The organism is Microbulbifer sp. JSM ZJ756 (genome assembly GCF_044383805.1).
Taxonomy (GTDB): Bacteria; Pseudomonadota; Gammaproteobacteria; order Pseudomonadales; family Cellvibrionaceae; genus Microbulbifer; species Microbulbifer zhoushanensis.
Map to the genome: position 1 here is coordinate 1 of NZ_JBISER010000014.1, position 57,413 is coordinate 57,413.

51 protein-coding genes, 1 tRNA gene and 1 riboswitch are annotated in these 57,413 nt (G+C 61.8%); of the genes, 17 read left to right on the forward strand and 35 right to left on the reverse strand.

The features are described from left to right. Positions 1-128 precede the first annotated feature (128 nt). The 6 genes from ACH6CX_RS17565 to ACH6CX_RS17590 form a co-directional block, all read right to left on the reverse strand. Positions 129-482 (reverse strand): hypothetical protein, encoded by a 354-nt coding sequence (locus ACH6CX_RS17565; protein WP_237064080.1) that lies wholly within the window; start codon positions 480-482, stop codon positions 129-131. Positions 483-770: 288 nt separating this feature from the next. Next, positions 771-3,605, reverse strand: a complete 2,835-nt coding sequence (locus tag ACH6CX_RS17570) for an ExeM/NucH family extracellular endonuclease (protein WP_396676083.1) — start codon at positions 3,603-3,605, stop codon at positions 771-773. A 301-nt stretch (positions 3,606-3,906) separates the two neighbouring features. Then, entirely contained in the window at positions 3,907-4,494 is a 588-nt protein-coding gene (msrA, locus tag ACH6CX_RS17575; RefSeq protein WP_237064082.1) for a peptide-methionine (S)-S-oxide reductase MsrA, read from the reverse strand. Between the two features lie 78 nt (positions 4,495-4,572). After that, positions 4,573-5,742 (reverse strand): iron-containing alcohol dehydrogenase, encoded by a 1,170-nt coding sequence (locus ACH6CX_RS17580; RefSeq protein ID WP_334078708.1) that lies wholly within the window; start codon positions 5,740-5,742, stop codon positions 4,573-4,575. Positions 5,743-5,757: 15 nt separating this feature from the next. Next, positions 5,758-7,146, reverse strand: coding sequence for an aldehyde dehydrogenase family protein (locus ACH6CX_RS17585; protein WP_334078707.1), 1,389 nt, complete (start codon positions 7,144-7,146; stop codon positions 5,758-5,760). 43 nt (positions 7,147-7,189) lie between these two features. After that, entirely contained in the window at positions 7,190-8,587 is a 1,398-nt protein-coding gene (locus ACH6CX_RS17590) for a glutamine synthetase family protein (protein ID WP_237064085.1), read from the reverse strand. Between the two features lie 185 nt (positions 8,588-8,772). On the opposite strand from ACH6CX_RS17590, the gene ppa reads away from it, so the two are divergent. Then, complete coding sequence (gene ppa, locus ACH6CX_RS17595; RefSeq protein ID WP_233006094.1) at positions 8,773-9,309, forward strand: inorganic diphosphatase; 537 nt, start codon at positions 8,773-8,775, stop codon at positions 9,307-9,309. Between the two features lie 80 nt (positions 9,310-9,389). Here the strand turns inward: ppa and ACH6CX_RS17600 are convergent, their stop codons facing one another. From ACH6CX_RS17600 to ACH6CX_RS17610, 3 genes are all read right to left on the reverse strand, one after another. Continuing rightward, positions 9,390-9,899 (reverse strand): hypothetical protein, encoded by a 510-nt coding sequence (locus tag ACH6CX_RS17600; protein WP_334078706.1) that lies wholly within the window; start codon positions 9,897-9,899, stop codon positions 9,390-9,392. Positions 9,900-9,977: 78 nt separating this feature from the next. Beyond that, entirely contained in the window at positions 9,978-10,805 is an 828-nt protein-coding gene (cysE, locus tag ACH6CX_RS17605) for a serine O-acetyltransferase (RefSeq protein WP_370636794.1), read from the reverse strand. 65 nt (positions 10,806-10,870) lie between these two features. Continuing rightward, positions 10,871-11,581 (reverse strand): M15 family metallopeptidase, encoded by a 711-nt coding sequence (locus ACH6CX_RS17610; protein WP_334078712.1) that lies wholly within the window; start codon positions 11,579-11,581, stop codon positions 10,871-10,873. Between the two features lie 294 nt (positions 11,582-11,875). Between ACH6CX_RS17610 and ACH6CX_RS17615 the strand changes: the two genes are divergently transcribed. From ACH6CX_RS17615 to ACH6CX_RS17630, 4 genes are all read left to right on the forward strand, one after another. After that, positions 11,876-12,160: a TfoX/Sxy family protein gene (locus ACH6CX_RS17615; RefSeq protein ID WP_233006096.1), complete on the forward strand. Its 285-nt coding sequence runs from the start codon at positions 11,876-11,878 to the stop codon at positions 12,158-12,160. Between the two features lie 115 nt (positions 12,161-12,275). Further along, a complete protein-coding gene (gene htpX / locus ACH6CX_RS17620; protein WP_233006097.1) occupies positions 12,276-13,154 on the forward strand; it encodes a protease HtpX in 879 nt (292 codons plus the stop codon). Positions 13,155-13,238: 84 nt separating this feature from the next. Then, on the forward strand, positions 13,239-14,294 hold the full coding sequence (locus tag ACH6CX_RS17625) for a S1C family serine protease (RefSeq protein ID WP_233006098.1): 1,056 nt from the start codon (positions 13,239-13,241) through the stop codon (positions 14,292-14,294). Positions 14,295-14,338: 44 nt separating this feature from the next. Next, complete coding sequence (locus tag ACH6CX_RS17630) at positions 14,339-14,683, forward strand: Rieske (2Fe-2S) protein (RefSeq protein WP_334078705.1); 345 nt, start codon at positions 14,339-14,341, stop codon at positions 14,681-14,683. A gap of 73 nt (positions 14,684-14,756) precedes the next feature. Here ACH6CX_RS17630 and sfsA read toward each other — a convergent pair whose 3' ends face one another. Then, positions 14,757-15,458 carry a DNA/RNA nuclease SfsA gene (gene sfsA, locus ACH6CX_RS17635; protein ID WP_237064087.1) on the reverse strand — a complete coding sequence of 234 codons (702 nt, stop codon included), beginning with the start codon at positions 15,456-15,458 and terminating at the stop codon, positions 14,757-14,759. 324 nt (positions 15,459-15,782) lie between these two features. Between sfsA and dksA the strand changes: the two genes are divergently transcribed. The 10 genes from dksA to ACH6CX_RS17685 all read left to right on the forward strand — a co-directional run bounded on the left by dksA (position 15,783) and on the right by ACH6CX_RS17685 (position 26,934). After that, a complete protein-coding gene (gene dksA / locus ACH6CX_RS17640; RefSeq protein WP_233006102.1) occupies positions 15,783-16,220 on the forward strand; it encodes an RNA polymerase-binding protein DksA in 438 nt (145 codons plus the stop codon). Positions 16,221-16,310: 90 nt separating this feature from the next. Continuing rightward, positions 16,311-17,207, forward strand: a complete 897-nt coding sequence (gluQRS, locus tag ACH6CX_RS17645) for a tRNA glutamyl-Q(34) synthetase GluQRS (RefSeq protein WP_334078704.1) — start codon at positions 16,311-16,313, stop codon at positions 17,205-17,207. 47 nt (positions 17,208-17,254) lie between these two features. Then, positions 17,255-17,431 (forward strand): hypothetical protein, encoded by a 177-nt coding sequence (locus ACH6CX_RS17650; RefSeq protein WP_233006105.1) that lies wholly within the window; start codon positions 17,255-17,257, stop codon positions 17,429-17,431. Beyond that, on the forward strand, positions 17,421-20,381 hold the full coding sequence (locus ACH6CX_RS17655; protein ID WP_334078703.1) for an ATP-binding protein: 2,961 nt from the start codon (positions 17,421-17,423) through the stop codon (positions 20,379-20,381). Before ACH6CX_RS17650 ends, ACH6CX_RS17655 begins: the two co-directional genes overlap by 11 nt. 130 nt (positions 20,382-20,511) lie before the next feature. Continuing rightward, positions 20,512-21,903: a sigma-54 dependent transcriptional regulator gene (locus ACH6CX_RS17660; protein WP_237064089.1), complete on the forward strand. Its 1,392-nt coding sequence runs from the start codon at positions 20,512-20,514 to the stop codon at positions 21,901-21,903. Positions 21,904-22,708: 805 nt separating this feature from the next. After that, positions 22,709-24,064, forward strand: coding sequence for a polynucleotide adenylyltransferase PcnB (gene pcnB / locus ACH6CX_RS17665; protein WP_233006108.1), 1,356 nt, complete (start codon positions 22,709-22,711; stop codon positions 24,062-24,064). Positions 24,065-24,069: 5 nt separating this feature from the next. Beyond that, positions 24,070-24,546: a 2-amino-4-hydroxy-6-hydroxymethyldihydropteridine diphosphokinase gene (folK, locus tag ACH6CX_RS17670; protein WP_233006110.1), complete on the forward strand. Its 477-nt coding sequence runs from the start codon at positions 24,070-24,072 to the stop codon at positions 24,544-24,546. A 98-nt stretch (positions 24,547-24,644) separates the two neighbouring features. Then, positions 24,645-25,301 (forward strand): deoxynucleoside kinase, encoded by a 657-nt coding sequence (locus ACH6CX_RS17675; RefSeq protein WP_233006685.1) that lies wholly within the window; start codon positions 24,645-24,647, stop codon positions 25,299-25,301. Positions 25,302-25,305: 4 nt separating this feature from the next. Then, positions 25,306-26,121 carry a 3-methyl-2-oxobutanoate hydroxymethyltransferase gene (gene panB, locus ACH6CX_RS17680; protein WP_233006111.1) on the forward strand — a complete coding sequence of 272 codons (816 nt, stop codon included), beginning with the start codon at positions 25,306-25,308 and terminating at the stop codon, positions 26,119-26,121. Positions 26,122-26,136: 15 nt separating this feature from the next. Further along, positions 26,137-26,934, forward strand: a complete 798-nt coding sequence (locus ACH6CX_RS17685) for a thioesterase family protein (RefSeq protein ID WP_334078702.1) — start codon at positions 26,137-26,139, stop codon at positions 26,932-26,934. A 112-nt stretch (positions 26,935-27,046) separates the two neighbouring features. Here ACH6CX_RS17685 and zntB read toward each other — a convergent pair whose 3' ends face one another. The 25 genes from zntB to ACH6CX_RS17810 form a co-directional block, all read right to left on the reverse strand. Next, entirely contained in the window at positions 27,047-28,048 is a 1,002-nt protein-coding gene (gene zntB / locus ACH6CX_RS17690) for a zinc transporter ZntB (RefSeq protein ID WP_233006113.1), read from the reverse strand. Beyond that, positions 28,049-28,918 carry a D-hexose-6-phosphate mutarotase gene (locus ACH6CX_RS17695; RefSeq protein WP_237064091.1) on the reverse strand — a complete coding sequence of 290 codons (870 nt, stop codon included), beginning with the start codon at positions 28,916-28,918 and terminating at the stop codon, positions 28,049-28,051. A gap of 70 nt (positions 28,919-28,988) precedes the next feature. After that, positions 28,989-29,399: a GFA family protein gene (locus tag ACH6CX_RS17700; RefSeq protein ID WP_233006116.1), complete on the reverse strand. Its 411-nt coding sequence runs from the start codon at positions 29,397-29,399 to the stop codon at positions 28,989-28,991. Continuing rightward, positions 29,389-30,027, reverse strand: a complete 639-nt coding sequence (locus ACH6CX_RS17705; protein ID WP_396676090.1) for a hypothetical protein — start codon at positions 30,025-30,027, stop codon at positions 29,389-29,391. The genes ACH6CX_RS17700 and ACH6CX_RS17705 overlap by 11 nt, the downstream gene beginning before the upstream one ends. Before the next feature lie 138 nt (positions 30,028-30,165). Continuing rightward, positions 30,166-33,144 (reverse strand): TonB-dependent receptor, encoded by a 2,979-nt coding sequence (locus ACH6CX_RS17710; RefSeq protein ID WP_233006118.1) that lies wholly within the window; start codon positions 33,142-33,144, stop codon positions 30,166-30,168. Between the two features lie 1,007 nt (positions 33,145-34,151). Beyond that, on the reverse strand, positions 34,152-36,269 hold the full coding sequence (gene pnp, locus ACH6CX_RS17715) for a polyribonucleotide nucleotidyltransferase (protein ID WP_233006120.1): 2,118 nt from the start codon (positions 36,267-36,269) through the stop codon (positions 34,152-34,154). A 262-nt stretch (positions 36,270-36,531) separates the two neighbouring features. Next, the gene (rpsO, locus tag ACH6CX_RS17720) at positions 36,532-36,801 is read right to left on the reverse strand and encodes a 30S ribosomal protein S15 (protein WP_233006121.1); all 270 of its coding nucleotides are present in this window, start codon (positions 36,799-36,801) and stop codon (positions 36,532-36,534) included. An 80-nt stretch (positions 36,802-36,881) separates the two neighbouring features. Continuing rightward, positions 36,882-37,823, reverse strand: a complete 942-nt coding sequence (gene truB / locus ACH6CX_RS17725) for a tRNA pseudouridine(55) synthase TruB (protein WP_233006123.1) — start codon at positions 37,821-37,823, stop codon at positions 36,882-36,884. Between the two features lie 2 nt (positions 37,824-37,825). Then, a complete protein-coding gene (rbfA, locus tag ACH6CX_RS17730) occupies positions 37,826-38,260 on the reverse strand; it encodes a 30S ribosome-binding factor RbfA (protein WP_233006125.1) in 435 nt (144 codons plus the stop codon). A gap of 76 nt (positions 38,261-38,336) precedes the next feature. Continuing rightward, positions 38,337-41,123 (reverse strand): translation initiation factor IF-2, encoded by a 2,787-nt coding sequence (gene infB, locus ACH6CX_RS17735; protein WP_334078700.1) that lies wholly within the window; start codon positions 41,121-41,123, stop codon positions 38,337-38,339. A 120-nt stretch (positions 41,124-41,243) separates the two neighbouring features. Further along, a complete protein-coding gene (gene nusA / locus ACH6CX_RS17740) occupies positions 41,244-42,746 on the reverse strand; it encodes a transcription termination factor NusA (RefSeq protein ID WP_233006127.1) in 1,503 nt (500 codons plus the stop codon). 57 nt (positions 42,747-42,803) lie between these two features. Next, on the reverse strand, positions 42,804-43,268 hold the full coding sequence (gene rimP, locus ACH6CX_RS17745) for a ribosome maturation factor RimP (RefSeq protein WP_233006128.1): 465 nt from the start codon (positions 43,266-43,268) through the stop codon (positions 42,804-42,806). Positions 43,269-43,530: 262 nt separating this feature from the next. Continuing rightward, positions 43,531-43,607: transfer RNA gene (locus tag ACH6CX_RS17750), tRNA-Met, on the reverse strand. Between the two features lie 255 nt (positions 43,608-43,862). Beyond that, on the reverse strand, positions 43,863-44,627 hold the full coding sequence (locus ACH6CX_RS17755) for a HesA/MoeB/ThiF family protein (protein ID WP_396676095.1): 765 nt from the start codon (positions 44,625-44,627) through the stop codon (positions 43,863-43,865). Positions 44,628-44,679: 52 nt separating this feature from the next. Then, positions 44,680-45,816, reverse strand: coding sequence for an ATP-binding cassette domain-containing protein (locus ACH6CX_RS17760; protein WP_233006130.1), 1,137 nt, complete (start codon positions 45,814-45,816; stop codon positions 44,680-44,682). Then, on the reverse strand, positions 45,816-46,526 hold the full coding sequence (gene modB, locus ACH6CX_RS17765) for a molybdate ABC transporter permease subunit (RefSeq protein ID WP_233006131.1): 711 nt from the start codon (positions 46,524-46,526) through the stop codon (positions 45,816-45,818). The genes ACH6CX_RS17760 and modB overlap by 1 nt, the downstream gene beginning before the upstream one ends. Next, positions 46,523-47,281, reverse strand: coding sequence for a molybdate ABC transporter substrate-binding protein (gene modA, locus ACH6CX_RS17770; RefSeq protein WP_233006132.1), 759 nt, complete (start codon positions 47,279-47,281; stop codon positions 46,523-46,525). Before modA ends, modB begins: the two co-directional genes overlap by 4 nt. Then, positions 47,272-47,739, reverse strand: coding sequence for a molybdopterin synthase catalytic subunit MoaE (gene moaE, locus ACH6CX_RS17775; RefSeq protein WP_237064096.1), 468 nt, complete (start codon positions 47,737-47,739; stop codon positions 47,272-47,274). Before moaE ends, modA begins: the two co-directional genes overlap by 10 nt. A gap of 1 nt (position 47,740) precedes the next feature. Next, positions 47,741-47,986 (reverse strand): molybdopterin converting factor subunit 1, encoded by a 246-nt coding sequence (moaD, locus tag ACH6CX_RS17780; protein ID WP_233006134.1) that lies wholly within the window; start codon positions 47,984-47,986, stop codon positions 47,741-47,743. A gap of 4 nt (positions 47,987-47,990) precedes the next feature. Further along, entirely contained in the window at positions 47,991-48,485 is a 495-nt protein-coding gene (gene moaC, locus ACH6CX_RS17785; RefSeq protein ID WP_233006135.1) for a cyclic pyranopterin monophosphate synthase MoaC, read from the reverse strand. A gap of 4 nt (positions 48,486-48,489) precedes the next feature. Then, the gene (gene moaB, locus ACH6CX_RS17790; protein ID WP_233006136.1) at positions 48,490-49,032 is read right to left on the reverse strand and encodes a molybdenum cofactor biosynthesis protein B; all 543 of its coding nucleotides are present in this window, start codon (positions 49,030-49,032) and stop codon (positions 48,490-48,492) included. Further along, the gene (locus ACH6CX_RS17795; protein ID WP_237064097.1) at positions 49,010-49,675 is read right to left on the reverse strand and encodes a molybdenum cofactor guanylyltransferase; all 666 of its coding nucleotides are present in this window, start codon (positions 49,673-49,675) and stop codon (positions 49,010-49,012) included. Before ACH6CX_RS17795 ends, moaB begins: the two co-directional genes overlap by 23 nt. A 2-nt stretch (positions 49,676-49,677) precedes the next feature. Further along, positions 49,678-50,655, reverse strand: coding sequence for a GTP 3',8-cyclase MoaA (gene moaA, locus ACH6CX_RS17800; RefSeq protein WP_233006138.1), 978 nt, complete (start codon positions 50,653-50,655; stop codon positions 49,678-49,680). After that, positions 50,644-50,782, reverse strand: a riboswitch (molybdenum cofactor riboswitch). (Overlaps the previous gene by 12 nt.) A gap of 165 nt (positions 50,783-50,947) precedes the next feature. Further along, a complete protein-coding gene (locus tag ACH6CX_RS17805) occupies positions 50,948-52,129 on the reverse strand; it encodes an alginate export family protein (RefSeq protein ID WP_233006139.1) in 1,182 nt (393 codons plus the stop codon). 171 nt (positions 52,130-52,300) lie between these two features. After that, complete coding sequence (locus ACH6CX_RS17810) at positions 52,301-53,602, reverse strand: nitrate/nitrite transporter (protein WP_233006140.1); 1,302 nt, start codon at positions 53,600-53,602, stop codon at positions 52,301-52,303. A gap of 321 nt (positions 53,603-53,923) precedes the next feature. Here ACH6CX_RS17810 and ACH6CX_RS17815 point away from each other — a divergent pair, with 321 nt between their 5' ends. Together ACH6CX_RS17815 and ACH6CX_RS17820 are read left to right on the forward strand one after the other, a co-directional pair. Next, positions 53,924-55,399, forward strand: a complete 1,476-nt coding sequence (locus tag ACH6CX_RS17815) for a NarK family nitrate/nitrite MFS transporter (RefSeq protein WP_233006141.1) — start codon at positions 53,924-53,926, stop codon at positions 55,397-55,399. Positions 55,400-55,542: 143 nt separating this feature from the next. After that, positions 55,543-57,306 carry a bifunctional protein-serine/threonine kinase/phosphatase gene (locus ACH6CX_RS17820; protein WP_237064100.1) on the forward strand — a complete coding sequence of 588 codons (1,764 nt, stop codon included), beginning with the start codon at positions 55,543-55,545 and terminating at the stop codon, positions 57,304-57,306. Positions 57,307-57,413 lie beyond the last annotated feature (107 nt).

Consider the following 57,413-nt stretch of genomic DNA (forward strand, 5'->3'; position numbering starts at 1 on the left):
GGAAAGTCGCGCTGACGGCGAGCATGCGGAAGATGATTGTAGTGCTAAATGCGATGGTGAGGGATGGGACTTACTGGGGAGAGTGCGATGTCAAGCAGGCTGCTTGACATCACAGTCGCTTGTTAGGTTCATACGAGCTTACGCCACCTGTACGAACCATACAATTTGCCGATAAGAACACAAGGCACGAGCAATAGGAAAACCACCTTTTCTATTTCACTGGCATACTTCGCCGCCAAAATTATAGGTGTTGCAATGATACCTACAAATAGAGGAACCCAAAGTAGCATACCAACTACAAAAATTGCTCTTTCGATACCTCTAATATTTTGCGTCGGCCTGGCAAGAAACAGAACAAGCCTATTTTTTGTGTTTGGTCTACGCCCAAGCAATACATCATTATGCGAACTCAGTGCAAACCCAAAAATTACACCGAAAAGCACATATAGAAATACAGATATTGCGATGATGAGGACGTTCATGGGCAAAACCTAACAGTTTATTCATGGGCATGGTCATATCTGCCCATATGCCTATATCTGGACATACATGGCTACATCTAACCATTGATGTCGATATCTAGCCACATATCGGCGTAACAGTCACTCTTACCGCCGGACCCAGCAATTACACGCAATTACGCCTACCTTTCGGTTTCGACGGCCATAAAACATACAAAGCCGGCACTCACGCAGTGAAATGCAATAAAAAAAGGGCCCTGACAGGGCCCTTCAGTGCTCAAAATCCTGTTGGATCCGGTGGAATACCAGTTACCACCCCATGCGTGCGATGGTGACCGGACGGCTGGCCGACAGCTCGCGGCCTGTGTCGTCTGTGGCTGTCAGCGTGATCCTGTAGCTGCCGCGCTGGTCGTAGCGGTGCCAGCCTCCGGTGCCCTGCGCCAGGGTACCGTCGCCGAAGTTCCAGCTGTAGCTCTGGTACGCGGCGCCCCGCCCACGGGCGCTGACCCATACCCAGTTCAGGAAGCGCTGTACGCGGAAGCGCGGTTGTTGCGCGTTTTGAGCATCCGGAGCCACGACCTGGCGCTGGGCCATTGTGGTGGCCCCGAGATCATCTTCCACCAATAGCGTCGCGGTGTATTCGCCCGGCGCGGCGTAGCGGTGCTTCGGGTTTTGCTCGGCGCTGGTTGCACCATCGCCGAAAGTCCACTGCCAGCGCGCGATTTCACCGTCCGCATCCGAACTGAGGTCGGTGAACTGGACATGCCGATTTGCGGTATCAACAGTGAAATCGGCCTGTGGCGCGCTGTTGGCCGGGGTCAGGTCCAGCTCCACGATTACCGGGTCGTGGTCCGAGGCTCTGTAGGCGTCGGCGCTGTAGAGGCTATTTACCTGCTCCGCACTCTTGTACTCCGTGTTGTAGTCCAGCGCCCGGGGCTCATCGGCGTTGATATGCCAGGCAGTGGCACCGGTGACCGAAGGCGCCAGGGCAGCGTTGGCCAGGGCATGGTCCAGGTAACCCGCCTGGCCGGCGAAGATATAGGAATACGCCCCGCTGCCGCCGAACTGGTCCAACAGGTCGGTATAGCCGGCCTCCTTCAAGGTGGTGATGGGGTTTTCCCGTGCATAGCTGTTCAGGTCGCCGAGGACCAGCACCCCCTCAGTGCCGGTACCAGCGGGATCGGTGGCGATCCAGCTGGCCAGCGCTTCGGCGGCCTGGGTGCGCACCCGGTTCCAGCAGCCCTGACCGTCGTTCTGGTCATCATCGAGGCTACCGTCACCGGGGCAGCTGCCCTTGGACTTGAAGTGGTTAACGGCTATCGCCACGGTTCCGCCACTGGATATTTCCGTAAACCCTTGCAACAGCGGCTGGCGGTTAAGGTCATCAAACGGGTAGCTGTCCAGGGTGACGGCGGGGCCCAGCGGCTGCACGCGGTCGCTGCGGTAGACGATACCCACCGTAATCTGGTCGTCGCCCAGCTGCGCGGTGCCCGGATCGACAACACCATACACCTCGGCACCGGCGGTGGTATTGAGACCATCCACCAGGTCCCGTATGGCACTATCGGCGCCGTAGCCGTCGTTCTCGATTTCCATCAGGCCGATGATGTCTGCGTTCATGGCCCGGATTGCAGCGATGATTTTGTCCCGCTGGCGCTGGAACTCTTCCGGGGTGTCAGCACCGCGATCGGTCGGGAATCCTCCACCATTACCGTCGCCGTTGAAGTAGTTCAGCACATTGAAGCTGGCCAGCCGCAGGCTGCCCTCACCCGGTAGCTCCGGCGCCGGGTTTCGTGGGTTGGTATCGCTGAACTGCGGCGCCTCTACCGGGTGTACACGGTAGGCTCCGAAACCGTAGCCGATCACCCCGCGCAGGCCGGCAACCCTAGCCCCCGCGCGCAGGCTGTTAGTGGCATCCAGCTGCGGTGCCGGGTAGGGAATTACCCCTGGGTTCTGCACCGTTGAACCGTCATCCAGCAGTATGCGGTTCAGGTCATTGGCGGCCTGCTGGGCCAGGGCCGCCGGCCCTGGCTCGACGATATTGGTGGGAATAAACAGGCGGCCGAAAGACAGCTCTGCCTCCCCATAACGGGCCAGGTTGTAATGGCCGGTGACGGTCAGTTCCTGCGCAAATTCCACCAGCATGCCCTCGAAACGCTCGGGCGCATCGGCGCTGGCAAAAGGCAGTACCGGCTGTGCAGCGGTAACACTGTGACCGCTGCTACAGACCTTGACGCCGTCGATCCCGGTCAGCTCGGTAAAATCGTAATACTCGGTGACATTGCCGACGACACGCACCAGGTCACCGACCTGTACCTCGACACCAAAGCCGCTGTCATAGACGAATAGGCCCTCTGAGGTAGTATCGAGCCCATCCTGGTCTGCGTCCTCTTCCTGCAGGAAGAATCCCCCCAGGCCACTGGCCGTGTCCCGGAAACTCCCTACCACCACGGCCTCCACCTCGACGCGTTCACCGTCGAGCGGGCTGGCGGCACCACTGCCCTGTACGGCGCTGACCAGGGTGGCGGACTCGCCGCACTGGCCCATCGTGACGCCGCCACCGCCAGTGTCGCCATCGGCCCCGCCGTGAGAGCCGAGGTTGTCAAAGTTGTCCTGCCCGGCACTGGTCCATTCAAGAAGCGGATCAAAGGTGTTGCCGCCATCGGTACGGCCGCTGGTGACCCCCTCATTGCGCCGTAGTGTCTGGTTCTGGGTGCCCACCGCGCTGTCGCCCCACTGGCTGCCGGGGTCCACGCCGACCTGGCCGATCACATCCACCGGTTGTCCCAGCCGGCTCAGCACGACTGCGTCATCGCCATTGAACAGGCCGCCGCCATAGGTCTGGTCCGCCTGCGCCAGCATGGCGGGATCGGCGCTGCCATGAGCCAGCACGAATACCTGGCCGTCGGCCAGGGCCCCTGTCAGGCCAATACTGGCACCCGGCGATACCGAGCCGTTGAAATAGACCTCTACCGCATAGTCCGCCAGGTCCACGGGTGCACCGGTACCGTTATAGATTTCCAGTGCCTTGTTGTTACTGCTGCCCTCGATGTATTCGGATATCAGCAGGTCCGCGGAAGCCACACCGGGAAGCATGCCGGAGAGAAGTAACGTGGGCAGCCATGCGCCCTTGAATCGTTTCATTAGGTTTGTCCCTGTCGTTATCGTGCAGTGGAGGCTGCGTTCACAAGTGCCCGGGATGACACTCTCAACCCGGCCCCAGACACGCGGTTTATTCCCCCTGCGCTAATGGATTTCCGGACCAACCGCTTCCGGGAGCGCGACAGGATGACAGCCGTTTTCTAACAACAGATGAGAAAAGGATGAAGAATTGCGGTACAGGAGGTTACCGTGTGGAGCATCCCACACTTGCAATGTGACTGGTGACCATTCATAAAAAAGCCGCGTTATGGCGGGCTTCACTCGTACAAATCCAGGTGGGCGATCAGGTCCCTCCCCACACCTCTTCCAGCCGCTGGTCGCGGCCACAGCGGTAGCGATAAAACTTGTAGCGCACGGGGTTGCGCTGGTAATAATTCTGGTGGTACTGCTCGGCAGGGTAGAAGGTAGCGGCTGGGACAATTTCAGTAACGATTTTCTTGCCCAGTTTTTCCTCTAGCACTTTCTTGCTTTCCTCGGCCTGGCGCTTCTCGCGCTCATTGGCATAGAAGATGGCACTGCGGTACTGGCTGCCGCGATCACAGAACTGGCCGCCGGCATCGAAGGGGTCCACATTGCGCCAGAACACCTGCAATAGCTGCGGGTAGCTTACCTTGCTCGCATCGTATTTCACCTGCACCACCTCGGCGTGACCGGTACCCCCGCTTGAAACCTGGTCGTAGGTGGGGTTTTCCACCTCGCCGCCGCTGTAGCCGGATGTTGTCTCCAGTACACCCTCAAGCTTGTCGTAGGGCGGTTCCATGCACCAGAAGCAGCCGCCAGCAAAAACCGCGGTACGGATGCTCTTGGTATCGTCCTGGGCCAGCGGGCCCGCCGCACCGATAATCAATAATAAGGCCAGTAGCCAGCGCATCCTCACATTCCTTCTCCGGGTTATGTATATGTGCACCATACGTGTATAGCCGCGCTCCGGATTCCGGGGCGGTATCTCTCAGACCACGCCCCGCAGCGCCCGTTCAAGGATGGCGCTGTATCCGGCCGCATCGAATTCCAGCGGGTTGCCCGCCGCCGCCGCGTCAGCCACAGCCATATTGCCCACCTGCTCCACCTGGTTAGTGCCGATACCGATTTCCTCCAGGCTGTGGGGAATACCGATCTCGGCGCGCAGGGCCAGGATCCAGTTGAGTACACCGGCAAACCCCGCCTGTGGCAGGTCCAGGTAGCGCGCCAGCCGCTCCATGGGTGCCTCCAGTGCGTCGCGATTGGCCTGCAACACGTAGGGCATCAGTACCGCATTCAGCAGGCCGTGGTGCGCATCATAGAGCGCACCCAGCGGGTGGGACAGCGCATGCATGGCCCCCAGCCCACGCTGGAAGGCGGTGGCACCCATGCTGGAAGCCACCAGCATCTGCTGGCGCGCCTCGATATTACGTCCATCCGCCACCGCACGCGGCAGGTATTCATGCACCAGCCGCATGCCCTCCAGTGCGATTCCCTCGGCCATGGGGTGGTAGCCGCGCGCACAGAAAGCCTCCAGATTGTGCGAGAGCGCGTCCATGCCGGTGGCAGCAGTGATACTGTGGGGCAGCCCTGTGCTCAGCTCCGGGTCCAGGATCACCAGTGCCGGCAGCATTTTCGGGTGGAAGATAATCCGCTTGACCCGGGCCACCTCGTCGGTGATTACCGACGAGCGCCCCACTTCCGAACCGGTGCCGGCGGTGGTGGGAACGGCGATGACCGGTACCATGCCGGCCTCGTCCACACGCCGGAAATTGTCCCCGACGTCCTCGAAATCCCACAGTGGCCGCCTCTGTCCGGCCATCAGGGCGATGGCCTTGGCGGCATCCATGGCCGAGCCGCCGCCGAAGGCTATTACCCCGTCGTGCCAGCCGGCACGCAGGGCCGCCACCCCACTGTCCACATTGGCGCCGTTGGGATTACTTTTCACATCGGCAAACACCGCAATCTTCAGTCCGTCATTGCGGCAGATCCGCAACGCGGTTTCCACCATTGGCAGGTCCGCCAGGCCGGGATCGGTCACCAGCATTGGCGTGTGGATTCCCAGCTCCCGGCAGGCCGCGGGCAGTTCATTCACCCTGCCGGGCCCCACGCGCATGGCGGTGGGGTAATTCCAGTTTACGGAGGGGGCTCGGGTGTTCATGGCGGGCCTCGGGGCTCAGGGTTGCTGTTTCAGGTGAAAAGACTTGGGACGGGTCAGGTGTTCGTAGCCGATGCCGGACAGGGTGCAGCCGCGACCGGAGTTCTTGACGCCGGTCCAGGCCAGGGCCGGATCGAGGTAATCACAGCGGTTCATAAATACCGTACCGCATTCCAGCCGCCCACCCAGTGCCAGTGCGGCCTGTTCATCGGCGGTGAAGATGGCCGCGGTCAGGCCGAATTCGCTGTCGTTCATGAGTGCCAGCGCCTCGGCATCATCGCGTACCGGCATCAACCCCACGACCGGTCCGAAAGACTCCTCGCGCATCACCCGCATACTGTGGTCCACGCCGGTAAGCAGCTGGGGCGCCAGGTAGGTAGTGCCGCGCCGGTCCATGGCAAAACCGGACGGATCGATATGGGCGGTGGCACCCGCGGCAATGGCCTCGTCCACCTGGGCGCGGACAAAGTCGGCCGCCTCGGCACGCACCAGCGGGCCCAGGTTGGTGTCCGGGTCATCGGGCCGGCCCAGCCGGTAGGCGCCCACAATCCCGGCCGCGCGCTCCACAAACTCGTCGTGCAGCGACTCGTGTACGTAAATACGCTCGATACCGCAACAGGACTGGCCGGAATTGAAATAGGCCCCGTCGATCGCGGCGGCCACCGCATGGTCCAGGTCCGCGTCCGCCCGGACATAAGCGGGATCCTTGCCGCCCAGCTCCAGGCCCAGCTTGATAAAACGACCCGCGGCAGCGCGCTCCACCATGCGACCACCGGCCACCGAGCCGGTAAAGGCCACATGAGCCACTTCCGGTGCGCGCACCAGGTTCTCGGTGTCGGCATGGGACAGGTGCAGGTACTGGAATACCCCCTGCGGCAGCCCGGCTTCGGCAAACACCTCCACCATCTGTTCAGCGCACAGCGGCGTCTGTGCGGAATGCTTCAGGATCACCGCATTGCCCGCCAGTAGCGCCGGCACCACGGCATTGACCGCCGTCAGGTAAGGGTAATTCCACGGCGCCACTACCAGGGAAGTACCCAATGGTTCGCGCCGGATCAGTCGCGTGAAGCCGGTCTTTTCCGGCAGGCGGATATCCGCCAGGGAGTCTGCGGCAATATCTGCCATGTAATTGGCCCGCTCGGCAAAGCCGAGGATTTCGCCCTCGGCGAAGCGGATCGGCCGGCCCATCATCCAGCACAACTCTTCCCCCAGCCGCGCCCTGCGATCCAGCATCAACATCACTGCCTGGCGCACGATGGCGACCCGCTCGGCCAGCGGGGTGCGGGCCCAGGCCGGTTGCGCACCAGCCGCCAGCTCCAGTGCCGCGCTGATTTCAGGAGGTTCCGCCAGCGGGCGCTCGACGTAGACCGAGTGATCGATGGGCGAAATACACTGCAGTTTTTGCATGAATTCCAGTATCCGGTAATGGTCGGCGCGGGCCTGCCCGCGCTCAGATAATCTCGAAGTAGCGCTCCAGCTCCCAGTCGCTCACATGGCGACGGTACTCCCGCTCCTCCCACTCGCGGCTGGCGACAAAATGGTCCACGAAGCTGTTGCCGAACAATTCCCGCGCGGCGTCTGACTCCCTGAGGCGTTGAGCCGAGTCCCACAGGGTGAGCGGCAGGGCCAGTTCCTCCGGCTGCTCCAGCGCGTAGGCATTGCCGGCGACCGGTTCGCCGGGCTCCCAACCCTGCAGGATGCCGTAGAGGCCCGACCCCAGCGCTGCCGCCAGGGCCAGGTAGGGATTGGCGTCGGCCGCGCCCAGCCGGTACTCGAGCCGCTGTGATTTGTCGCTGCCGGGAATCACCCGCAGGGCCGCGGTGCGGTTCTCCACCCCCCAGGTGGCTCCGGTGGGCGCCCAGAAACCGGGCACCAGCCGCCGGTAGCTGTTGACCGTGGGAGCCATCATGGCGAGGAGTTCGGGCATCAGGCGCTGCTGGCCGGCGAGGAAATGCCGCTGTACGGCGCTCATGTTCTGTGGCTGCTGCGGGTCGAAGAAGGCCGACTTGCCCGAGTCGCAATCGCGCAGGGACAGGTGTATATGGCCGCTCTGGCCCGGGTAGTCGCCGGACCATTTGGCCATAAACGTCGCCATCAGCCCGTTGCGCTGGGCCAGCACCTTGAGGAAGGTCTTGAACAGGGCAGCCTTGTCACCGGCAGCCTCGGCGCCGTCCACGGTGATCGCCGCCTCCAGCACGCCCGGCCCGGTTTCCGTATGCAGCCCCTCGATGGGGAAGTCCATCCGCTCGCCCAGCTCCAGGATCTGGCGATGCAGTTCCGAGTGGACCGAGTTGCGGATGACCGAGTAACCAAACCAGTCCGGGGTAAAGGGTTTGAGGTTGCGGAAACCTTTTTCCCGCGCGGAATCCGGCGTCTCGTCAAACAGGAAGAATTCGTACTCCAGTGCGCCCATGGGCTCGAAACCCGCCTCACGGCAGCGTTGCACCACCCGGCGCAGGGTGCCGCGGGGACAGACCTCCTCTGCCTGGCGGTCAAACTCCGCCAGGAACAGCAACATGCCATCCTCGAAGGGAATCTCACGACAGCTTTCCGGGAGAACCCGCACCGGGGCATCGGGATAGCCCGTGTGCCAGCCGGTGTAGCTGGCATTGTCGTAGAGCTGGTCCTTGACGTCCCAACCCAGTACCACGTCGCAGAAAGCGAAGCCGTGCTCCAGGGCGGAGAAGAATTTGTCGCGGCTCATGTACTTGCCGCGCATCACGCCGTCGTTGTCAAACAGCCCCACCTTGACGTGGGTCAGCTGGCGTTCTTCGACAATCTGCCGGGCCTGGGCGGCAGTCCGTACCTCTCGCGGCAATAATCCGGGGGTCTGGCTCGGATCGAGCATCGGGGGCCTCGCTATTGTTGTTATCCACCAGCGGGTATCTCGCTAACAGCATAGTCAATGCGGGGCCATTCGGTGACCACAGGGCCAGATGTGCACTTCCCGCACGCCGGTGCTTTCAGCGACGCCGCGCAGGGTTTATAATCCGCCCTCCCGAATTTTCGTCCACTTTTTAATCAGGAACAGCAATGAGCTTCGACAAGGTTTCCGCAGGTAAGGACCTGCCCAACGATATCAACGTCATCATCGAAATCCCGGCCAACCACGACCCGATCAAGTACGAAGTGGACAAGGATGCAGACGCGGTGTTCGTGGACCGTTTCGTGGCCACCCCGATGTTCTACCCGGCCAACTACGGCTACGTGCCGCAGACCCTGTCCGAGGACGGCGATCCCCTCGACGTGCTGGTTGTGGCCCCCTACCCGGTAATGGTTGGCTCCGTGATCCGCTCCCGCGTAATCGGCGTGCTGAAGATGACCGATGAGTCCGGTGTCGACGCCAAGCTGCTGGCGGTACCGCACACCAAACTGACCAAGCTGTACGACCACGTACAGGAAATCGGCGACCTGCCGGAACTGCTGCTGAAGCAGATCGAGCACTACTTCGAGAACTACAAGGCGCTGGAAGCCGGCAAGTGGGTGAAGGTAGACGGCTGGGACAACGCCGACGCCGCCCGCGCCGAAGTTATGTCCTCCCGCGAGCGCTACCTGAAAGAGGAAGGCTGAATACGCCATTCCGCCCAGGTATAAAAAAACCGGCCATATGGCCGGTTTTTTCGTTTCTGGAGCTGTCCGTGGCAATAGCCCTATTGCAGCTGCCAGTCCGGCACGCTGATCGGAGCGGCGGCCGGCCGCTGGTGTTCATTCTCCTCCACCAGGTTGCCCTGCTGCGGTTTAAGGCTCAGGTGGCCGGTATCCACGTCCACAGCCGCACTGCGCTGGCGCTCGCTGTCCCGCACCAGGTTGCCTTCCATCGGGGCAACACTGAGGCCTGCCGCACCGGCAGCCGGTTTCTGCTCCGGGGCACCGGCTGTCCCGGCTCGCGATTGCGAGGGAGTTGCAGCGGATGAACTTCCCGGCTGTCCCTCGGCCTTCAATACGGCCTTTGCCCCCACTTTCTCCAGCGCCGCGAGCATCTGCTGCGCCTGCGCCTCGGGCAGGTTTTTCTTGATCGCCAGCGGGCGACCGCCGAACAGTTTCTCCACGGTGTCCGGCCCGGCCTTGAACAGGCGCGCCAGGTTGGCCTTGACGTCGCCGGCAGTAAAGCCCGGCACCAGGTCGCCGCGGAATATCAGGCTGTAGCGAGGTTCGGACATGGCTTCCTCAATCCCCTGTCATGCTTTCTTCATTGTTGTTATGGCTATTATGCCGGCCTGGCGGTGGGATTCCGTCGCTCAGTCGTCAGAATCGAGGGTCTGGTCCATGGTATAGGCCGGAGCCGCCGCCGTCCTGCCGCCCACCTGGCGCGCCGGTACACCCGCCACCGTGTAATGGGCCGGCACATCGGCCAGAACCAGGCTGCCGGCGGCAATCTTTACCCCCTCCCCCACATGCACCGGGCCCAACACCTTGGCACCGGCACCGATCATTACGCCACGGCCGATCTTCGGGTGACGATCACCCCCACCGCTGCCACTGCCGCCCAGGGTCACCGAGTGCAGGATGGAAACGTCGTCGCCCACCACCGACGTCTCACCCACTACCAGCCCGGTGGCGTGATCAATCATGATGCCGCGACCGAAACGGGCCGCAGGGTGTATATCCACTGCGAACTGTTCCGATACCCGGCTCTGGAAATACAGCGCCAGCGTGCGGCGCCCCTGCTCCCAGAGCCAGTGCGACACCCGGTGCGACTGCAGGGCATGGAACCCCTTGAAATAAAGGAAAGGCGTGAGGTAGTGCTCACAGGCGGGGTCGCGGTCATACCAGGCACAGATATCCGCCTGCATGGCCCGAGAAATTTCCGCGTCGTTCTGCAATGCGGCGGCAATCACTTCCTGCAGCGCCGTGGCCGTCAGCGCGCTGTGGTCGAGTACCGAGGCGAGCTGGTAAGACAGCGCATCGTCCAGGGATTTGTGCCGCAGGATGGTATTGTGGAAATAACTGGCGAGCACCGGCTCACCCGCGGCCAGTTCCTGCGCCTCGACGCGCATCATGCCCCAGACGTCGCGCCCATTGCCGCCGCCATGATTGCTTCCCTCGATTGCGCTTCCCTCTCCCATTGGCTACCGCCTGGCTCCCGTCTGGCTCATGTCATTCTCTTAGCTGGCATTCTCACAACCGGTACTCACCCGGTATCCGGGTAGCATTCCGGCGGCACACGGATAAACCGCCGGTAGATATCGTCGAGATTTGCGCAGACAGTGTCGCACAGTTCCAGCTCATTGTGCTCCCACAACCGCCGCAGGCCATCCACTGTCAGCAGGTCATCCAGCTCGCGGGAACGGGGCGCATAACTCAGGTGCCAGCGTTCCGGCGCGATACCGCCCCGATCCTCTGCATAGGGCCGGAACAGGCCATGGCTTTCCCCGGCGGCAATGCGCTGGTCCAGCCAGCAATGGAATGGACCGAATACGCCGCAATCCTCCACTTCCCGGGGGGTGAGCTGCGGGCGATAGTCCTCCGGCACCGCAGCGGCGTCAATAACATCAAAGTCCGTACCCCAGTGGTGTCGCGAGGCGCCGGGCAGCGCCGACCAGCGCAGGATGGCGTAAACCCGGTCCCGGGGTGAAAGTGCCGCCGCATCCAGGGGCTCCCCCCCGCTGTCCAGCAGCGGGCGCTGGCCACCGGCCTTGCCGTTCCAGATCGTGCGTTGGCGCTCGAAGTCGCGGAATCCTGATACCACACGGGGTTCAAACCCGGCCGCGCGTGCATCCTGGCGCAGGCGCTCAAAGGCCACCAGGGCCTCCGGGTGCAAAAGCTGCCCGGAAATCGGTTCAAGAATGACATGTTCATCCGAGAGCCCAAACAACATCCGCTCAATCGCGGCATCTAACATCACATGTACCCCGGTTTAAGGCCTGAATCCCAGTAAATTCCAGCTAAATTTACTACATTTCCGATATTGGACGGTATCAAAAGTCAGCTGAGGTCCAGGCGACAAGTCGCCGGTTCAAAACTGGCATGTAACTCCAAAAAAGTTGCTTACTTCTTTTGCTAATCAGCTTTTGACTGCTTATCCACTTATGTTATTTTGCATAGCCCGGTTCAAGGAATGAGCCGATCCGTGCATTGCCGGCGCCAGAATCTGGCACCGCCGATTAAAGTGGCGTATCTACCAGGGAAGATCACCATGCACCCGAGTCAATCAGAGCTCCTCAAACTCAAAAACCTCGGACTCGCGTCAGTCAATATTCTCCATTCCATCGGGATTCGCACTTGTGATGACCTGCGCCGGATCGGTCCGGTGGAGGCCTTTACCTGCATCCGGGCCCGCGGTATCAACGCTTCCCGTGTACTCCTCTACGCATTGCAGGGGGCACTGCTGGATGTTCACTGGAACGAGCTGGACCCCGACCTGAAACGACGCCTGGCCGATGAGGCGGATCGCGCCATGTCCGCGCAGGGCCAGGACTGACCCGGGCGCGGGAACCAATCCGGCATGCCACTCCCGCGGCGGGGCGAATCTTGTAATCTCCCCGCAGCGCCCCAATCTACACTTCTCCCAAGGATTACTACTGGAGAGTGAGCCGATGTTGCGCATTGGTTTGTTTTTACTGACTAACCTGGCCGTGCTGGTGCTGGCCGGGATCATCTTTAACCTGTTCGGTTTCCAGGGGATTCTCGCCGCCAACGGCGTGGACCTGAACCTCACCGGGCTGCTGACTTTGTGCGCCGTATTCGGTTTCGGTGGCGCCCTGGTGTCGCTGCTGCTTTCCAAGACCATCGCCCGGATGAGCACTCGCACCCAGGTGATCACCCAGCCGCAGACAGCCGACGAGCAATGGCTGGTGGATACCGTGCGGGACCTGTCCGAAAAAGCCGGCATCGGGATGCCCGATGTGGGCATCTTCCCCATGCAACAGGCCAACGCCTTTGCCACCGGCTGGAACCGCAACAGCGCGCTGGTAGCGGTGAGTGCCGGCCTGCTGCAGCGCTTTAACCGCGACGAGGCGCGGGCGGTCATCGGCCACGAGATCGGTCACGTCGCCAACGGCGACATGGTGACCCTGGCACTGGTCCAGGGCGTGGTAAACACCTTCGTCATGTTCTTTGCGCGCCTGGTGGGCTTTTTCGTGGACCGGGTGATCCTGAAGAACGAGCAGGGCCTGGGGATCGGTTACTTCGTGACTTCCATCATCATGGATATCCTGTTCGGCTTCCTGGCCATGATGGTGGTGGCCTGGTTCAGCCGTCGACGGGAGTACCGCGCCGATGCAGCGGGCGCCGACCTCACCACCCGCGAGTCGATGGCCGCGGCCCTGATGCGCATCAAGTCTGAATCCGAGGCCGGCCGCGAGCAACCGCTGCCCAGCAACATGAAAGCCTTTGGCATCTACGGCAATATGGGGGCGCTGATGGCCAGCCATCCGCCGCTTGAGGATCGTATCCTGGCCCTGCAGAATCGATAACCGGGGACGGCCCCGTCCCCAGGTATGGCCGGTCCGCGCCAGCGCGGCCGGCTGCTGTCCCAGTTAGAACAACATACCCGGACCATGAAAAAACTGGTTTCACTGATTTTCGCCATCACCCTCCTGGCGTTCCCCTGCCTCGCCAGTGCGGGATCCCTGCTGCCCGACTTCTCCACCGACGACGAGAAGAACACCATGCAGGTGTTCAATTTTGCCAGCCCATCCGTGGTGTATGTCACCAACGAGACGTTGGTGCGGGATCGCTGGAGCCTGCGCATGCACACGGTGCCCAAGGGCGCCGGCAGCGGCTTTATCTGGGACCGCCAGGGACATATCGTCACAAATTTCCATGTGATCGAGGGCGCGCGCAAGGTAACCATCACCCTGCAGGACCGCAGCGAGTGGCCGGCGGAGCTGGTGGGATCCGCACCGGAGAAGGACCTGGCGGTGCTCAGGATCAATGCGCCACCGGAGCTGCTGGCACCCCTGGTGCCGGGAACCTCCAACACCCTCTCGGTCGGCCGCAAGGTGCTCGCCATCGGCAATCCCTTTGGGCTGGACACCACCCTGACCACCGGTGTGGTGAGCGCCCTGGGTCGCGAGATACAGGCTGCCAATAACCGCACCATTCGCAATGTGATCCAGACCGACGCGGCCATCAATCCCGGCAATTCCGGTGGTCCGCTGCTGAATTCCCGCGGCCAGTTGATCGGGGTGAACACCGCCATCTACAGCCCCAGCGGCGCCAGCGTAGGCATCGGCTTTGCCATCCCCGTGGACACCGTGAAAAAAATCGTACCGGAACTGATTGCCCACGGCCGCCTGGTGCGGCCAGTACTGGGTATCGAGTCCGCGCCGGACCAGTGGGCCAGCCGCTTTGGCTTCGACGGCGTGGCAGTGCTGCGCATTGCTCCCGGCATGCCCGCGGAGGAGGCCGGGCTGCGCGGCGTGTTCCGCACCGAACGCGGTGGCTGGCAGCTGGGGGACGTGATCATCGCCGTGGATGACGATCCCGTGCGTAATTATGATGACCTGCTGAATGCCCTGGAAAAACACCGTGCGGGCGACCAGGTAAGGCTGGAGTTCCTGCGCGACGGCCGGGAACAGCAGGCTTACATCACACTGGCCGCACCGGAGTAAACTGGCGCGGCCGATAAAACGCAGAAAACACTAAAAGGGTTAGCGTGCAGAAATACTTTCTTTGTCGTTACGACGAGTTGAGCGAGGGGCAGTCGAAAGGCTTTTCCCTGGGGGACACGGCCGCAGGCGCGGACAATGTCTTTGCGGTGATGAAAGACGGCGAGATCTACGCCTACAAGAACAGCTGCCCGCACCAGGGCATCAACCTGGACTGGCAACCCGACCAGTTCCTGGACCCGGATGGGGCACTGATCCAGTGCGCCTCCCACGGCGCCCTGTTCATGATCGAGTCCGGCGAGTGCATTGCCGGCCCCTGTGCCGGCGACGCCCTGACCCCGGTGCCGATCGAGCACAGCCCAGAGGGACTGTACGTTATCCTGGCGGAATGACAGCGCGGTGGCGGCTGCCAGGGCCAAGGTGTCGTCGCAGCCCCGGGGCAAACGGGCCCCTTACTGACCTGCCCTAGACGCTGAAGGGCACGGAATCCGCCAGTGCAATTTCCCCGGCGCCCAGATGCGCGCGATACGCGATAACCTCAACGCCCGCGGCAACCGCCGTGTCCAGCGCAGCGGCATAAGCCGGGTCGATTTCCCGAGCCGGCGCCACCGTCTGGATGCCCGAGTGCTGCACACAGTAGAAGAGCACCGCGCGCACACCTTCTTCGGCCAGCTTCTGCAGTTCCCGCAGGTGCTTGGTGCCCCGCGCACTGACTGCATCCGGGAACAGTCCCCGGCTGCCCTCGGCCAGGGTGACGTTTTTTACCTCGACATAGCAGTCGCCCCTGTCGCCGGACAACAACAGGTCGATGCGGCTGTTTTCGGCGCCATAACGCACTTCCCGCCGCACCCGCTCGTACCCCTGCAGCTCGGTAACAATGCCGTTGGCAATTGCCTCCTCCACCAGGGCATTGGAGCGGCCCGTATTCACCCCCGCCAGCGCCTGCTCCGGAGTGGTGGTGATCTCGAGGGTGTGCCGGTACTTGCGCTTGGGATTACCGGAATCCGAGTACCAGCAGGGGCTGTTCTCTACCCAGCAGTTCTTCATCGAACCGGTGTTGGGGCAGTGAATGGTGAAAATGTCGCCGGTTTCCGTTTGGATATCGGCGAGAAAGCGCTTATAGCGGCGCAGCAGCGTGCCCCGTTGCAATGGAGGATTAAACTTCACAGTAAGACCTTTGCGGACAAATCTTGCGCCACAAAATACCAGACAACATTTTGTGGCGCGAACTGCAGAGATTTGATAGTTTCCTCGCTCTCGGTCGCCCGGGGTATGGCGCCGGGACAGGAGCAGCCTGCCGCTTATCGGTCCGATGCATCTTCCCAGACGGTTACCAAACCGCCAACAAGGTTAAAAATGCATCAACCCGGTAAAATCCGGTCTAGGCTAGTGTCCAGCCTCACGCGAATTGCAGGCGCGGGACCGGACATATTGAATTTGGTGGTACAGCCCTCATATCAGGGGGCCCGTATAGAAAGAGAGGCAACGACTATGCCCAAAACTGCTGCGAGCACCGAATCTCTGCACGGCTTTGAGCCCTACAAGGAGAAGAAGGGCGAAGAGTACATGAACGAGAAGCAGCAGGAGCACTTCCGCAACTTGCTGCTGGCCTGGAAAGCCGAGCTGATGGCGGAAGTGGACCGCACCGTTTCCCACATGAAAGACGAGGCAGCCAACTTCCCGGACCCGGCCGATCGGGCCAGCCAGGAAGAGGAGTTCAGCCTGGAACTGCGCACCCGCGACCGCGAGCGCAAGCTGATCAAGAAAATCGACGCCACCATCGAACTGATCGACCAGGACGATTATGGCTTCTGCGAGGCCTGCGGCGTGGAAATTGGCATCCGTCGCCTGGAGGCCCGGCCCACCGCCACGCTCTGCGTCGACTGCAAGACCCTGGCGGAAATCAAGGAACGGCAGATCTCCGGCTGAGCTCTGCCAGCCCCTGCGGGCGATCCCGGTGATCGCCCCGCTCCCCTCCCGGGGCAGCGGTGTCCAGCGCCGCTTTGCACACACCTTCCCATGATGACCTCGGCACGCTATATCGGTCGTTTCGCGCCCTCGCCCACAGGCCCGTTGCATCTCGGCTCACTGGTTTCCGCCGTGGGGAGCTATTTGGATGCCATCGCCCATGGCGGCCAGTGGCTGGTGCGGATGGAGGACCTGGACCCGCCCCGCGAGGAACCGGGCGCGGCCGACCGTATACTGAAGTCCCTCGACGCCCACGGCCTGCACTGGCACGGCCCCCTGTGCTGGCAGAGCCAGCGCCATAAGCGCTACGACGAACGGCTCGCAGAGCTGGCCGGGCGCGAACTGACTTATGCCTGCCACTGCTCCCGTGCCCAGATTCGCCGCCGCGGCGGCCACGACAACGACGGCTGCCGCGCCACCCGCGAGGAACAGGGACCCAGCGCGGTGCGCCTGAAGTGCGCGGGCGGAGAGGAACACTTCGACGACATCTGGCACGGCGCGCAGCACCAGGCGATCGCCGAAGACACCATCCTGCGCCGCCGCGACGGTCTCTATGCCTACCAGCTGGCGGTGGTGGCGGACGATATCGACCAGGGCATCACGCATATCGTACGCGGCGCAGACCTGCTGGAGACCAGTGGTGCGCAACAACGACTGTTCCGGCTTTTTGGTGCGGCAGTACCGCAATTCGGGCACCTGCCCCTGGTGATGAACCCCGGCGGACAGAAACTCAGCAAGCAGAACCAGGCACCGGCACTGGACGACCGGCAGCCATCCGCCAACCTGGTGCAGGCGCTCGGGTTTCTCGGTTTCCATGTCCCCCCGGGCCTGGAGGCTGAGACGCCAGAGGCTATCCTGCACTGGGCCACTGCCCGCTGGCAGCGACACCAGGTGGACCGGCGCAACCGGGAACCGGCGCAGATTGCACAGACGGGCACCGGCCATTAACATTTTCCCGCCAATTTCCACCGGAATCCCGCTGCCCGGGCGCAACCATGAGTAATCGCACACTGCTAATCCTGCTGGTACTGGTGGGCTATGTCTTCTCCCCCACCGTGTTTACCTGGATGATCAATCCGTCCGGGGCCTGGTATCGCCCGTTTATCCTCTGGTTTGTGCTGATCCTGCTGGCACTCTTCATCCAGCTCAGGCGCGGCTCCAATGACATTTGATATTGTCCATATCGCACTGATCGGCGTGGCGTATATCGCCATGCTGTTTTTTGTCGCCTTCGCCACCTCCAAGGGCTGGATGCCGACCCGATGGGTGCGCCGGCCACTGGTTTATGTCCTTTCACTGGGTGTATCACTCAGCGCCTGGACCTTCTACGGTGTAGTGGACCTGGCCTGGCAGCACGGCTATGGGGTTCTTGCCTACTACCTGGGTACCGGCGCCATGTTCCTGTTTGCGCCAGTGGCGCTGGAACCCCTGTCAAGACTGGCGCAGCGCTACCAGCTCACCTCGCCCGCGGACCTGTTGGTATTCCGCTACCACAGCCGCGGTGCCGGCACCCTGGCCACGCTGTTTATGTTGCTGGGCCTGCTGCCGCTGATTGCCCTGCAGATCCAGGCGGTGGCCGAGACCCTGGCCCTGCTCTCCAGCGACAGCGTCGCCGCGCTGGCACTGCCGGGGGCCGGTATCAGCGCCAAGAACCTGATCGCCTTCTTCTACTGTGTGCTGCTGGCGGTCTTTACCGCCCTGTATGGCGCCAACCGCGAACGGCGCACAGGCCTGGTGGCGGCGATGGCGGTGGAATCCAGCGTCAAGCTGGTGGCGCTGCTGGCAGTGGGCCTGTATGCGGTATTCGGCGTGTTCGGCGGTATGGGCGGGCTCGACCAGTGGCTGGCGGACAACAGCGACATGCAGCAGCTCCTGTACAGCCCAATCGAGCAGGGTTCCTCCCACACCCTGCTGCTGGTATTTATCGCCACCGCGGTGGCCATGCCCCATATCTTTTACCTGAGCATCGCCGAGCGCTCCGCAGAGAAAACCCTGCGCATCGCCAGCTGGGCATTCCCGCTGTTCCTGCTGCTGATGGCACTGCCGATCTTCCCCATCATGTGGGCCGGCTTCGCGCTGGATGTGACCGAGCCAGTGCAGTACTTCGCCCTTGCCGTGCCGCGAGCGAGCGGTTCGGCGTTGCTGACAGTGGCCGCGTTCGTGGGCGGACTCTCGGCTGCCACCGGTGCCCTGATCATGATCACCCTGGCCCTGTCCACCATGGTGATGAACCACTGGCTCCTGCCCGGGACCCGCTGGCACTCCGAAGACAATATGTACCGCCAGCTGGTATGGCTGCGCCGGGCGATCGTAGGCGCACTGTTCCTGGCCGGCTTTGCGTTCTACCTGTTGCTGAACAACCGGCTCTCCCTTTCCGACCTGGCCCTGATGGCGTTTATCGCCTCACTACAATTCCTGCCCGGGATCTTCGCTGTCATTCACTGGCCGCGAGGCAATCGCCGCGGGTTTATCGCGGGTTTGCTGGCGGGCATGCTGGTTTGGGGAGGCGGGCTCCTGTTGCCATCCATCTTCGCGATCGACGGCTTCACCCTGCCGGGTACCGACCTGCAGCTGCCACTGGGCATGGCCATCTGGACCCAGGTCACCACCCTGTCGCTGGCAGTGAATGTGCTGCTGTTCGTGGGGCTCTCACTACTCACCCCGACCAGTAACATGGAGCAGTATGCCGCCGACCTCTGCAGCGACGACACCCTGAGCCAGGCCCTGCGGCTGGAGCTGGACGTGCAGTCCGCCGCCGATTTCCGCCTGCGGCTGGCGGAGAGCCTGGGCGCCGCCACCGCCAATCACGAGGTCAACAAAGCCCTGCGACAGTTGCGGTTACCGGCAGACGAACGCCGCCCCTACGCCCTGCGCCAGCTCCGCAACAAGGTCGAGGCCAACCTGTCGGGCCTGCTGGGGCGTGTGCTCGCGGGCCAGATCATCGATCGCCACATCCCGTTCAAGAACAGCGACCAGCCCGCCAACCGGGATATTCACCTGATCGAGTCGCGCCTGGGCCGCTACAAGAACCAGCTCACCGGCCTGGCCGCGGAACTCAACAACCTGCGCCTGTACCACAGGCAGATGCTGGAGGAGCTGCCCCTGGCCGCCTGCTCACTGGGAAGTGACGGCGAGGTCCTGCTGTGGAACTATGCCATGCAGGACGTCACCGGCATCGCCGCCGGCGATGTCCTGGGCGCCAAGCTGGATTACCTGCCCGAGCCCTGGCACAGCCTGCTGCGCGACTTCGCTGCATCGGACGAGGGCAGCCGCTTCAAGCAACAGGTGGACATCGACGGCCACAGCCACTGGCTGAACCTGCACAAGACCCGCCTCAGGAGCAGTGCCAGCCCCCGCGGGCGCCGGGAGCCCAGTGATGCCCAGATGCTGCTGGTGGAGGACATCACTGAAACCCAGGTGCTGGAGCAGGAGCTGATCCACAGCGAGCGACTGGCTTCGGTCGGCCGCCTGGCCGCTGGGGTCGCCCATGAGGTGGGCAACCCGGTCACCGGGATCGCCTGCCTGGCCCAGAACCTGCAGTTTGAGTCGGACAGCAACGAGGTGCGGGATACTGCCGACCAGATCCTCAGCCAGACCCAGCGTATCAGCCGCATCGTCCAATCCCTGGTCAACTTCTCCCACAGCGGCAAGCAGGAGAGCGAGCGCGCCCCGGTAGATCTCTACGCCACCGTTCAGGAAGCGGTGCAATTACTTTCCCTGCAGCGCGACAAGACCCAGGTGACCTTCACCAACACGGTTCCGGAGGACCTGGTGGCACCGGGCGACAACCAGCGCCTGATCCAGGTCTTTATCAACCTGCTCAGCAATGCCCGCGACGCAAGCCCCGATGGCGGCAATGTGCACATCCACGGCTACATCGAGGGTGGTTACGCCTGCGTTTCGGTCACCGACGAGGGGCCGGGCATTTCCCCACGCCACCGCGAGCGCATCCTGGAGCCTTTTTTCACCACCAAGGAGCCCGGCGAGGGAACGGGGCTGGGCCTGGCAATGGTCTACAGCATCGTGGAGGAGCATGAGGGGCAACTGGAACTGGTCAGCCCTGCCGACCAGGAATCCGGCCGCGGAGCAAAGTTCATAGTCCAGTTACCCCTGGCAAGATAAATGTCGCTGGGGTGCGGATCTGGGCAAAATTCGTGCAAAGTTGGTGACAAAAGTCCCAACTGAGTTGCAACGAAACGCTTTGCGGGTAAAACTAGGCCCCCTCTGAGTGTTTTGTAACCAGGCGTAACACATGAGCCACATCCTGATCGTCGAAGACGAAGCCATCATCCGTACCGCACTGCGCAAGTTGCTGGAGCGGCACAAATACCGGGTGAGCGAAGCGGGCTCCGTGCGCGAGGCGACCAGCAAGTACCGTCTCGGCGAAGTTGACCTGATCATCTCCGACCTGCGCCTGCCCGGCGCCCCCGGCACTGACCTGCTCAAGCTTGCGGGCGACGTTCCGGTACTGATCATGACCAGCTATGCCAGCCTGCGCTCGGCCGTAGACTCCATGCGTATGGGGGCCGCAGACTATATCGCCAAGCCCTTCGATCACGATGAGATGATCGCCACCGTGCGCCGGGTCATCGGCAAGGCGGAGCAGAGCCGTGCCGCCAGTAACAACCAGCAGGCCCCCAGCCGCACTATTGCCGGCATGATCGGCAACAGCCCGGTGATGCGCGAGCTCTATGCCCGCATCCACAAGGTAGCGCCCACTGACGCCACGGTGCTGGTCCACGGCGAGACCGGTACCGGCAAGGAGTTGGTTGCCCGCGCCATCCACGAGGAAAGCCGCCGGGCTGACAAACCCCTGATCTCGGTCAACTGTGCCGCGATCCCCGACACGCTGATCGAAGCGGAACTGTTCGGTCACGAGAAAGGCGCATTTACCGGCGCCCAGACCGCACGCGAGGGCCTGGTGGCCGCCGCTGACGGCGGCACCCTGTTCCTGGACGAGATTGGTGAGCTGCCGCTGGAAGCCCAGGCACGGCTGCTGCGTGTGTTACAGGAGGGCGAGGTACGGCCAATTGGTGCCATCGAGTCACGTAAAGTGGATGTACGCCTGGTGGCAGCAACCCACCGCAACCTGCGCCAGCTTGCCACCGAACGCAAGTTTCGCGAGGACCTCTACTACCGCATCAATGTGGTACAGATGAGCCTGGCGCCCCTGCGGGAGCGCGGCAAGGACGTACTGGCCATCGCAGAGCACCTGCTACAGAAGTTTTGCACCAAGGTGGGGCGAGCAATCCTGAAGCTCTCCCCGGAAGCGGTACAGGCGGTAACGACCTACACCTGGCCGGGTAACGTGCGGGAACTGGAGAATGCGATCCAGCGTGCCGTAATCCTGACCGAGGACAACAGCACCGAAATCGATCACAAGACGCTGGATATCGACCTGGACCTGGTACCGGTGGAAGAGGCCGATCCGGAGCGCCGCCCCCGCAGCCTGCACTCCGATCCCCGCGAGGACCTGTCCCTGGAAGACTACTTTGCCCGCTTCGTGCTCGAGCACCAGGACACCATGAGCGAGACGGAACTGGCCAAGAAGCTGGGCGTCAGCCGCAAGTGCCTGTGGGAACGCCGACAGAAGCTGGGGATCCCGCGCAAGAAGAGCCGCCGCGCAGCCGCAGAGGCCTCCTGACCACCTCCCGATCCCCCCTTTCCGGGCTGCTCCTGCGGCCCTTTCTCCTCGCAGCCGCGCCAGAAACCTGACCTTCCTGACTTTTCATCCATGGTGCGGCTGGCCGGATGATTACCGTACGGCCAGAAAGTTCCCACCTGGAGCACTCAAAGTGTTACCCCGGTCTCACCGTCCGTAACAACTGCGGCGACTTACGTAACGCCGGGCCCGGGCTTTGTGGCACAAAATTTTACCCCAAAAATCATAAGTCATTGATTTTAAAGGACTTTAAAAAGTTGGCACGCTAAATGCTTTCTTACTAGTACAACAATGAAGAACAGCCAAGAATAAAAATAAATGACTGTTTAAGCCCTAAGAACAACTGACAATAAGTGGGCGCAACACAATAAGAATAAAGGGGCGGTCGACAATAAAAGCAAACAGTGACCAAAACCTGAACAACAATAACAACAAACAATAACAATAAAGAATAAAAATAAAGAAAGCAGAACAAAAATAACCACAAGCGCGTTACAAACTGACTGATTGTACCTGGGAGAGGGTGTTTGCTAGACAGCAAATTGATAGCGCAAGGATGCCGCTGCCTTCATAGCCATAACAATAACTCCCTTTACTCCTTTCTCTTTGGAATGGAGAGTCTGTAAGGGGGCGGTTGCTGCCAGCACCGCCACCATCCTATCCCCCCCCCTGAGCTTTCCCCCTGTTCAAGCAAGCGCCGGGCCGTCCATGGCTGTGGTAGAATTCGCGCGTCAATCCAGACGGGATCTATCGCCACACGTTGGCAGCAGTCAAGACAGACAGCCGTATGCTCAATTCCCTGATCAGCAGTATCAAGCGCTGGCGCAAGCCGGCCAGTAACAACACCCTGCGTGTTATCCCGCGCAGCGACCACAACCTGTCCCGGCGCGATATCAGCCGCGCGGCGCTGACCGTCCTGAAGCGCCTCCAGGAGGCGGGCTTCGAGGCCTACATTGTCGGGGGCGGCGTACGCGACCTGCTGCTGGGCGGTCACCCCAAGGACTTCGATGTCGCCACCGATGCGACACCGGAGGAGGCGAAGAAACTCTTCCGTGGCGCGCGTATTGTCGGCCGGCGCTTCCGCATCCTGCATGCCCGCATCGGACGGGAAATTATCGAGGTCACCACTTTCCGGGGGCACCACAGCGAGGGCGAGGACCACGAGGCACAGCAGTCCGAGCATGGCATGCTGCTGCGGGACAACGTCTACGGTGACCTGAAGAGTGATGCCGTAAGGCGTGACTTTACGGTCAATGCCCTCTACTACACCACCAATGGTTTCGAAATCCACGACTACACCGGTGGTGTGAAGGATATCGAGGACCGCCTGATCCGGATGATCGGCGACCCGGAGACACGCTATAAGGAAGATCCGGTACGGATGCTGCGAGCTGTTCGCTTCGCCGCCAAGCTGGATTTCCAAATCGAACCGGATACGGCCGCCCCGTTGCGGGAACTGGCCCCCCTGCTGCGCAATATCGCGCCTGCACGGCTGTTCGACGAAGTACTCAAGCTGCTGATGAGCGGTCACGGCGAGCGTACCTTTGAGCTGATGCGGGAGCACGGCCTGTGGCAACACCTGTTCCCTGAAAACGATGCCCTGCTCGGCGACGCGACAGCCCTGGAACTGACCCGGATTGCCTTGCGCAACACCGACGACCGAATCCGCGCCGACAAGCGCGTCACCCCCGCTTTCCTCTATGCCGCCCTGCTCTGGCCTGCGGTCAACCGCGAGCAGCAGCGACTGACAGGCAAGGGAACTCCGCCGGTACCGGCCCTGGCGGGTGCGGCGCAGAAGGTGATTGGCGCCCAGCTGGCGCACACGGCCATTCCCAAGCGCTTCTCCCTACCCATGCGCGAGATCTGGGAGATGCAATCGCGCCTGCCCCGCCGCAACGGCTCGCGGGCACAGCGACTCAGCGAGCACCCGCGTTTCCGCGCCGCCTACGATTTCCTGCTGTTGCGCGAGGAGTGCGGTGAGATAGCACCGGGACTTGGCCAGTGGTGGACCGATTTCCAGCAGGCCGATGCGGATAGCCGCGAGCAAATGGTCAGCAAATTGCCGCGTTCCGGTGACGGCCGGCGCAGGAGTCGCGGCGGTCGTCGCCGGAAGCCCCGCTCTTCCGCGCCACGCCAGGACTGAATACCATGCAGCGATGTTACGTCGGCCTGGGCAGTAACCTCTCGCAGCCGCAGCGACAGCTGCAGGATGCGCTTGCCGCAATGGGCAGCACTCCCGGCATCCGCCTGCTGCGCTGCTCCAGCTTTTATCGCAGCGCACCGGTCGGCCCGGGGGACCAGCCCGACTACATCAATGCGGTCGCGGAGCTGGAAACAGCGCTGGCCCCGCACGAATTACTCGACCGGCTGCAGCAGATCGAGTCCGACCAGGGGCGGGAACGCGATGTTCGCTGGGGGGCGCGCACGCTTGACCTGGATATCCTGCTGTTCGGCCAGGACACGCTGGATACGCCCCGACTGCAGGTCCCGCATCCACGCATGGGTGAACGCAATTTCGTGCTATTACCACTGGCAGAACTGGCACCTGCACTGGTTTTACCTACGGGTGAGTCCCTGGCGGCCCTGCTGCGGCAGTGCCCGTCGAATCGCCTGGAGAAGCTCTGACGCAGTCGCCCGGGCCGGATCCGGTTGCGCGGGCGAGGATGGAACAACAGAAAAAGGAGTAGAGGCCGGTGTCTACTGAAACCGAGATCCCGCCGTCGATGGAACCCGATATCTCCGCCGCCGCCCCGCCCCGCTTTATCGCGGTGGAGGGTAATATCGGCGTGGGCAAAACCACCCTGGCGAAAAAGCTTGCCGCCACTTTCAATTACGATACGCTGCTGGAACTTCCGGAGGAAAACCCGTTCCTTGAACGCTTCTACCGGGATCCCAAAAGTGCCGCTTTACCGACCCAGCTGCACTTCCTGCTGCAGCGCTCGCAGCAGATCCAGTCGCTGCGCCAGGACGATATATTCAATCCGGTACGCGTTTCCGATTTCCTGATCGAGAAAGACCAGCTGTTTGCCGAGGTCACACTGGATGCCGACGAGCTGGAGATCTACCAGCAGGTATACCGGCACCTGACCCTGCAGGCCCCCAAGCCAGACCTGGTGATCTACCTGCAGGCTCCGCTAAATGTGCTGCAGGAACGCATCCGCACCCGCGGCATTGCCGCCGAGCGCTCTATCAGCAATGAATACCTCGCCACCCTCAACGAGGCCTATACCCAGTTTTTCCACTACTACGACGAGGCCCCGCTGCTGATCGTCAACAGTGAAGATATCGATATCGTCAGCCGCCAGGATGACTACTGCCAGCTGGTGGAATACATGCTGAACATCACCAGTGGCCGCCACTACTACAACCCGGGGAACTGATCTCATGCCTTACGGACCCTCAGCGCTGACCAAGCCAGTTACCGTGCAAACACTCCAACGAATGAAGGCCGACGGTGAGAAATTTATTACGGTGGCCCTATACGACGCCCCCATGGCAGCCATGGCCCAGAAGACCGGAGTGGAGGTGCTACTGGTAGGCGACTCCCTGGGAATGACCGTGCTGGGCTACGACAGCACCATCCCGGTCACCATGGACCATATGATCTACCACGTGGAAGCGGTGGCCCGGGGAAATAAAAAGTCGCTGATCATGGGCGACATGCCTTTCATGACCTACGCCACCCCGGAGCAGGCCCTCGCCAACGCCACACGCATCATGCAGGCCGGCGCACATATGGTGAAAATCGAGGGCGGCGCCTGGCTGGCGGAAACCGTCCGTATGCTCACGGATCGGGGCATCCCGGTCTGCGCCCACCTGGGCCTGACACCCCAGTCGGTACACAAGCTGGGAGGGTTCCGGGTACAGGGCCGCGACGAGGACACCGCCGGTACCATCCTCAGTGATGCCGCGCTGCTGGACGAGGCCGGCGCGGACCTGCTGGTACTGGAGTGCGTGCCGTCGACGCTGGCCAGGCGCATTACCGAAGCCGTCTCCATGCCCACCATCGGCATTGGCGCGGGCCGCGATACCGATGCGCAGGTGCTGGTAATCAACGATATCCTTGGCCTTACGGAAAAGCCGCCGAAGTTCTCAAAGAATTTCCTGGTAGAAGCCGGGGATATTCCCGGCGCGCTGCACAAGTACGCCGAGGACGTGAAGGCCGGCACCTTTCCCGATGACAGCCACACCTTTGGTTAAGCGGATGTAAACCCGATGGAATTCGATGTATTGATGTCCCGCAGCCGCGCAGCCGGCGCCACAGTGGAAATCCCGGAGGGCTGGGCCCAGGGGCGCGCCACCTTTGGCGGGCTGGTGGCAGCCATGCTGTACGAGCAGCTGGCCGCACAGGTCGATCCGGACAGTACCCTGCGCTCGATCACCTTTTCCTTCGTCGCCCCCGTCGCCGCGGGCCCGGTCTCACTGCAGGGCAGCGTACTGCGCGCCGGGCGCTCGGTGAGCCAGGTGGAAGCGCGGATGGAACAGGACGGCCAGGTGGTACTGGCGGCTTTTGCCAGTTTCGGCAGCAGCCGCGATTCCAGTATTCATGTGCCCGCGGACACCGCCCCGCACTTTGTCGCCCCCGAGGAGCTCCAGCCGCTGCCCTATATCGAGGGCCTGGTGCCGGAATTCACGCAGAAATTTGACTACCGGATTTCCGCCGGCGACATGCCCTTCAGCGGCAGTGCGAGCAACCGGTTCGGGGGCTGGGCTCGCTTCCGCGGCGAAGAAGCCGCCACCAGGCGGGTAGAGATAGGTCACCTGCTTGCCCTGATCGACGCCTGGCCGCCGGCAGTCCTGCCGATGCTCAAGCAACCGGCCCCCGCCAGCTCACTGACCTGGACGCTGGAGTTTATGGAACCATTGCCGGAAGCCACCTGTGGTGACTGGTGGCAGTACCTGGCCGACGTGGAGCAGGCCGCTGACGGTTACGCTGTCGCCCAGGCGCGCCTGTGGAGCCCCGCGGGCAAACCGGTCGCTTTCAGCCGCCAGACCGTGACCGTGTTTGGTTAACCACCGAGCCACGCATTACGCTTTCGCTCAACGCGCCCTGACCTCCTGATAAGGCCGGCAGGGTGCAATAAGCGCATTCCTGAAGGGCCTTCGCCAGGGCCCATGGCCGAAGCTACAACCAATTTTTCCAGCGAAAAATAACAAGCTGGACGATGACCGCCACAACCAGCAAACCGCTGAACAGGTAAAAGGCCCCCGGGTTTTCCGCCCCGGGGATACCTCCCACATTCACCCCCAGCAGACCGGTCAGGAACCCCAGGGGCAGGAAGATGGCGGCGACGACGGAAAGTACATACATGCGGCTGTTGAGCTGTTCGGAGATGCGGCTCATCAGCTCTTCCTGGGTAACCGCGGCGCGCTCGCGCACGGCATCGATATCCTCGATATGACGGAGCAGGCGGTCACTCACTTCTCGCAACTGCAGGCGACTGCCTTCCTGCATCCAGGGGGCTTTCTCCTGGACCAGCCTGGCGAGCGCTTCCCGCTGCGGCGCAAGATAACGACGCAGGGTGATGGTCTGCTTGCGCAGCCGGGCCAGGTCCACCCGCAGGGCCGCACTGCTGCCATCGAGCACCCGGTCTTCGAGGCTGTCGATGGTATCCTCAAAAGACTCCACCGTCGCGCCCATACGCCACACCAGCAGGTCCGCCAGCTCCACCAACAGGCTGGCACTGTCCCGTGGCCCCCGCCCATTGTGGATATGCTCCTGCAATTCGGTTACCGACAGCAGGCGCCGCTTGCGGGTGCTGATCACCCGGTGCTCTTCCACCCACAGCCGGATCGAGACCATGTCCTCCGGCTGCGATTCAGGGTTGAGGTTCACCCCGCGCAACGCAACCAGCAGACCGTCATCGATCGACGTGGTGCGTGGCCGGGTCTCCTCCGTCAGCAGGGCCTCGGCCACCAGTGAGGGCACGTCGTCCCGGCCCCGCAGCCATGAGGCAACGCCATCGTCGGTGTAATCCAGGTGCAGCCAAAGGCAGCCCTGCTCCGGAGTCCATTGCTCGACATCAGGCCAGGACAGCGCCCGGCCCCCGCCACGCCCGTCCAGTAACAGGGCATGCAGCAGGCCTGCCTGCTCCCGTTGCCCACTCCCTGCAGCCGCAGTAACCATTTACTCGCGCTCCAGTTCCAGCCAGGCGTTGCGGCGCTCACCCGGACCCAGTTGCCAACTGTCGGCAAAGGCATTGCCGTGCTCTACGCATACGAACCCGGCATAGTGCTCGCCCACATCTGCAAGCGTGGTTGCCAGCTCGGCGCCCGGGTTCCAGGTAATCACGGAACAACAATCACCACTGTGCGCCTGAATCGGTGCACGTGTCTCAATCCGCTGGGTATCGCCTGCGTGTTCGTAGACCCGGTCCACTTCGCCGGGAAAGCGGACCGCGCCTTCCTGCCGGGCCGGTTGCAGCCCGCGGGTATTGTCCAGGTAGCCGGTATCCTCCAGGCCGTGCACCCGGATATCGTGCACGTTATCCACCGGGAAATAGGTATGCCAGGCCCAGCTGAACCTGGCTGGCTCATCGGCGGAATTTTCCAGGTCCAGCGCCAATCGCAGTTTTTTGCCAAGCTGCAGGGTGACACGGCAATTAAAAGGCGTGAAATCCTCATCACCGGGGTGACAGTAGGTAAACACTAACTCGCGGATACCGCCCGGCAGCTCCCTGACAGCATCCAGCTCCCACGACCTGGTACGTGCCAGTCCGTGCTTGGGCCTGGCGGGATCCGGGTGAACGCCAAACCATGGCAGGCACAGGGGAATACCGCCCCGCACTGCCTTGCCCGGCTCAAATACCGCCGCGGGACTCAGCCACAACAGGGGCTCGTGACCCTTTGCCTGGAATTCGAGTAACTGCGCCCCCTGCAGGGCAACTACCGCCCGGCAGAGGTTGGTCTCCACCACCACCAACTCCAGCCCGGGCTTGCCATAGAGGACGCCACTGTCGGTATATGTGACGTTTCCGGTTTGTACCTGCTCACTCACAGCGGGTTTATCTCCTCTCAATCCTTCCGGGACTCGATAACCGTCCCGCTTGTCTTATCGATATGCAACTTCAGCCCTTGCTGAGATGAGCCAGCGCGCCGGCATTGCGCTCCCAGTTCCGGCCATCAAACGGCTCCACCTTTACCCCTTCGGGCAGTTGATCCAGGCAGCGCAGGTTGATGCTGTAACCGTCGGGGTTGGAGCGCGGGATGTAGAAAGACTTCACCCCACAGTGACGGCAGAAATAGTGCTTGGCCACACCGGAATTAAATGTGTAACAGGTGAGGTCGCCCTCTCCCTGCTGCAGGTCGAACGCCGAAGCGGGCACGATCAGGTGCTGGAAACCCACCATTTCACACATGGAGCAGTTACAGGCATGGGCGACCAGCGCCTCCCCCGGCCGGCGGGGTATACGCGCTTCAAAACGAACAGCGCCACAGTGGCAGCCACCCTGCAGTTCCCAGTGGGAGTTACCATCCATTCTCACCCCTCCTTTGCTCGAATAGCGGCCGTGCGCAGAGCAGCGTCAGTACCGCCAGCGCCAGCAGCAGGTGGAACCAATTGAGCCGTGGCATGCCCAGCAGCTCCACATGGCTGGTGCCCACCAACAGACTGGCGACCACAACCAGCACCGGGCCACAGGCCAACAGGCACGCGGGTAGTGCCGACAGCCCCCCTCGCAGGCGACCGATTATTGCGGTGGCAAACCAGGCCCCCAGCCCCAGCATACTGAGAAGCCGACCTGCCGGGCCGGCGTCGGTCATCAGTAACACCGCGACCGCTGTCGCCACGGTCAGCACCACGTAGGCCGGAGGCCGGCTGCGATTGCCGAGACCGGGCTTCAGGGCGACCCATATGAGTGCCAGTCCGGAAAGCAGGAAGGTCAGCTGCCCGGAGAGACCGGACAGGATCCGGTGCAGTCCGTTGACACCGGGATCAATGGTGTAGCGATAGGCGCCAACCAGCGCAGCCATCGCCAGCAGCGACATTCCCGCCACCACTAGCAGGGACGGCGACAGGCAACGATCCCGCGCGATATACCAGTACTGGCTGGCAACCAGCAGTGCAGCCAGCGCCAGCAGGACTTCCAGCAGCCAGAAACTTACCAAGGGGTCGCTCTCCCGTTATTGTTTATTGGGATTCTAACGGACTGGGACGGGGATTGCTCTGGGGCAAATAAAAATGCCCCGGCGGGCCGGGGCATTGGAGAGGTACATTCCCGCTAAGAGAAGCAGGACGAACGTCGCTTAAAAGTCCATGCCGATTGAGAGCTGCAGACGACGCGGATCATAGTAGCTACGCGGTTCGCCAAAGGCGAAGTAGCCTACCTCGGGATCGATATTGTAACCAGTCTGGCGATTAAACACGTTGAACAGGTCTGCACGGAACTTCAGCGTGTAATCTGCATACACATTGAAATTCTGGGTGTAGTTCAGGTCCATTTGCCAGTGGCTATCAGTACGGCGGCTACCTGCCGGTTCGGCATAGCGGTTAGTGGCGCTAGAATAACCATAGACGCTGCCATCCCAGGCTTCCCAGGGTTCGCCAGACTGGTACACAAAATAGGCACCGACATTGGCCTTCCAATCCAGGGTGTACTGGCCAAAGAACTTCAGCAGGTTTGGCTTGTCACCACGAAGTGTACCGTCCTTGTTATCCCAGACCTGGCGACCAGCACCATCCGCGAGATACGAAGAGCCAATAAAGGTATTGGCATCGTTGGTCCAGGTAGTGTTGTCCTGGTCGAAGTTGCCACGATAACGGCTGCGGGTGTAGGAGGCGTTCAGGTAAGTGCGCTCCCCCATCCAGGAGGCTTCGAGACTGAACTCCAGGTACTTCGTATAAGCATCATCCAGTTCGGCGATCACGTAACTCGAGCCGCTACCGATCTGCTCGAGTTTCTCATCGAGATCGGGGATGTAGAGGCCTTTTGCAGCGATGTCATCCGGCACACAGGTCTGGTTGTCTTCGGGACCGTAGCAACCATAAGTACGCGAGCCATTCCACGTATCTTCCCAGAAATGCGAGCCTTCACGGTAACGTAGATGCGAACGCAGGCTGATGCCATTGTCGAACTCTTTGGTTGTGCCGAGTGTCAGTTCGTCAACCCTGCGGGGATCCAGGTCATCTGCAAACAACTTGCCAGATGAACCTTCTCGAGGTGTGGAGCTGATGTAATTGCCGTTTTCATCCCAGTAAACCTCCACTGTGGCGCGGCTGTTACGATCCCATGACGCGGCACGGGCAAGGGAGGAGGCTGCCGGGTTGTACTGGGCGAAACTGGCGAAAACCGTATCGACACCGTTGTAGGCCCAGGTAACCCCGAGGCGCGGCTGGATCATATCTTTCCAGTCGACCTTGTACATTTCGTATTTGTTGCCCGGTGCGGCCTCGTAGCCCGAAATGGTGTTGGCCTCACGCAGCCCCTGGCCATACAGGGTGTCCTGGCTGATCAGGAAGCCCACATCGAAGGTGAAATCCCCCCAGGCAATCGAGTCGTTAACTTCGAAGTTCTGGGTCTCTGTGAAGGAGTCGATGGGTGGCACTCTTCCACCATCCTCACCGATGAAGCTCATCTGCTCGGTATAAGCACGGAAACGCGCATTATCCGGGGCATTAACATCCTCTGCTCCATCTATGACACTAATAGAACCCCAGCCATTAGACAGGCGAGCCAGCTCCTCGTGACCTTCCGACCACTGGTAGCCAACATGGATCTCGTGAGAAGTGGAGCCAATCTCAAGGCTATGGTCCAGTGCGATTTCAAAGCTTTCACGATAGAAGTTTTGCACATTGGACTGATAGTAAGCACCGACACCGCCACCGCCGACACGAGTACCGTTTTCGTCATAACCGTATTGGTTAATATAGGGTGCTACGGCAGCATTCCAGGCATCATCGTTATCGCGAAAATCGGGCACATTGAAATAGCCCAATTGATCCAGACTGGCAGCATCGAGCATCTGCCCAATCGCAGGTTGTACACCCAGTCGGGTATCCGGCACACCCGCAGTTTCAAGCGCGTAGTCGCTGTACTGGAAGCTGAGCGTGGTCGCGTCGTTGATAATCCATGAGCCGTCAAGAGAGAGAATGTCCTGGCCGGACTCCTCCCCTACCGATACCGAATCTGCCTCATCGAAGGAAATAGAAGCGCCTTCATTAACCCGGTCTGAAGTACGGTATGCCGCGTTGAGCAGCACATCCTCAATCGGTGCCCATGTCAGCTTGCCGTAATACTCATCACGCTCACTGGAGTAATCCTTGGTCGGTCCGTAGGCTGTTTCTTTATTGTCCCGGGATTCGCGCGGGCCATAGTAGGAACCATAGAAAAACAGCTGATCCTCGATAATGGGACCACCTACATTTGCAGTCATCCAGCTGTAGTCGGTCTCGGCCTTGGTGCCCTCTTCCGTCTTTTCGCGCATATCGGCTGTCTGGAACTTGTATTCCACACTACCTTTGTACTCGTTAGTACCGGACTTGGTTTTGGTGTTGACGGTAATACCACCAGACCGGTTGAAACCTATCGCTCGCGCGCCGCCTCGCTCAACAGACAGTTGCTCAACATCCTGGCTGGAAGGCTCCGCCGACAGGGTGCCGAACATCGGCAATGTTACGTTCACACCATCAAAATTGTAGACATTGTCCTGACCACTGCCGCCGGCGCTGGGACCGCGAACAGAGTTCTGGGTGTACTGTACACCGGGGGCCAGCTTTATCAGGTCTCTCAAGTCCTGGCCGACGGGCAACCCCTTGATCACATCCGCCCCAATGGCATCAGACAGCGAGGAGTTGCCACCGACAGTAATTGCCTCACCGGTGACCACCACCTGTTCAAGGTCCCCTTCTACCTGGGGCGTCAGGCTCATGTCCACCATCGTCATCTGGTCAAGCAACACCTCTGCTTGCACAGTGCGCGTTGTCCCGTCTGCAGAAGTGAAGGTCAGCTGGTAGATACCGGGAATCAGCATGGGTAGCCGAAACTCACCATCCTCGTCAGTGGTTGCAGTCCGGCCGCGCGGCATTACGCTACTAGTGGCCTTGACGGTAACCCCTTGGGCCTCAATACCTTCATCGAGGAATACCTGGCCCTCAATACTGCCAACCTGCTGTGCCATCGCAGTTGCTGAGAACATAACCCCCGCAGTGACAGCGGCGGCACGCGCGAAGTTGGAAGCGCCTTTCAGCGATTCCAGTGTGCTACTGAGTTTTTTCTTGTGGAACATGAGTGAGTCTCCCAGACTGTTTTATCTTTATTTCCTGGAACGGTCTTCCGCCCTGATAATCCGCGCCGCCTTCCCCGGGATGCCTCCCCGGATTACAGTCAGCGCGATCATCCCGCCTGCGTATCACAACCCCACTCGCAGATCGGGAACGACTAAATACTTTATGTACGCCCAATTAAAGTCGAGGAATATCTTATTCCTAAGTGCATTCTGCGGATTTTTTTAATGAATCGCGACAGAAAAATGATAAAAAATTCAAAAAAATATTCTTGAAGTATCGTAATGACAGCTAAGACAGCCATTTATTCCGGATTTATTCCTAGCGATATGGAACTCCGGGCAGAAAGGATCACCTCTCCCGGCAATTCCCAGCTGCCGCCCGCAACCCAACCAGAAGGAATCATTCTTTTTTGACATGTACGATCGTACAAGAATCGAGAGGAGAGGCTTTGTTCGTTGGGGACAGAAAGGCGCCGGCATGTCCCGCAACCACCGACAGGACAGCGCCCCGGGCGATCACAAGGATCGCCCCTACATCAGGGCACGGGATATAGGAACCAGTAGGGGCGGATCTTGTATCCGCCCAATCCCACGCACAGGGAACCGGCAGCCCGGGCGATCACAAGGATCGCCCCTACACCAGGACACGGGGTTAGCAACCTGTAGGGGCGGATCTTGTATCCGCCCCTTCCCCGGGCACGGGGAACCGGCAGCCCGGGCGAGCACAAGGATCGCCCCTACATCAGGGCACGGGATATAGGAACCAGTAGGGGCGGATCTTGTATCCGCCCAATCCCACGCACAGGGAACCGGCAGCCCGGGCGATCACAAGGATCGCCCCTGCACCAGGGCACGGGGTTAGCAACCAGTAGGGGCGGATCTTGTATCCGCCCTTCCCTGGTTGTTGCTGCAGCGTCGGGCACAAATAAAAAACCCGGCCATGGCCGGGTTTTTTCGTTCGAAGGCGGGCGGCCAGGGCCGCACCACTCAACGTACAGGGCTATACATCAGCCCTCTTCGGAGGCAGAACCTTCCGCTTCGGCACGGTCCGCGTTCGCTTCCTTGATGGACAGCTTGATGCGGCCACGCTGGTCCACGTCCAGCACCTTGACGAATACCTTCTGGCCTTCGCTCAGGTAGTCCGTGACCGCATTGACGCGCTCTTCGGCGATCTGGGAGATGTGCACCAGACCGTCCTTGCCCGGCAGGAAGTTGACGAAAGCGCCAAAGTCCACGATACGCACCACGGTACCCTCGTAGATAGCGCCGATCTCGGCTTCCGCGGTGATTTCCTCGATGCGGGTAACTGCCGCTTCCAGGCTCTCGCCATCCTCACCGAACACCTTCACGGAGCCGTCGTCCTCGATATCGATGGAGGCACCGGTTTCCTCGGTAATAGAACGGATGGTGGCGCCGCCCTTGCCGATCACGTCGCGGATCTTGTCCGGATGGATCTTCAGGGTCGCGTAGCGCGGTGCGTTCTCGTTCACGGTGGCACGGGATTCGCCGATCACCTTGTTCATTTCCGCGAGGATGTGCAGGCGCGCGTGCAGGGCCTGCTCCAGGGCGGTTTCCATGATCTCTTCGGTGATGCCCTCGATCTTGATGTCCATCTGCAGGGCGGTCACGCCGGAAGCAGTACCGGCCACCTTGAAGTCCATGTCGCCGAGGTGGTCCTCGTCACCGAGGATATCAGTCAGTACTGCGTAACCCTCGTCTTCCTTCACCAGGCCCATCGCGATACCGGCTACCGGCGCCTTCAGCGGCACACCTGCGTCCATCAGTGCCAGGCTGGAGCCACACACGGAGGCCATGGAGCTGGAACCGTTGGATTCAGTAATCTCGGAAACCACACGCAGGGTGTAGGGGAACTCTTCCGGGTTCGGCAGTACTGCAGCAATGCCGCGGCGCGCCAGGCGGCCATGGCCAATCTCGCGACGGCCGGTAGCGCCGACACGACCCGCTTCACCCACTGAGTAGGGCGGGAAGTTGTAGTGCAGCATGAAGTAGTCTTTACGCTCGCCTTCCAGCGCATCGATGATCTGCGCATCACGGGTCGCACCCAGGGTGGAAACCACCAGGGCCTGGGTTTCACCGCGGGTGAACAGCGCGGAACCGTGACCTTTCGGCAGGACGCCTACTTCGACGCTGATCGGGCGCACAGTCTTGGTGTCGCGACCGTCGATACGGGGCTCACCGCGTACAACAGCGCCACGGACAATCTGCTTCTCGAGCTTGCCGAAGTACTTCTTCACCGTGCCCTCGTCCACCTCTTCGGTAGCCAGGGCCTCAGCGGCTTCGTTGCGCAGCTCACCCAGGCGGGTGGTACGGGCCTGCTTGTCAGTAATCTTGTAAGCTTCCGCCACCTTGTCGCCGAACTGGCTTTCCAGGGTGGACTTGAGCTCTTCGTTGACGGCTTCTGGCTGCCAGTCCCACTCGGGCTTGCCAGCTTCGGCCTTCAGTTCCTCGCAGACCTTGATGATGGACTGCATCTCCTGGTGGGCGTACAGCACGGCGCCCAGCATGATGTCTTCCGGCAGCTCTTTGGCCTCGGACTCCACCATCAGCACGGCGTCCTTGGTGCCGGCAACCACCATGTCCAGCTCGGAGGTGGCCAGGGCCTTGTAGCCCGGGTTCAGCAGGTAGCCGTCTTCCTGGGTGTAACCCACGCGCGCAGCGCCAATCGGGCCACCGAAGGGGATGCCGGAGACGGACAGGGCTGCGGAGGTGCCGATCATGCCGGCGATATCCGGGTCCACATCCTTCTCGGCGGACAGTACGGTGATCATCACCTGGACTTCATTCATGAAGCCGTTCGGGAACAGCGGGCGGATCGGGCGGTCGATCAGGCGGGAAGTGAGGGTCTCTTTCTCGGACGGGCGGCCTTCGCGCTTGAAGAAGCCACCGGGAATCTTGCCGGCCGCATAGGCCTTTTCCTGGTAGTGCACGGACAGCGGGAAGAAAGCCTGGTCCGGCTTGGCTTCCTTGGCGCCTACCACGGTACACAGCACCACGGTCTCGCCCATGGTGACCAGCGCCGCACCGGTAGCCTGGCGCGCAACGCGGCCGGTCTCGATGGTGACCTGGTGTTGTCCGTACTGGAATGTCTTGCTTACTGGATTCACGTTTTTTTCCTATTTCCTGTCGGTTACTGGCCCATTCCAGTAACCCCTACATGTGGCTCGAATAATGCCAACGAGCCTCGGACAGTGCGGCACAAGATGTACCGCGACCGGCGGGGAGCCGGTCGTAAAAGCGCCGGGAGACCCGACCATCCATACTTCCAGGCCTGGTTTCCCGACGCGACTGCCGGAAAGTGGCATGAATCCCACTTTCCAACAAGTATCTGAAAAAAGAAAGCCCGCCGGGGGCGGGCATTCCAGGGTCTTAGCGACGCAGGCCGAGCTTGGCGATCAGCTGTGCGTAACGGTTCAGATCCTTCTTCTTCAGGTAGTCCAGCAGCTTGCGGCGCTGGTTTACCATGCGGATCAGGCCACGACGGGAGTGGTGATCCTGCTTGTGCTCAGAAAAGTGAGACTGAAGCTTGTTGATGTTGGCGGTCAGCAGGGCCACCTGGACTTCCGGGGAACCGGTATCGCCTTCGGATTGGCCGTGCTCTTTCAGGATTGCGGTTTTTTCTTCGGCTGACAGTGCCATAACGAAATACCTCGTCGTAATATGCTTTGATGATCCGGCTGGCCCGTGCATATTTACAGACCAGCTAGTCGGTTTTGTGGCTAATTGCCACTTACCAGTCGACGCGGTGCCACGCACCCGTCGTCGGTAATCTCTCCAACGCCCAGAAATTCGCCAGTTTCCAGGAAGAGGCGCACCATATCACCTTCTTGGCCGATACGGTAGACCTGCAGGTCCATGACGGGTTGTCCCTGGCGCACATAGTAGCCGGTGCTTTCCGGCAGGGTCAGTTTCGGCAGTCCCGAGGCGGGTGCATCCACCGGTAACAGGTGGTGGTCCAGCTCTTCGGCGCGACCCTCACCCCGCTCTTCGGTCAGCTCATCCAGGGTCAGGGCATCGGCCTCATCGAAGGGGCCCGCGGCGCTGCGGTGCAGCTTCTCCACGTATGCCCCCACACCCAGGGCCTCGCCCAGGTCCTCCGCCAGGCTGCGCACGTAAGTGCCCTTGGAACAATGGATCTCCACTTCGGCGCGGGGCTGGGGGCCGGGAGTAAAGGCCAGCAGCTCGTACTCGAAAATCTCGACCTCGCGCGCCTCGCGCTCCACCTCCAGGCCCTGGCGGGCCAGCTTGTAGAGTGGCTGGCCCTTGTGCTTGAGGGCGGAGTACATGGACGGCACTTGCTGGATACGGCCACGGAACTGGGCCATCGCCTCCCGCACATCCGCCTCTTGCAGGCCGGAGGCGTCCGCGGTGGCAATCACATCACCATCCGCATCGCCGCTGGCCGTTCGCATCCCGAACACGAAGGTGCTCCGATAGCGCTTGTCGGCATCCAGCAGGTACTGGGAGAACTTGGTGGCTTCGCCAAAACACACCGGCAGCACGCCGGTGGCGAGCGGGTCCAGCGCACCGGTATGCCCGGCACGGTTGGCGAAAAACAGTCGCTTGGCTTTCTGGAGGGCGTCGTTGGCGGTGATTCCGGCAGGCTTGTTCAGCAGCAGGACGCCGCTAACCGCACGGCCCCATTTTGGTCTGCGGCCCATGGTTACTCTTTGTCGTCGCCCTTGTTGTCACCCCGGTCACCGCTGTCGTCGTTACCGGCATCGTCCGGATGATGACTGCGATCGGACTTTACCGCCTTTTCGATCAGTGCGGACAGTTCCTGGCCGCGAACCGACGTTTCGTCATAGCGGAACTGCAGGCGGGGGATAGTGCGCATCTGGATGGCACGCGCCAGCTGGCTGCGCAGGAATCCGGCAGCCTTGTTCAGGACCTGCATCGAGGTATTGATCTTGCTGCGGTCATCCTCACCGACAAAGGTGACATAGACCTTTGCGGATGCCAGGTCCCGGCTGACCTCAACGTCATTGACATTGACCATGCCCAGGCGTGGGTCGCGCACTTCACGCTGGATCAACTGCGCCAGCTCGCGGCGCATGGCGTCAGCGACTCGGTCGGCGCGGTAAAATTCTCTTGCCATTGGTTACCTGTAAGAGTGGCTGGCATAACACGCCATCCCGGCAGCGGGCCGGGATGGCGCTATGGAGTGGTCCCGGTTACAGCTCGCGGGCGACCTTGACGATGTCGAAGACCTCGATCTGGTCCCCGGACTTGACGTCATTGTAGTCTTTCACGCCAATACCGCACTCCATCCCGTTGCGCACTTCCTGGACGTCGTCCTTGAAGCGGCGCAGGGACTCCAGCTCGCCCTGGTAAATCACCACGTTGTCACGCAGGACGCGGATCGGCTTGTTGCGGTATACGGTACCCTCGGTGACCATACAGCCGGCGATGGCGCCGAACTTGGGCGACCGGAAGACATCGCGCACCTCGGCGATACCCACGATTTCCTCGCGCACTTCCGGCTCCAGCATACCCGACAGGGCCTGCTTGACCTCGTCCAGCAGATTGTAGATCACGCTGTAGTAGCGGATTTCCACGCTCTCGGCCTCGGCCAGCTTGCGGGCCGCAACATCGGCACGGGTGTTAAAGCCGATGACGATTGCACCGGAGGTCAAGGCCAGGTTGATGTCGTTTTCTGCGATACCACCCACGCCACTGGACACTACGTTAACCGAGACTTCCTCGTTACCGATGTCCGCCAGCGCCGACAGGATAGCTTCCAGCGAGCCGCGCACGTCGGCCTTGATGACTACCGGCAGGACCTTCCTTTCACCGGCTTCCATATCGGCAAACATGTTTTCCAGCTTGGCCGCCTGCTGGCGCTGCATACGCTCACGACGCTCCTTCTCGGAACGCTGCTCGGCCACTTCACGGGCCTTGCGCTCGTCGGTAACCACCATGAACTCGTCACCGGCATTGGGCGTGGTGTCGAGACCCAGCAGTTCCACCGGAGTGGACGGACCAGCCTCGGTTACGCTCTTGCCCAGCTCGTTGGTCATGGCACGCACACGGCCATAACTCTGGCCGGCGAGAACAATATCGCCGCGCTTGAGCTCGCCGCTCTGTACCAGCAGGGTAGCAACCACACCGCGGCCCTTTTCCAGGCGCGATTCGATGACAACACCGCGTGCGGGCACGCCCACTTCGGCTTTCAGTTCCAGCATTTCTGCCTGAAGGGATACTGCTTCCAGCAGGTCGTCGATGCCCTGGCCGGTATGGGCGGATACTTCGATAAACTGCGTGTCGCCGCCCCAGTCCTCGGGGATAACCTCTTTCGCTGCCAGCTCGTTCTTGACGCGATCCGGGTCCGCACCTTCCTTGTCGCACTTGTTGATGGCGACAACCAGCGGCACACCGGCCGCCTTGGCGTGCTGGATGGCCTCCTCGGTCTGCGGCATGACACCGTCATCCGCTGCCACCACCAGGATTACAACGTCAGTAGCCTGGGCACCGCGGGCGCGCATGGCGGTAAATGCGGCGTGGCCAGGGGTGTCGAGGAAGGCGACTTCGCCCTGGCTGGTCTGCACCCGGTAGGCACCGATATGCTGGGTGATACCACCGGCTTCACCGGAGGCCACCTTGGTCTTGCGGATGTAGTCCAGCAGCGAGGTCTTGCCGTGGTCCACGTGGCCCATCACGGTGACGACAGGGGCGCGGGAGACCTGTTCACCCTCGGCCTTCTCGACTTCAGCCACCAGGCTTTCCTCGAGCTCGTTCTCGGAACGCAGTACCACCTTGTGGCCGAGGTCCTCGACGATCAGGGTGGCGGTCTCGCGATCCAGGCTCTGGTTGATGGTGACCATCTCGCCCATTTTCATCAGGCGCTTGATGAGTTCGCCGGCCTTCATGTTCAACTGCTTGGCCAGTTCGCCGACGGTGATGGTTTCACCTAACTGTACTTCGTACACCTGTTTTCCCGTGGGCTTCTTGAACCCATGTGTGTTCTTGATCTTGAGCGTCGGGCGGGACAGGGAGCGCGTGCTGCGCTTCTCGCTTTCCGAATCCTCAAACGCTTCCAGTGCCTGCTCGTAGAGCGCGGTCTTGCTGGACTTCTTCGGGCCACCCTTGGCACCGCGACGACCGCGGCGCTTGCGCGGCTCGTCTTCCTCTTTCTCGGTGACGGTGGGGGTCGCCTCCAGCTTGCGACGCAGGGACGGCTTGACCGTTTCGGCCTTGGCCTTGCGCTCGCGCTCCTGCTTTTCCTGCTCGGCGCGCTGGCGCTCCTCCTCGAGGCGGGCCTTCTTCTCTTCCAGCTCCTGGGCCTTGAGTGCATCTGCCTCTTTGCGGCGCTCCATCGCGGCGATACGCATCGCTTCGATGTCGTCAACGTAAGTCGAGCGTGCCGGCGCGGGCTTGGCTTCCTCTGCTGGCTGGGGCTTTTCCTCGGCGGACTCCGCTGCCTGCTCGGGCTCGGCCTCGGCAGCCGGTGCTTCTGCCTCTTGCTCCGGCGCAGCGGCCTCGGCTGCCTCCTGCTCGGCCGCTGCAGCTGCAGCCGCCGCCTCGGCTTCGACACGGGCCTTCTCGGCTTCCGCCTCGGCCTGCTCGGCGCGCACGCGTTCCTGCTCGGCCTGTTCCGCCAGTGCTTTCTCCAGCTCTGCCCGCTGCTCCTCGCGCTCCGCTTCCGCGGCCTGCTCGGCCTCGGGGCGCTTCACGTAGGTACGCTTCTTGCGCACTTCCACATTCACGGTCTTGCGGCCGGTGCCAGAGCCGGTTTTGAGCGTGGTGGTGGTCTTGCGCTTGAGGGTGATTTTGCGTGGCGCAGAAGTCTTCTGCTCCCCGTGACTGCTTTTCAGGAAGTTGAGCAGGACCTGTTTTTCCTCATCCGACACTACAGCATCGGCAGAGGTCTGGGGCAAACCCGCATCCTTCATCTGCTTCAGCAGACGTTCCTCGGTGGCACCAACCGATTTGGCGAGTTCGCTAACTGTTACTTCGGCCATTCTCTCTCCTAAAATTCGCTTGTCGGAGGGGTTTTATCTGGATTACCCGCAATTGTTACATGACAGCATTCCATAGGGCCCGCCAAGCGGACCCGGCTATTCTACTACCGTCGGACTTCGTTACGCCTGCTCGCCGCTGTCGTCGGCAAACCAGGGCTCACGAGCCTTCATGATCAGGGCGGCAGCGCGCTCCTGGTCGACACCCTCAAAATCCAGCAGGTCATCCACAGCCTGTTCGGCCAGGTCTTCCATGCTGGCGATGCCGTTGCTCGCCATCTGGTAAGCCAGCTGGCGGTCCATGCCATCCATGTTGAGCAGGTCTTCCTGCGGCTCGGCCGCATCCAGCTGCTCTTCGGAGGCCAGCGCCTGGGTCAGCAGCGCATCCTTGGCTCGGGCGCGCAGTTCCTCGGCGATTTCCTCGTCGAAGCCCTCGATACCCAGCATCTCCTCAATGGGTACATAGGCGACTTCCTCGAGGGTGGTGAAACCTTCTTCCACCAGTACACCGGCAACGTCTTCGTCGATATCCAGGCGCTCCATGAAGGTTTCCATGATACTGCCGGACTCGGCTTCCTGCTTCGCCTGCCACTCCTCAACGCTCATCACGTTGATCTGCCACTCGGTCAGCTCGGAGGCCAGCCGCACGTTCTGGCCGCTGCGGCCAATCGCCATGGCGAGGTTTTCCTCGGCCACCGCCACGTCCATGGAGCCGGCGTCCTCATCCACCACGATGGACTCGATCTCGGCAGGGGCCATGGCATTGATAACAAACTGGGCCGGGTTGTCGTCCCACAGGACGATATCCACGCGCTCTCCAGAGAGCTCGTTGGAAACCGCCTGTACGCGCGCACCGCGCATACCCACACAAGCGCCCACCGGGTCGATGCGACCGTCATTGGTGTTGACCGCGATTTTGGCGCGCAGGCCAGGGTCGCGGGCAGCGCCCTTGATTTCGATTACCTCCTCGGCGATTTCCGGCACTTCGATGCGGAACAGCTCGATCAGCATCTCCGGGCAGGAGCGGCTCAGCATCAGCTGCGGCCCGCGAGCTTCCGGCTGGATCTCCAACAGGATTGCGCGCACCCGGTCGCCCAGGCGGAAGATCTCACGACCCACCAGCTGGTCACGCGGCAGGCGGGCCTCCGCATTGTTGCCCAGGTCCACGGCGATAAAGTCCCGGGTCACCTTCTTCACGGTGCCGCTCACCAGGTCACCAACGCGATCGCGGTACTCTTCCACAACCTTGGCGCGCTCGGCTTCCCGCACTTTCTGCACGATTACCTGCTTGGCAGTCTGCGCGGCAATACGGCCAAACTCGACGTTCTCTACCTGTTCGCGGTAGACATCCCCGGCCTTCAGTTCCGGGTCTTTCTCATGTGCTTCTTCCAGGGTGAACTGGGTTCCCAGCTCAGCCAGGGTATCGTCATCCACGACTTCCCAGCTGCGGAAAGTCTCATAGTCGCCGGTCCTGCGATCGATGGCCACCTCAATGGTGGAGTCTTCGTCGTAGCGTTTTTTGGTGGCAGTTGCCAGGGCCACTTCAATCGCCTGGAAAATAATATCCCGGTCGACGCCCTTTTCGTTGGAAACCGCCTCGGCTACCAGCAAGATCTCTTTGTTCATGCAGCTGTGCCTCTAAATCGCCTGTGCGCAGGCGCCTACTAGAAAATGACTGAAAAGTTACTTGGTAAACTGGGGAACGATGTTGGCCCGCTCGATACTGTCGATCGGCAGCAGGTATTCGTTCTCGCCGTCGATACGCAACACCACTTCCTCCCCCTCGACACCGGCGAGCAGGCCGCGCCACTTGCGCTGGCCTTCCAGCGGCATACGCAGACGCACTTCAATCTGGTGGCCAACGAAACGTTCATACTGGTCCAGGCGGTAAAGCGGTCGATCCATTCCCGGCGAAGAAACCTCGAGGGTGTACTTGCCGCTGATGGGATCCTCCACATCCAGCACCGCACTGGCCTGGCGGCTGACCTTTTCACAGTCCTCCACCGCGATCCCGTCTTCGGAATCGATATAAATGCGCAACAATGCGTTGCGGCCATGGGTCTGGTACTCGATACCCCAGAGTTCGCAGCCCAGCGAGGCCACTACCGGACCCAGGAGTTCTTCCAGCTGTTCGCGCTTGGTCGCCATTCTATTCACCACACTCTTCGGCTAGCCGCCGGTCCCGGTTACCTGTGCGGTATCGGGTGGCCGGCCAGGCCGCCATAAAGCTGGAGCACACCGACGTACCCCACAAACAAAAAATGGGCTGGGAAGCCCGCCCCACGGTCCGAATGACAAACCGCGGCGCCTACTTCCGGCCCATTCGGAAACCGTATCTCGCAGATACGAAAAAGCCCCTGACCGGGGCTTCAAACGCGAAACGCCGGGTTGCGACCCAACGTTTCAAATTTGGTAGCGGGGGCAGGATTTGAACCTACGACCTTCGGGTTATGAGCCCGACGAGCTACCAGGCTGCTCCACCCCGCATCAACTCCGAGAAGCGAAGCCTGGTGCTCTCCGCTCCCCTGCGGCCAGTTGCCTAACCGCTCAAGAGGCTGCGCATTCTATGGGGACGGGGCCGCGGCGTCAACCCGTCCATGGCATTTAATTTCACCTTCCCCGGCGCATCCCGATTCCTATTATAGAACCAAATCGATAGAAGCAAATCCGGCCGGGGTTTCACCACTTCCACAGGCCCCATTGGTGCCCCATCGCTGCCCCCGGGCGCAGCGGGTGGGCACGTCATGCGCCTGCGGTCGCGCGCGCCTCACACGTACTGCAGCGTCGCGCGCCAAGGCCCAGGCTGCGCCATTCGAGGTATTCAGCCTCAAACACCTGCAGGGAATCCAGGCTGCCGAGGGGCAGGCCTACCAGCAACTTGATGGCCTCCAGCGCCTGGGCGCTGCCAACCACCCCCAGTGCCGGCCCAATCACGCCACTGGTCTCGCAATTGGCCAGCGGCGCGCGTTCCGCCTCTGGAAAGAGGCACGCATAACATGGTGAACCCTCCCGGCGAAAATCAAAACTCACCAGTTGGCCCGAGAATCCCTGCACCGAGGCCATGATGGCCGGTACCCCCAGCGCCCGACAGGCACGGTTGATACTGTGGCGGATTTCCATGTTATCAGTGCAGTCCAGCATCAGGTCGAAGGCAGGCAGGTGACCTGTGAGCCACCCCTCGTCCGCCATCACCGAGTGTGGGTGGATCCGGATTGCCGGGTTGGCGGCCTGCAGCTGCTGCGCGGCAACCAGCACTTTCGGCTTGTACAGGTGGTTGGCTTTGTAGAGTACCTGGCGCTGCAGGTTGGACAGCTCCACCTCGTCGCCATCCACCAGGTGCAGCTCGCCGACGCCCGCGGTGGCCAGGTACAGCGCCGCGGGACAACCGAGCCCGCCCATGCCCACAACCATGACCCTGGCCCCGGCCAGCTTTTCCTGCGCAGCCTCCCCCATCTGCGGCAGCATTATCTGGCGGCTGTAGCGGATACGTTCTTTATGACTGAGCATGTTTCACCAATCGATAAAATCACCGCCTGAAGACTCGGCGGCGATGCTGTTATCAGAGGCCGGTCAGGCTGCCGGCCTTGAACTGCGCAAAGTAGCGCCTGCCCACCTCCAGTTGCAGGCGCTCCCGCGACAGGCGCGAGATATCAGCGCAGAATGCCTGGCCGCAGGCTCCGAGTTCCAGGCGCACGCGCCCGTCCGCAACCGGCACCATGGCCAGCAACTCGGCCGGGAGGCAATTCAGGATACTGGAAAGGCCGGGGCGCTCGAGGCTCAGGCTGATATCTCCGGAACCGAGCAGGAAAGGGACGATATCCCCGGGCCGGTGGCACCCCACTACATTGTCCGCATAGAGCAGGACATCGCCGAGGGACAGGGTCAGCAGGCCCGCCTCGCAGGACTCGACCCGCGCCTCCAGGCGACTACAGCAGGAGTGTTCCGCGCTTTCGCCGGACGCCTGGAACCCGATCAACTCCCGGACGGCGACGGGTCCACGCAGTGCGGCCTCCTCCATCCACAGGCAGTGGCTGGCAAGCAGCTGGATTTCATTGAAATCGTGACTGGTCCAGATCACCAGTGCCGGGTTTCTGGCCCAGAAAGCTCTCAGCGCCGGGATCAGGCCACGGAGTACCTGTGACCGATCCACCGCGGACAGGGGCTCGTCGTAGAGCTGCACTGCAGCATTACTGAATAGCTGGCGTAAAAGTGCCACCCGCTGGGCCTCACCGCCAGAGAGCTGCTCAACCGGCTGCCCCAGTAACGGTGCGATCCCGAATGCCTCGATCAACCCCGCCCGCTCCTCGTGTGCCAGTCGACGGCGACTGTAGCGATGGGCCAGGGCCAGGTTGTCGGCAACGGTCTGCCCGGCAAACAGGCGTACATCCTGGAAGCCAAGCACCAGGTCGCGTTGGTGGGCAGCAAGTCCCCAGGTGCCTTCCTGCCAGCACATGCCGGCAAAGCTCACCCGGCCCGAACAGGCGCGCTGTCCGGCAAGCGCGGCCAGCAGGGTGCTCTTGCCACTACCGGACGGACCGCTGAAGCCGAAGGTTCCCCTGGCCGGGAGGGCGAGCTGCCAGGGCGTCGTGGTATTCAGTGAGGTAACCAGCCCCTCGACGGCCAGCCCCCGCGTGCCGGTTTTCTCGCCGTACCCATGACGCGCCGCCGGACGCAGGAATGACAGTGCCAGATCCATCAGCCCAGCGCCCCCATTACAGGAACGTCCCGGTCTTTCACTACCGCGCTGCGCCCCAGCCAGCGGGCGAGCAGCAACAGTGCCGTGGTGACCACTACCAGCAGGAGCGCCAGGCGGTGGGCCGCACCGTATTCCATCGCCTCCACATGCTGGTAGAGTGCAACCGATACTACCTGGGTCTCACCCGGAATGGCCCCGCCGATCATCAGCACCACGCCAAATTCCCCCAGGGTATGGGCAAAGGTCAGGGCGCAGGCGCTGATGATTGCCGGGCGGCTGGCCGGCAACAGCACCCGCAGCAATGCCGCCAGCGGCGGCATGCCGAGAGCCGCGGCGGCAGAGGTCAGCCGCCCGCCGTGCTGGCTGAAGGACACGAGTAGCGGCTGCACCATAAATGGCAGGGAGTAGATCACCGACGCTATCACCAGGCCGGTGAAGGAGAACACCAGCGGCTGTCCCAGCGCTTCCGCCAGCCAGCTTCCCGGCGCATAGTTCGGCGAAAGCACCAGCAGCAGGTAGAAGCCCAGTACTGTAGGCGGCAATACCAGCGGCAGGGTGATGATCACCTCCACCGCGTGGCGCCAGCGACTCTGCCAGTGACTCAGTTTCCACGCCAGCGGTACACCAATAACCAGTAACAGCGCTGTGGTTACTGCAGCGAGGCGCAGGGTCAGCCACAGCGCGCCCAGGTCGGCAATATCAAGATTCATAAGCCCTTCCCCGCCCCGGGGCCATAACCCAGGGCCACCAGTCGCTGGCGGGTGTCATCACTGGCCAGGAAGTCTGCCAGGGCCTCTGCCATTGAGGGACTACGAGCGTGCCTGAGCACCACCAGCTGCTGTTCAATCGGCTCATAAAGATCCTGCGGTATCAGCCAGACATTATTACGGCCGGCCGCGGTCATCTGGCTCGCGGCGACAAAGCCGAGTCGGGCGTGCCCGGATTCGAGCAGCATGAAAGCATGGCCGGCATTGTGGGCCCGCGCCAGCCGCGCGCCACCGGCCTCCCACAGCCCCAGCGACTGCAGCACCTGCCTGGCAGCGACCCCGAAGGGCGCCACCTCGGGATCGGCCAGCACCAGGGTATCCCGCCAGCGCCGCAGCAGCGCCTCCGATCCCCCCCCGGTATCCGGGAGCCACAGCGCCAGCAGGCCCCGCGCATAGGTGCGGCGGCTGCCCGGCACAATCCTGCCCTGCCGCTCCAGCAAGCCGGGGCGTTGCCGGTCGGCGGAAAGGAAGAGGTCAAACGGCGCGCCGTGCAGGGCCTGCTGGTAAAGCGCCCCGGAACTGCCGCTGGTCAGCACGACACGACAGCGGGTGGCGGCCTCGAATTCCGGCAACAGCGTTTCCAGGGCGGGACGGAAACTCGCGGCCACCGCCACCTTCAGCCGGCAGTCGTCGGCCCCGGCCGGGAGCGCGAGCGCGAGCAGCGCCCCCAGCACGGCCAGCGCACGTATCAGCCCCACTTTTCCAGCTCCGCCTGGTCACTGGCCCGGGCCTCGACCCAGCGCTCTTCCTCAGCACCGCAGGCCCGCCGAACGGTTTCGCGCTTCCAGAACGGCGCCTCGGTCTTGAGCCGGTCCATGATGTACTGGCAAGCCGCGAACGCCGCCTGGCGGTGGGGGCTGGTGACCCCGACAAAGACGATTTCGTCATTCACCTGCATGGGACCTACCCGGTGGACCAGGTTAACCCGCCCCAGGGGCCAGCGCCCGCGTGCATCTGCGACGATAGCCCGCAGGCTTTTCTCCGTCATGCCGGGGTAATGCTCCAGGGCCAGGCCGCCGACCGCACTGCCGGCATTGAAATCCCGCACCGAGCCGACAAACATCGCGCAGGCGCCATCGGCCGTATTCGCCTGCTGCAGGGCCGCGTATTCGGCGGCCACATCGAGGGGGGCCTCGCGTACATCGATGCGGTCCATATCAGCCTCCGGTCACCGGGGGAAAGAAGGCCACCTCGTCACCGGCGGCGACGGCTGCGTCGCTGTCTGCCAGTTCCTGGTTCACCGCCACCCGGATAGCATCGTCATCCAGGTGTTCCCGCCACTGGGGATACTTCTCGCAGAGGACTGCGCACAGCGAGCGCACAGTGCCGGAAAAGTCCTCGAGCCGCAGTTCACCCATACCGAGCTGCTGCCGAAGTCGCGCGAAGAACAGAACCTTGATCATGTCGTTACTCCTGCATGCCTGCATCAGCGAGCTGCCAGTGGCCCCGCTTGCCGCCGGTTTTCTCTGCCAGCCGGGTGGGCCCGATGACCATCGCCGGATCCACCGCCTTGCACATGTCGTATATCGTCAGCGCCGCCACCGAGGCCGAGGTCAGCGCTTCCATTTCGACACCCGTACGCCCGGCCAGTCGGCAAAATGCGGAGATGTCTACCCGATGATCCTCCGGGCACAACTCGAACTCCACGGCCACCTTGGTCAGCGCCAGCGGATGGCACAGAGGAATCAGGTCCGCGGTGCGCTTGGCTGCCTGGATGCCGGCGATGCGCGCCACCGCCAGCACGTCCCCCTTGCGGTGGGCGCCCTCGCTCAACAGTGCAAATGCGTCCGCACTCATGGTTACGCTGCTTTGCGCCCGCGCACTGCGGTCGGTGATCTCCTTGGCCGTGACATCGACCATGCTGGCCTCGCCGCGCTCGTTCAGGTGGGTCAGGTGGCTCATGGCATTATCCCCGGGTCGCACAGTTCTGGCGCTGGAAATCCACGTGCGGCACGAAGTTGCACGGCCGGTGACGCGCGTCCAGCTGCTGCTCCAGTATGCCCTCCCAGGCGGTGCGGCAGGCGCCGGTGGAACCCGGCATGCAGCACACCAGGGTACGGTTGGCGAGCCCCGCCAGGGCCCGCGACTGGACCGTCGAGCTGCCGATATCCCCCAGGGAGATATGCCGGAACAGCTCGCCGAAACCGTCCACCGTTTTGTCGAACAGGGGCTGCAGTGCCTCCGGCGTGGAATCCCGCTCGGTGAAGCCGGTACCGCCAGTCACCAGGACCACCTGCACCTGCGGATCGGCGATCCACGCGGAAACCACCGCGCGCAGCTGGTAGACGTCATCCGGGATTATCCGCCGGTCGGCCAGCTGGTGACCGGCCCCCTGCAGAACCTCGCGCAGGTAACCGCCGGAGGTATCGGTCTCTTCGGTGCGGGTGTCCGAAACGGTCAGCACCGCGATATTGAGCGGGATGAATTCAGTGGAAGCGTGTCCGGCCATTGTTCAGTACTCTCTCGGAAAATTGGTATCGGGAATTTCTTTTCGGGCACCCGACTTCAGCCACTGGATGCACGAACCGGGCGCTGCCCGGCAGTGCGCTACCTGGCAGGGCGTAGTAGTCCGCCGGCGTATTGACGTTGTGGCACCAGTCGCCCGCGCCCGGCAGGGAAAGAGCCCCCAGGTGCCGCAGCAGCGCACCCACGGCATTGGGCGCATCCCCTTCCACCGCGCGCTGCAGGTAGGCCCGGCACCCGGTGTCCAGCGGCAGCCACAGCGGGAAGAAATAGTCGCCGAAGTAGCTGGCGCGGCCGCTCTCGACGCCGGCATGCAGCAAACGGGCTAGCGCTCCTGCCGGGAGCAGCGGCATGTCGACGGGGATCACCAGCGCCGCTGGCGCTTTGGTGGCACTGGCAACAGCGTGCAGTCCCCCCAGCGGTCCCCGGCCGGGGACCAGGTCGGGGACACCGCCGGGCCGGGCACCACTTACAACCACCTGGGCCAGGGGCAGCTCACGCAGCAGCGCACAGGCGTGGTCGAGGAAGGTGCGGTTACCGGCAGTGGGCAGCAGGGCCTTGTCCCGCCCCATGCGGCTGGAGCGCCCGCCCGCCAGCACCACGCCGATGCTCTGTTGTGTAGTTGCCATGTTCATCCCCCCAGCATTGCCAGGTTGCGGGTGGCGCCGGTCAGTCCGCGCTGCAGCTCGTGACCCGCGCTCTTGCCGCCAATCAGTTCACGGATATGGTCGGCCAGGGCCTCCGCATCGCCGGCGGCGATCTCCCGGCGCAGGTCGAAGCCCGCGTCGGCGAACAGGCACAGGTGCAGCTTGCCCTGCGCAGACATGCGCAGCCGGTTGCAGCTCGCGCAGAAATCACTGCTATAGGGGGTGATCAGGCCGACACGGCCGGCGTAATCCGGGTGGTAATACTCCCGGGCCGGACCCGCATCCCGAGCGCGCACCACCTGCTGCCAACCGTCCTGTACAAGTCGGGACTCAATATCTGTGCCAGAGACATGGTTGCTGGCAAAGAACTCACGGTTGTCGCCGGTGCGCATCAGTTCGATAAAGCGCAGGGTCACCGGCATCTGCCGGACCCAGTCCAGGAACTGGTCGAAACCGGCGAGGTTGTGCTGACGCAGGAGGACGGCATTGACCTTGGTCTGGATACCCAGCTCCAGGGCGCGGTCGATCCCGGCCAGGGCCTTCTCGAGGCGGTCGTGACCGGTAATCCGCTGGAATTGCGCGGGATCCAGGCTGTCCACGCTCACGTTCAACTGGTCGAGCCCGGCCGCATGCCAACCGTCTATCTGGGATGGCAGGCGATAGCCATTGGTGGTGATTGCCACGCGACGGATGCCATCGCAGTCATGCACTGCCGCAATGAGTGAGTCGAGGTCGCGGCGCAGGGAGGGCTCGCCGCCGGTGAGGCGCACCTTTTCGGTACCGAGCGAGGCAAAGGCGCGGACGACGGTGTCAACTTCCGCCACGGAGAGGGGGTTTTCACCCTCGAGCGATCGCCCACAGCCAATCCCGTCGGGCAGGCAGTAATTGCAGCGGAAGTTGCAGATGTCGGTCACGGACAGGCGCAGGTAATAAAACCGGCGGCCATAGCTATCTTGTAACATTAAACGCCTTTCCAAAGTCGGGAGGCCACCCGGTTTCCCGTGTGACCCTGGTGGCCTTTCCGGCCACGGTCCCGGCACCTTGCGGCTGAGGCCGTGTAGGCAGCGGGACTCGGTGTTTAAACTGTTGCCAGTGTACCAGCGCGACAGGTTTCTGCTTGGGGCAAAGGTGGTACTCCTCCCGGGGCAAGTACGTTTCGATAATCGACGATAGCGGGGTTCCGTACCCGGACGCCCGGGGGCAACAGTAAAAAAAGCCCCGACGCCTGGCCGGGGAAACGGTTTCCTGTTGTTATCAGAAGCTGGCGGTGAGCATCAGCCAGATTTTGTCAGTATCCACGCCGTACTCATCGGCACTGTAGGTCGCGTACTTCACCAGTGCGGAGAGCTGGTCATTGATCTTGCGGCCGTAGCTGACATCCCACTCTTCGCCATAATCCAGGGACGAGGCGTTAGCGCCAAAGTTGTGATAGGTCACTCCGAAATTTCCACCGGCGAGTTTCGCACTGGCCCCGACATACAAATCCTCGATCCCGTCGGCCGGTGTCGCCAGGAACTTGTCGGCGAAGCCCTGGAACTTGTGCAGGGTGGCAAGCGGCGTGGTGAAGGCCGCTCCGTCATCGCTGCCGAGCACCTCGTAGCCTATTTTCGGCTGCACCGGGCCGATGCTGGCGGCCACTTCGGCGAGGTAGTATTCCGCTCTGTACTCGAGGGTGCTGTCGCCGGTCTCGGACTGGGTGGCGTAGCTCAACCGGGTTGAGACAGGCCCGAATGCACCCTCGTACCGCACGCCGATAGTACGGCTCGAGGCGTTGACCACCGTGTCCAGGTCCAGCTCGTAGAGAAACGCCGTCAGCTTATGGGATTCGTTTACCGGGTAGGCGGCGTGAAGCAGCTGGATAGCGCCCCGGAAGTCGGAATTGACGCTGTCCTCGCCAAAAATCCGGTTGACGTTGTATATGTAGCTGTAGTCGAGCTGGAAACTGTCAGGCTGGCCATACTGGAAACGGTAACCATCGTAAGTCTGCTCGTTCTGGCGCCAGCCCACCCCACCGACAAATCTCTGGTCATCGAGGTTGATGCGCTGCCGGCCGGCGGTGGCTATGGAGGACTTGCCGCGGTACTGCAGGTAGGCCTGGTTGACTTCAGTCCCGGAGGGATCAGCAACCACCGGGTAGAGGGCGTTGCCATTGGTAGTGGAATTGTAATCGCCATCGCCGATCACTGAGACATCATCAAATTCAAGCAGGCTGGAAAATCCGTGGTAAGCCGCACTCTCCCAGGTCAGGCGCGACCTGAGGGTGGAGGCGATGGCATTTTCCTCCAGGTTTTCCTGATCGACGCCCTCGACCCGGTAACGCAGGTTGAGCCCCACGCTTCCGGAACCCAGGGCGTCTGCCATCGAGGTCGCGCCGCTATCCTCCTCTGCCGCATGCACTGCCAGGCTGCTGCAAGCACCCAGAACTAGAACGCCCATTAATTTCGGTAGATATTGCGTATTCATCCGCTTTTCCTATGCGATTGGGTGATCGGGATCGGGAGCAAGTTACACCCCTTTGCGCACCGGGAAAATCCACCGCTTTTTCACCCCCTGAAATTTCCTACCACCCACTCGCCCCACCGGTTACCACCAAATCGGTAAGCGGAGTCATTCTACGGAAAGAGCCCCTCCGGTGCCGGTATCGTCGTGAAGGAAGTTATGCTGCCGCGCGAACTGCAGTCGTTGCTGATAACGCTCTCTCTGGATCGCCAGGTACATCACCACCATGCACAGTGCGAGCACTCCGTAGAGCAGCATAAAGGCCGCACTGTGAATACCCACTAAATCCTGCGCCATACCAAACATGACTGGTAGCGTGAAGCCGCCAAAGGCGCCGATAGTCGCCACGGTCCCCCCGACACTGCCCATATGCCCGGGAAAGTTGTCATGGAGCGCCTTGTATACCGAGGCGCGTCCGAAGCCCTGGGCTATACCGATCACCAGCAGCAGCAGGGTGAACAATTCGATACTCACTTCAATACTGAGCTCCACATCCCTTTCAACCCCATGGATTGTCATGCTGGTCGGCGGGTAGCTCAGGAAGAACAGGCATACCAGGCAGGTCCAGAAGACACTCCAGTTCACCGTGCGGGCACCGTAGCGGTCGGCAAACCAGCCTCCCAGCGCCCGCACAGAACTCGACAGGGCCACGAACACCAGGGTCAGGGCCATGGCAGTGGTCAGGGATACCTCGTAGACAGAAAGGTAGTAGTGCGGCAGCCACAGCAGCAATGCCAGGAAACTACCAAACACAAAGTAGTAATAAAGCCCGTAACGCCAGACCCTCAGTTGGCGCAACGGCTGCAATTGCTGCGCCAGGTTGCTCGCCCGCCGGCGCTGCATATAGCGGGTCTCCTCCGGTGCGGCCACTGCGAACAGGACTACCATCACCAGCAGGCCCATCCCATAAAGCGGGCCTATCCAGTCTCGCCCGGCCCAGCTCTCTATGGCCGGGGCCAGCGCCAGGGTAATCGCCGCGCCGGCGTTACCGGCACCAAAGATACCCATGGCTGTTCCCTGCTGCCTGCGCTCGAACCAGGGATTGATATAGCGAATGCCCAGCACGAAAGAGACACCGGAAATCCCCAGCCACAGGCCGGCGAGCAGATGCCCCGGAAAAGTGCTGATGGTCGGCAGCAGGACCAGCACCGGTAGCAGCAACAGCATCTGGACCAGGATCAGTTTCTTTGCGGAAAAACGCTCCACCAGCAGCCCGGCCGGGAACCTCAGTAACGCCCCGGTGAAAATCGGGGCCGCAAGCAGCACGCCGAACTCGGTCGCCGAGAGCTGGAACTGCTCCCGCAACTCGACACCGAGAACGGCATAGAGGATCCATACCGAGAAATTGGCCGCAAACATGGCCGTGGCGAGAACAAGTACGCGTCCCGCCAGTTGCTGTGAGTATTGCATTACCGGGCTCCGTTGTTTTCCCCATTTTACGGCAACTGTTTCCCGGCCTGCGTATTTCCGGGGGGCGATCTGCAGTGTTACCTCCAAAAATATCCTGCAAATGGAAGAGGCAAGCACTGCTACCACCTTGGTGGTAAAACAGCGCCCGCTCGCGTTGTTTACCGGCGAGACGCCCTAGCCCATAGGGGTAAGTTATCGGAAAATTGCCCGGATTTTCCCGCGTGCCTACCCCCTTTGTCCGCTTCCTCTCTGGCACCACTCCCATACCATCGGGGCCAGACCCACTTAACCAACGATTCCCGTCACGCCGGAGATATAACCATGAGTGAATCGAGCGGCCTCAATCTACTGAATTGGGGCGATCCCAAGATAAAAACACTGCACATTACCTGGTTCGCGTTTTTCCTGAGCTTCGTGGTGTGGTTCTCCCACGCACCGTTGTTGGTCTTCATCAAGGAGGCCTTCGACCTCTCCAGCCAACAGGTCAAGGCCCTGCTCATCCTTAACGTGGCACTCACGATTCCCGCCCGCATTATTATCGGCATGCTCGTCGACAAATTCGGGCCGCGGCATGTTTACAGTGGCCTGCTGATAATCTCGTCACTGATCTGCCTCGGTTTCGCCACGGCAGACAGTTATGAATCACTGGCACTGTTCCGCTTCCTGCTCGGCTTTGTCGGTGCCGGTTTTGTTATCGGTATCCGCATGGTGGGTGAATGGTTCCCCGCCAGGCAGGTGGGCCTTGCCGAGGGCATCTATGGGGGCTGGGGCAACTTCGGCTCCGCCGCCGGCGCTATGAGCCTGCCGACTATCGCGCTACTGTTTGGCGGTGACGACGGCTGGCGCTACGCGCTGGGCCTGACCGGGATAATCGCCGGTACTTACGGCTTCATCTATTACCACATTGCCCGCAATACACCGAAAGGCTCTACCTACTTCAAGCCGAAAAAGAGCGGTGGCCTAGAAGTGACCAGTATGCGGGACCTCTACTTTTATCTGCTGATGAACGTGCCCATGTACCTGGCACTGGGCGCGCTGGCCTATAAACTCTCCCCCGCCGGGGTGGCACTGCTGAGCCAGCAGGCCACTTATGCCATGTGGGGACTGCTGGCGGTGCTGTTTGCGCTGCAGACCAGGATGATCTGGCACGTGAACAGCGAACACCTTAAAGATGGTGTACCGGAGCTGGAGAAATACAGTTTCAAGCAGGTGGCCATTCTCGACCTGGCCTACTTCGTCACCTTCGGCTCCGAACTGGCGGTGGTCTCCATGCTGCCGCTGTTTTTTCTCGAGACGTTCGAGGGCCTGAGCCCGGTCAAGGCGGGCCTGCTGGCTTCCGGCTTCGCGTTCATGAATCTTGTGGCGCGGCCCACCGGCGGCTATTTCAGTGACAAGATCGGCCGCCGTCGCAGCCTGATGTTCCTGGTAGGCGGCCTGGCCGTCGGCTACCTGGTGCTGAGCCAGATCCACGGTGGCTGGTGGATTCCCGCCGCGGTGGCGGCCACCATGATGTGCTCCTTCTTCGTACAGGCCGGTGAGGGTGCCGTATTCGCCATCGTGCCCCTGGTGAAGCGCCGCATGACCGGGCAGATCGCGGGGATGGCCGGTGCCTATGGTAACGTGGGGGCCGTCACCTTCCTTACCGTCCTGTCCTTTGTCAGCTACAGCCAGTTCTTCCTGGTCATTGCTGGCGCAGCCGCGGTGATCTTTTTTGCCTGCGCCTTCCTCGACGAGCCTAAAGGCAAGATTGCGGAAGTACTGCCCGATGGCACCGTGCAGCTGATCAGTGTGGAATAACCCGGGCAATTGCCGGACAGGGAAGCGGCCTGCGGGCCGTTTTCCTGTCTCCGGGGTACAGCCGTCCCAACCGCTGGCAGTTGCGGTCTGGACACCGGCACCCCACCCCGGCACAGTAACCTTCTGGCCGCCAGGAAAGAGACATGAATGCACCAACCGCCCCATTGCCAGCGGAAGTCTCCAGCGCCCCGGTCCTGTCTTCCGGCCTGTGTAGCACTGCTGGACCCAAGCCCCAGAACGAGGATGCGGGTGTTTTTCACTGGCCCGCCAGCCCGCACCTGCAACAGTACCTGGGTGCGGTGGCCGCCGTCGCGGATGGCGTAAGCTCAGCCGAGGCAGGCGCCCTCGCCAGCAGCACGGCGACGCAGCAGTTCGTGGAGGATTACTTCCGTACACCCGATACCTGGTCCGCGGCCCATGCCGGGCAGAAAATCCTCGCCTCCATCAACAGCAAGCTCTATCGCAAGAGCCACGAGTTTGCCCAGGAGGAAAAGGGCTTTCTCTGCACTTTCTCGGCGGTGGTGTTCAAATCCCGCAGTGCGCACTATTTCCATATCGGTGACAGCCGCATCTACCACCTGCGCCAGAAGCAGCTGAAGTGCCTGACCCGCGATCACACGGTGGTGCTGTCCCATCGGCGCCGGATGCTGGCGCGGGCGTTGGGCATGGATACCGGCCTGCAGGTGGATTACGGGCGGGTGGAACTGGAGCGTGGCGATTGTTTCCTCATTACCAGCGACGGGGTCCACGACTTTGTGGATGCGGAGTTTATCCGCACACTGCTCGCGAACACGGACCTGACCGAACAGCAGAAGGCCGAGACGCTGGTCAGGGCCGCGGAGGAAAATGGCAGCGACGATAACCTCACCGCGTTGGTCGTGCGGGTCAGGTCGGTGCCGGAAACCACACTGGATGACTACAGTCGCCAGCTCACCCGGCTGCCTTTTCCGCCACCGCTGGAGCCGGGCATGATCCTGGACGGCTACCGGGTGGAGCGGGAAATCTTTTCCTCCCAGCGCAGCCAGCTCTACCTGGTGAATGATACCGCCTCCGGCGAGGCACTGGTGATGAAGACGCCCTCGATCAACTATGAGGACGACATCCACTATATCGACCGCTTCATCCAGGAGGAGTGGATCGGCCTGCGGATCCAGAACGATCACGTGGTGGAAGTGCACCGTCAACAGCGGCCGCGCACAGTCCTTTACTACCTGATGGAATACGTGGACGGCCGCACGCTGGAAAACTGGATGACGAAAAACCGCTTTCCGAAACCGGCCGAGGCCTTCCGTATTATCCGCGAGGTCGCCGCGGGACTGGCTGCATTCCACCAGCAGGAAACCATTCACCAGGACCTGAAGCCCGCCAACATCATGCTCGACCGTGCAGGGCGCGCAAAAATCGTGGATTTCGGCTCGGTCTATATTGCCGGCAGCGCCGAAGTCTTCCGGCCGCTGGAACATCCCGGCGCCCTGGGCACCGCCTCTTATTCAGACCCGCACTATATTCTCGGGCGCAACACCGGTATCCAGGGCGATATCTATGCGCTGGCCACCATTGCCTACGAGTTGTTCACCGGGGAGCTGCCCTATGGCGAGGGCATCAACGAGTGCCGCTCGCTGGCCGATTACGAGCAGCTGCGTTACCGCCCCGCGGCGACGTTTAACCCCGTGGTGCCAATCTGGTTCGATCGCACACTGGAACGGGGCTGCAGCATCGATCTCGAGGAGCGCTACCACACCCTGGACGCCTTCATCACCGACCTGGGCACCCCCAACCCGGATTACCTGCGGGACGACCCGAGCGATCAGCAGGGCCAGAACGCCTCCATGTTCTGGAAATTGCTGTGCGGACTCTGGGCCATCACCCTGCTGGCACTGCTCGCCCTGTTTTCGTCCGGCAATTGACCGGCCGCTATATTCCGGCCGCCGCGGGCAGAAGGGGTAGTGGGTCCCTGGACAGATATTCCCCGGCTTGTTCACCGGGCAAACAGAAAGCGTAATAACCGTTGAAT

Excerpts from the sequence above, each read along its gene's own strand:
- ACH6CX_RS17565 (WP_237064080.1), bottom strand. The coding sequence starts at position 482 with ATGAACGTCCTCATCATCGCAATATCTGTATTTCTATATGTGCTTTTC.
- ACH6CX_RS17570 (WP_396676083.1), bottom strand. The coding sequence starts at position 3,605 with ATGAAACGATTCAAGGGCGCATGGCTGCCCACGTTACTTCTCTCCGGC.
- msrA (WP_237064082.1), bottom strand. The coding sequence starts at position 4,494 with ATGCGCTGGCTACTGGCCTTATTATTGATTATCGGTGCGGCGGGCCCG.
- ACH6CX_RS17580 (WP_334078708.1), bottom strand. The coding sequence starts at position 5,742 with ATGAACACCCGAGCCCCCTCCGTAAACTGGAATTACCCCACCGCCATG.
- ACH6CX_RS17585 (WP_334078707.1), bottom strand. The coding sequence starts at position 7,146 with ATGCAAAAACTGCAGTGTATTTCGCCCATCGATCACTCGGTCTACGTC.
- ACH6CX_RS17590 (WP_237064085.1), bottom strand. The coding sequence starts at position 8,587 with ATGCTCGATCCGAGCCAGACCCCCGGATTATTGCCGCGAGAGGTACGG.
- ppa (WP_233006094.1), top strand. The coding sequence starts at position 8,773 with ATGAGCTTCGACAAGGTTTCCGCAGGTAAGGACCTGCCCAACGATATC.
- ACH6CX_RS17600 (WP_334078706.1), bottom strand. The coding sequence starts at position 9,899 with ATGTCCGAACCTCGCTACAGCCTGATATTCCGCGGCGACCTGGTGCCG.
- cysE (WP_370636794.1), bottom strand. The coding sequence starts at position 10,805 with ATGGGAGAGGGAAGCGCAATCGAGGGAAGCAATCATGGCGGCGGCAAT.
- ACH6CX_RS17610 (WP_334078712.1), bottom strand. The coding sequence starts at position 11,581 with ATGTTAGATGCCGCGATTGAGCGGATGTTGTTTGGGCTCTCGGATGAA.
- ACH6CX_RS17615 (WP_233006096.1), top strand. The coding sequence starts at position 11,876 with ATGCACCCGAGTCAATCAGAGCTCCTCAAACTCAAAAACCTCGGACTC.
- htpX (WP_233006097.1), top strand. The coding sequence starts at position 12,276 with ATGTTGCGCATTGGTTTGTTTTTACTGACTAACCTGGCCGTGCTGGTG.
- ACH6CX_RS17625 (WP_233006098.1), top strand. The coding sequence starts at position 13,239 with ATGAAAAAACTGGTTTCACTGATTTTCGCCATCACCCTCCTGGCGTTC.
- dksA (WP_233006102.1), top strand. The coding sequence starts at position 15,783 with ATGCCCAAAACTGCTGCGAGCACCGAATCTCTGCACGGCTTTGAGCCC.
- gluQRS (WP_334078704.1), top strand. The coding sequence starts at position 16,311 with ATGATGACCTCGGCACGCTATATCGGTCGTTTCGCGCCCTCGCCCACA.
- ACH6CX_RS17650 (WP_233006105.1), top strand. The coding sequence starts at position 17,255 with ATGAGTAATCGCACACTGCTAATCCTGCTGGTACTGGTGGGCTATGTC.
- ACH6CX_RS17655 (WP_334078703.1), top strand. The coding sequence starts at position 17,421 with ATGACATTTGATATTGTCCATATCGCACTGATCGGCGTGGCGTATATC.
- ACH6CX_RS17660 (WP_237064089.1), top strand. The coding sequence starts at position 20,512 with ATGAGCCACATCCTGATCGTCGAAGACGAAGCCATCATCCGTACCGCA.
- pcnB (WP_233006108.1), top strand. The coding sequence starts at position 22,709 with ATGCTCAATTCCCTGATCAGCAGTATCAAGCGCTGGCGCAAGCCGGCC.
- folK (WP_233006110.1), top strand. The coding sequence starts at position 24,070 with ATGCAGCGATGTTACGTCGGCCTGGGCAGTAACCTCTCGCAGCCGCAG.
- ACH6CX_RS17675 (WP_233006685.1), top strand. The coding sequence starts at position 24,645 with ATGGAACCCGATATCTCCGCCGCCGCCCCGCCCCGCTTTATCGCGGTG.
- panB (WP_233006111.1), top strand. The coding sequence starts at position 25,306 with ATGCCTTACGGACCCTCAGCGCTGACCAAGCCAGTTACCGTGCAAACA.
- ACH6CX_RS17685 (WP_334078702.1), top strand. The coding sequence starts at position 26,137 with ATGGAATTCGATGTATTGATGTCCCGCAGCCGCGCAGCCGGCGCCACA.
- zntB (WP_233006113.1), bottom strand. The coding sequence starts at position 28,048 with ATGGTTACTGCGGCTGCAGGGAGTGGGCAACGGGAGCAGGCAGGCCTG.
- ACH6CX_RS17700 (WP_233006116.1), bottom strand. The coding sequence starts at position 29,399 with ATGGATGGTAACTCCCACTGGGAACTGCAGGGTGGCTGCCACTGTGGC.
- ACH6CX_RS17710 (WP_233006118.1), bottom strand. The coding sequence starts at position 33,144 with ATGTTCCACAAGAAAAAACTCAGTAGCACACTGGAATCGCTGAAAGGC.
- rpsO (WP_233006121.1), bottom strand. The coding sequence starts at position 36,801 with ATGGCACTGTCAGCCGAAGAAAAAACCGCAATCCTGAAAGAGCACGGC.
- truB (WP_233006123.1), bottom strand. The coding sequence starts at position 37,823 with ATGGGCCGCAGACCAAAATGGGGCCGTGCGGTTAGCGGCGTCCTGCTG.
- rbfA (WP_233006125.1), bottom strand. The coding sequence starts at position 38,260 with ATGGCAAGAGAATTTTACCGCGCCGACCGAGTCGCTGACGCCATGCGC.
- infB (WP_334078700.1), bottom strand. The coding sequence starts at position 41,123 with ATGGCCGAAGTAACAGTTAGCGAACTCGCCAAATCGGTTGGTGCCACC.
- nusA (WP_233006127.1), bottom strand. The coding sequence starts at position 42,746 with ATGAACAAAGAGATCTTGCTGGTAGCCGAGGCGGTTTCCAACGAAAAG.
- rimP (WP_233006128.1), bottom strand. The coding sequence starts at position 43,268 with ATGGCGACCAAGCGCGAACAGCTGGAAGAACTCCTGGGTCCGGTAGTG.
- ACH6CX_RS17755 (WP_396676095.1), bottom strand. The coding sequence starts at position 44,627 with ATGCTCAGTCATAAAGAACGTATCCGCTACAGCCGCCAGATAATGCTG.
- ACH6CX_RS17760 (WP_233006130.1), bottom strand. The coding sequence starts at position 45,816 with ATGGATCTGGCACTGTCATTCCTGCGTCCGGCGGCGCGTCATGGGTAC.
- modB (WP_233006131.1), bottom strand. The coding sequence starts at position 46,526 with ATGAATCTTGATATTGCCGACCTGGGCGCGCTGTGGCTGACCCTGCGC.
- moaE (WP_237064096.1), bottom strand. The coding sequence starts at position 47,739 with ATGGACCGCATCGATGTACGCGAGGCCCCCCTCGATGTGGCCGCCGAA.
- moaD (WP_233006134.1), bottom strand. The coding sequence starts at position 47,986 with ATGATCAAGGTTCTGTTCTTCGCGCGACTTCGGCAGCAGCTCGGTATG.
- moaC (WP_233006135.1), bottom strand. The coding sequence starts at position 48,485 with ATGAGCCACCTGACCCACCTGAACGAGCGCGGCGAGGCCAGCATGGTC.
- moaB (WP_233006136.1), bottom strand. The coding sequence starts at position 49,032 with ATGGCCGGACACGCTTCCACTGAATTCATCCCGCTCAATATCGCGGTG.
- ACH6CX_RS17795 (WP_237064097.1), bottom strand. The coding sequence starts at position 49,675 with ATGGCAACTACACAACAGAGCATCGGCGTGGTGCTGGCGGGCGGGCGC.
- moaA (WP_233006138.1), bottom strand. The coding sequence starts at position 50,655 with ATGTTACAAGATAGCTATGGCCGCCGGTTTTATTACCTGCGCCTGTCC.
- ACH6CX_RS17805 (WP_233006139.1), bottom strand. The coding sequence starts at position 52,129 with ATGGGCGTTCTAGTTCTGGGTGCTTGCAGCAGCCTGGCAGTGCATGCG.
- ACH6CX_RS17810 (WP_233006140.1), bottom strand. The coding sequence starts at position 53,602 with ATGCAATACTCACAGCAACTGGCGGGACGCGTACTTGTTCTCGCCACG.
- ACH6CX_RS17815 (WP_233006141.1), top strand. The coding sequence starts at position 53,924 with ATGAGTGAATCGAGCGGCCTCAATCTACTGAATTGGGGCGATCCCAAG.
- ACH6CX_RS17820 (WP_237064100.1), top strand. The coding sequence starts at position 55,543 with ATGAATGCACCAACCGCCCCATTGCCAGCGGAAGTCTCCAGCGCCCCG.